Annotated in this window: 49 protein-coding genes, 4 tRNA genes and 1 pseudogene (1 of these 54 running past the window's edge); 19 read left to right on the top strand and 35 right to left on the bottom strand. The window is 64.5% G+C overall.

Annotated elements, in window-relative coordinates; genetic code table 11:
* Positions 1–13 precede the first annotated feature (13 nt).
* The 5 genes from CKW22_RS19870 (at position 14) to CKW22_RS19850 (ending at position 4050) form a co-directional block, all read left to right on the top strand.
* Complete coding sequence (locus CKW22_RS19870) at positions 14–1102, top strand: polyamine ABC transporter substrate-binding protein (protein ID WP_095064863.1); 1089 nt, start codon at positions 14–16, stop codon at positions 1100–1102.
* Between the two features lie 94 nt (positions 1103–1196).
* Positions 1197–1667: an NUDIX domain-containing protein gene (locus CKW22_RS19865; protein ID WP_033701486.1), complete on the top strand. Its 471-nt coding sequence runs from the start codon at positions 1197–1199 to the stop codon at positions 1665–1667.
* Between the two features lie 62 nt (positions 1668–1729).
* Positions 1730–2176: a redox-sensitive transcriptional activator SoxR gene (gene soxR / locus CKW22_RS19860; RefSeq protein ID WP_081874759.1), complete on the top strand. Its 447-nt coding sequence runs from the start codon at positions 1730–1732 to the stop codon at positions 2174–2176.
* 156 nt (positions 2177–2332) lie between these two features.
* Positions 2333–3115: an aldolase gene (locus CKW22_RS19855; protein ID WP_095064916.1), complete on the top strand. Its 783-nt coding sequence runs from the start codon at positions 2333–2335 to the stop codon at positions 3113–3115.
* A gap of 44 nt (positions 3116–3159) precedes the next feature.
* The gene (locus CKW22_RS19850; RefSeq protein ID WP_047583271.1) at positions 3160–4050 is read left to right on the top strand and encodes a dihydrodipicolinate synthase family protein; all 891 of its coding nucleotides are present in this window, start codon (positions 3160–3162) and stop codon (positions 4048–4050) included.
* Between the two features lie 127 nt (positions 4051–4177).
* Here CKW22_RS19850 and CKW22_RS19845 read toward each other — a convergent pair.
* Positions 4178–4714, bottom strand: a pseudogene (locus CKW22_RS19845) (DUF2235 domain-containing protein); the annotation flags it as partial.
* Between the two features lie 246 nt (positions 4715–4960).
* On the opposite strand from CKW22_RS19845, the gene CKW22_RS19840 reads away from it, so the two are divergent.
* The 9 genes from CKW22_RS19840 (at position 4961) to CKW22_RS19800 (ending at position 17721) form a co-directional block, all read left to right on the top strand.
* The gene (locus CKW22_RS19840) at positions 4961–5920 is read left to right on the top strand and encodes a MoxR family ATPase (RefSeq protein WP_033700499.1); all 960 of its coding nucleotides are present in this window, start codon (positions 4961–4963) and stop codon (positions 5918–5920) included.
* Positions 5921–5924: 4 nt separating this feature from the next.
* Positions 5925–6869: a DUF58 domain-containing protein gene (locus CKW22_RS19835; protein ID WP_033700501.1), complete on the top strand. Its 945-nt coding sequence runs from the start codon at positions 5925–5927 to the stop codon at positions 6867–6869.
* Complete coding sequence (locus CKW22_RS19830; protein ID WP_033700502.1) at positions 6866–7360, top strand: DUF4381 domain-containing protein; 495 nt, start codon at positions 6866–6868, stop codon at positions 7358–7360. The genes CKW22_RS19835 and CKW22_RS19830 overlap by 4 nt, the downstream gene beginning before the upstream one ends.
* A complete protein-coding gene (locus CKW22_RS19825; protein WP_095064859.1) occupies positions 7353–8429 on the top strand; it encodes a VWA domain-containing protein in 1077 nt (358 codons plus the stop codon). Before CKW22_RS19830 ends, CKW22_RS19825 begins: the two co-directional genes overlap by 8 nt.
* Positions 8426–10144, top strand: coding sequence for a tetratricopeptide repeat protein (locus tag CKW22_RS19820; protein ID WP_095064857.1), 1719 nt, complete (start codon positions 8426–8428; stop codon positions 10142–10144). Before CKW22_RS19825 ends, CKW22_RS19820 begins: the two co-directional genes overlap by 4 nt.
* Positions 10141–11775 carry a BatD family protein gene (locus CKW22_RS19815; protein ID WP_095064855.1) on the top strand — a complete coding sequence of 545 codons (1635 nt, stop codon included), beginning with the start codon at positions 10141–10143 and terminating at the stop codon, positions 11773–11775. Before CKW22_RS19820 ends, CKW22_RS19815 begins: the two co-directional genes overlap by 4 nt.
* Positions 11776–12251: 476 nt before the next feature.
* Positions 12252–13490 (top strand): exonuclease SbcCD subunit D C-terminal domain-containing protein, encoded by a 1239-nt coding sequence (locus tag CKW22_RS19810; protein ID WP_095064853.1) that lies wholly within the window; start codon positions 12252–12254, stop codon positions 13488–13490.
* On the top strand, positions 13487–17131 hold the full coding sequence (locus CKW22_RS19805; protein WP_095064851.1) for an AAA family ATPase: 3645 nt from the start codon (positions 13487–13489) through the stop codon (positions 17129–17131). The genes CKW22_RS19810 and CKW22_RS19805 overlap by 4 nt, the downstream gene beginning before the upstream one ends.
* Positions 17128–17721 (top strand): glutathione S-transferase, encoded by a 594-nt coding sequence (locus CKW22_RS19800; protein WP_095064849.1) that lies wholly within the window; start codon positions 17128–17130, stop codon positions 17719–17721. Before CKW22_RS19805 ends, CKW22_RS19800 begins: the two co-directional genes overlap by 4 nt.
* A 101-nt stretch (positions 17722–17822) precedes the next feature.
* Here CKW22_RS19800 and CKW22_RS19795 read toward each other — a convergent pair whose 3' ends face one another.
* The 11 genes from CKW22_RS19795 to CKW22_RS19745 all read right to left on the bottom strand — a co-directional run bounded on the left by CKW22_RS19795 (position 17823) and on the right by CKW22_RS19745 (position 29722).
* The gene (locus tag CKW22_RS19795) at positions 17823–18002 is read right to left on the bottom strand and encodes a hypothetical protein (protein WP_033700510.1); all 180 of its coding nucleotides are present in this window, start codon (positions 18000–18002) and stop codon (positions 17823–17825) included.
* Between the two features lie 123 nt (positions 18003–18125).
* Complete coding sequence (locus CKW22_RS19790; RefSeq protein WP_077068570.1) at positions 18126–19256, bottom strand: lactonase family protein; 1131 nt, start codon at positions 19254–19256, stop codon at positions 18126–18128.
* Positions 19222–19512 (bottom strand): DUF5629 family protein, encoded by a 291-nt coding sequence (locus tag CKW22_RS19785; protein ID WP_033700512.1) that lies wholly within the window; start codon positions 19510–19512, stop codon positions 19222–19224. The genes CKW22_RS19790 and CKW22_RS19785 overlap by 35 nt, the downstream gene beginning before the upstream one ends.
* Before the next feature lie 69 nt (positions 19513–19581).
* Entirely contained in the window at positions 19582–21957 is a 2376-nt protein-coding gene (locus CKW22_RS19780; protein WP_095064914.1) for an RND family transporter, read from the bottom strand.
* A 20-nt stretch (positions 21958–21977) separates the two neighbouring features.
* Positions 21978–23018, bottom strand: coding sequence for a YCF48-related protein (locus CKW22_RS19775; protein WP_033700513.1), 1041 nt, complete (start codon positions 23016–23018; stop codon positions 21978–21980).
* A 186-nt stretch (positions 23019–23204) separates the two neighbouring features.
* Positions 23205–25862 carry an aminopeptidase N gene (gene pepN / locus CKW22_RS19770; RefSeq protein WP_033700514.1) on the bottom strand — a complete coding sequence of 886 codons (2658 nt, stop codon included), beginning with the start codon at positions 25860–25862 and terminating at the stop codon, positions 23205–23207.
* A 13-nt stretch (positions 25863–25875) separates the two neighbouring features.
* Positions 25876–26706: a DUF2797 domain-containing protein gene (locus CKW22_RS19765; protein ID WP_033700515.1), complete on the bottom strand. Its 831-nt coding sequence runs from the start codon at positions 26704–26706 to the stop codon at positions 25876–25878.
* Positions 26703–26963, bottom strand: a complete 261-nt coding sequence (locus tag CKW22_RS19760; RefSeq protein WP_033700516.1) for a YeaC family protein — start codon at positions 26961–26963, stop codon at positions 26703–26705. Before CKW22_RS19760 ends, CKW22_RS19765 begins: the two co-directional genes overlap by 4 nt.
* A gap of 13 nt (positions 26964–26976) precedes the next feature.
* Positions 26977–27864 carry a rhomboid family intramembrane serine protease gene (locus tag CKW22_RS19755; RefSeq protein ID WP_033700517.1) on the bottom strand — a complete coding sequence of 296 codons (888 nt, stop codon included), beginning with the start codon at positions 27862–27864 and terminating at the stop codon, positions 26977–26979.
* A complete protein-coding gene (locus tag CKW22_RS19750; protein WP_033700518.1) occupies positions 27861–28832 on the bottom strand; it encodes a metallophosphoesterase in 972 nt (323 codons plus the stop codon). The genes CKW22_RS19755 and CKW22_RS19750 overlap by 4 nt, the downstream gene beginning before the upstream one ends.
* Positions 28832–29722 (bottom strand): NAD(+) kinase, encoded by an 891-nt coding sequence (locus tag CKW22_RS19745; protein WP_033700519.1) that lies wholly within the window; start codon positions 29720–29722, stop codon positions 28832–28834. Before CKW22_RS19745 ends, CKW22_RS19750 begins: the two co-directional genes overlap by 1 nt.
* On the opposite strand from CKW22_RS19745, the gene CKW22_RS19740 reads away from it, so the two are divergent.
* Together CKW22_RS19740 and CKW22_RS19735 are read left to right on the top strand one after the other, a co-directional pair.
* On the top strand, positions 29721–30743 hold the full coding sequence (locus tag CKW22_RS19740; protein ID WP_033700520.1) for a DUF1853 family protein: 1023 nt from the start codon (positions 29721–29723) through the stop codon (positions 30741–30743). The genes CKW22_RS19745 and CKW22_RS19740 overlap by 2 nt on opposite strands.
* Positions 30744–30961: 218 nt before the next feature.
* Positions 30962–31507 carry a cytochrome b gene (locus CKW22_RS19735; protein ID WP_033700521.1) on the top strand — a complete coding sequence of 182 codons (546 nt, stop codon included), beginning with the start codon at positions 30962–30964 and terminating at the stop codon, positions 31505–31507.
* Here the strand turns inward: CKW22_RS19735 and CKW22_RS19730 are convergent.
* Entirely contained in the window at positions 31498–32397 is a 900-nt protein-coding gene (locus CKW22_RS19730) for a 1-aminocyclopropane-1-carboxylate deaminase/D-cysteine desulfhydrase (RefSeq protein WP_371856434.1), read from the bottom strand. The genes CKW22_RS19735 and CKW22_RS19730 overlap by 10 nt on opposite strands.
* 74 nt (positions 32398–32471) lie before the next feature.
* Entirely contained in the window at positions 32472–34508 is a 2037-nt protein-coding gene (locus CKW22_RS19725) for an NADPH-dependent 2,4-dienoyl-CoA reductase (RefSeq protein WP_033700523.1), read from the bottom strand.
* 189 nt (positions 34509–34697) lie between these two features.
* On the opposite strand from CKW22_RS19725, the gene CKW22_RS19720 reads away from it, so the two are divergent.
* Both CKW22_RS19720 and CKW22_RS19715 read left to right on the top strand, forming a co-directional pair.
* Complete coding sequence (locus CKW22_RS19720; protein WP_095064847.1) at positions 34698–35816, top strand: nitrilase-related carbon-nitrogen hydrolase; 1119 nt, start codon at positions 34698–34700, stop codon at positions 35814–35816.
* Between the two features lie 4 nt (positions 35817–35820).
* Entirely contained in the window at positions 35821–36861 is a 1041-nt protein-coding gene (locus CKW22_RS19715) for an AraC family transcriptional regulator (RefSeq protein WP_095064845.1), read from the top strand.
* Positions 36862–37127: 266 nt separating this feature from the next.
* Here CKW22_RS19715 and CKW22_RS19710 read toward each other — a convergent pair whose 3' ends face one another.
* From CKW22_RS19710 to leuC, 21 genes are all read right to left on the bottom strand, one after another.
* Complete coding sequence (locus CKW22_RS19710; protein ID WP_095064843.1) at positions 37128–37910, bottom strand: DUF2242 domain-containing protein; 783 nt, start codon at positions 37908–37910, stop codon at positions 37128–37130.
* A 187-nt stretch (positions 37911–38097) separates the two neighbouring features.
* A tRNA-Asp gene (locus CKW22_RS19705) sits at positions 38098–38174 on the bottom strand.
* 141 nt (positions 38175–38315) lie between these two features.
* Positions 38316–38392: transfer RNA gene (locus CKW22_RS19700), tRNA-Asp, on the bottom strand.
* A 101-nt stretch (positions 38393–38493) separates the two neighbouring features.
* Positions 38494–38570, bottom strand: a tRNA-Asp gene (locus CKW22_RS19695).
* A gap of 80 nt (positions 38571–38650) precedes the next feature.
* Positions 38651–38726 (bottom strand) — tRNA-Val (locus tag CKW22_RS19690).
* Positions 38727–38942: 216 nt separating this feature from the next.
* A complete protein-coding gene (locus CKW22_RS19685; protein ID WP_033700527.1) occupies positions 38943–39716 on the bottom strand; it encodes an SDR family oxidoreductase in 774 nt (257 codons plus the stop codon).
* Positions 39713–40924, bottom strand: coding sequence for an O-succinylhomoserine sulfhydrylase (locus CKW22_RS19680; protein WP_033700528.1), 1212 nt, complete (start codon positions 40922–40924; stop codon positions 39713–39715). The genes CKW22_RS19685 and CKW22_RS19680 overlap by 4 nt, the downstream gene beginning before the upstream one ends.
* A 15-nt stretch (positions 40925–40939) precedes the next feature.
* Positions 40940–42445 carry an amidophosphoribosyltransferase gene (purF, locus tag CKW22_RS19675; protein ID WP_033700529.1) on the bottom strand — a complete coding sequence of 502 codons (1506 nt, stop codon included), beginning with the start codon at positions 42443–42445 and terminating at the stop codon, positions 40940–40942.
* Positions 42446–42487: 42 nt separating this feature from the next.
* Positions 42488–43045, bottom strand: a complete 558-nt coding sequence (locus tag CKW22_RS19670) for a CvpA family protein (protein ID WP_033700530.1) — start codon at positions 43043–43045, stop codon at positions 42488–42490.
* Between the two features lie 121 nt (positions 43046–43166).
* Positions 43167–43826: an SPOR domain-containing protein gene (locus CKW22_RS19665; protein WP_095064841.1), complete on the bottom strand. Its 660-nt coding sequence runs from the start codon at positions 43824–43826 to the stop codon at positions 43167–43169.
* Between the two features lie 4 nt (positions 43827–43830).
* Positions 43831–45117, bottom strand: a complete 1287-nt coding sequence (gene folC / locus CKW22_RS19660) for a bifunctional tetrahydrofolate synthase/dihydrofolate synthase (protein WP_095064839.1) — start codon at positions 45115–45117, stop codon at positions 43831–43833.
* On the bottom strand, positions 45117–46010 hold the full coding sequence (gene accD / locus CKW22_RS19655; protein ID WP_033700534.1) for an acetyl-CoA carboxylase, carboxyltransferase subunit beta: 894 nt from the start codon (positions 46008–46010) through the stop codon (positions 45117–45119). The genes folC and accD overlap by 1 nt, the downstream gene beginning before the upstream one ends.
* A 218-nt stretch (positions 46011–46228) precedes the next feature.
* Positions 46229–46849 carry a phosphoribosylanthranilate isomerase gene (locus tag CKW22_RS19650; RefSeq protein WP_095064837.1) on the bottom strand — a complete coding sequence of 207 codons (621 nt, stop codon included), beginning with the start codon at positions 46847–46849 and terminating at the stop codon, positions 46229–46231.
* Positions 46850–46909: 60 nt separating this feature from the next.
* Positions 46910–47767: a tRNA pseudouridine(38-40) synthase TruA gene (gene truA, locus CKW22_RS19645; protein ID WP_033700536.1), complete on the bottom strand. Its 858-nt coding sequence runs from the start codon at positions 47765–47767 to the stop codon at positions 46910–46912.
* 128 nt (positions 47768–47895) lie between these two features.
* Positions 47896–50655, bottom strand: a complete 2760-nt coding sequence (locus CKW22_RS19640) for a FimV/HubP family polar landmark protein (RefSeq protein ID WP_095064835.1) — start codon at positions 50653–50655, stop codon at positions 47896–47898.
* 70 nt (positions 50656–50725) lie between these two features.
* Positions 50726–51730, bottom strand: a complete 1005-nt coding sequence (locus CKW22_RS19635) for an aspartate-semialdehyde dehydrogenase (RefSeq protein WP_095064833.1) — start codon at positions 51728–51730, stop codon at positions 50726–50728.
* Positions 51731–51881: 151 nt separating this feature from the next.
* Complete coding sequence (asd, locus tag CKW22_RS19630; RefSeq protein WP_033700540.1) at positions 51882–52994, bottom strand: aspartate-semialdehyde dehydrogenase; 1113 nt, start codon at positions 52992–52994, stop codon at positions 51882–51884.
* 63 nt (positions 52995–53057) lie between these two features.
* On the bottom strand, positions 53058–54140 hold the full coding sequence (gene leuB / locus CKW22_RS19625; RefSeq protein ID WP_033700541.1) for a 3-isopropylmalate dehydrogenase: 1083 nt from the start codon (positions 54138–54140) through the stop codon (positions 53058–53060).
* Between the two features lie 54 nt (positions 54141–54194).
* Positions 54195–54959: a class I SAM-dependent methyltransferase gene (locus CKW22_RS19620; RefSeq protein WP_095064831.1), complete on the bottom strand. Its 765-nt coding sequence runs from the start codon at positions 54957–54959 to the stop codon at positions 54195–54197.
* A 93-nt stretch (positions 54960–55052) separates the two neighbouring features.
* On the bottom strand, positions 55053–55697 hold the full coding sequence (gene leuD, locus CKW22_RS19615) for a 3-isopropylmalate dehydratase small subunit (RefSeq protein ID WP_033700544.1): 645 nt from the start codon (positions 55695–55697) through the stop codon (positions 55053–55055).
* The gene (gene leuC / locus CKW22_RS19610) at positions 55694–57127 is read right to left on the bottom strand and encodes a 3-isopropylmalate dehydratase large subunit (RefSeq protein ID WP_033700545.1); all 1434 of its coding nucleotides are present in this window, start codon (positions 57125–57127) and stop codon (positions 55694–55696) included. Before leuC ends, leuD begins: the two co-directional genes overlap by 4 nt.
* A gap of 130 nt (positions 57128–57257) precedes the next feature.
* Here leuC and CKW22_RS19605 point away from each other — a divergent pair, with 130 nt between their 5' ends.
* On the top strand, positions 57258–57671 hold the start of the coding sequence (locus CKW22_RS19605) for a LysR family transcriptional regulator (RefSeq protein WP_033700546.1). 465 nt of this gene lie beyond the right edge of the window; only the first 414 of its 879 coding nucleotides appear in the window; the start codon lies at positions 57258–57260; its stop codon lies off the right edge, out of view.

Below are 57671 nucleotides of genomic sequence, written 5' to 3'. Positions count from 1 at the left end.
AACAGAGGGCAAGATGATGAAACGTACCTGCATGGCCGTGCTGTCCGCGGCGCTGTTCAGCCTGACGGCCCAGGCCGCCGAATCGGTCAACATCGCCAACTGGAGCGGCTACATTGCCGATGACACCTTGGCCGAGTTCGCCCGCCGCACCGGCATCCAGCCCACCTACGACCTTATCGACAGCAACGAGACGACCGAGGCCAAGCTGATGACCGGCGGCAGCGGCTACGACCTGGTCAGCCCGTCCAACCACTTCCTGCCCAGGCTGATCAAGGCCGGCGCCATCCAGGCGCTCGACCGCAGCAAGCTGCCCAACTGGAACAATCTCGACCCCAAGCTGATGCAACTGCTGCAGGCCAGCGACCCCGGCAACCGCCATGCCATCCCCTACATGTGGGTGACCACCGGCATCGGCTACAACGTCGACAAGATCAAGGCGATCTTCGGCGACACCGATGTCACCCAGTCCTGGCAATTGCTGTTCAACCCAGAAAACATCCGCAAGCTCAGTGCCTGTGGCGTGGCGTTCCTCGACAACCCGACGCAGGTGTTGCCAATCACCCTCAAGGTCCTGGGGCTCGACCCGCACAGCGAGCGCCCTGAAGACCTGAAGCATGCCGAGGCGGCGCTGATGGCGATTCGCCCGTCGATCAGCTACTTCCACCAGTCCAAGTACGTCAGCGACCTGGCCAACGGCAACATCTGCGTAGCGATCGGCTTCAGCGGCGATGTGCTGCAGGCGATGAACAGCGCGCAGCAGGCCAACAACAGCGTGCACCTGGGCTACAGCATTCCCCGTGAAGGCTCGACGGTGGCGGTGGACATGGTGGTGATTCCAAAAGCTGCGCCGCACCTGGATGCAGCCTACGCCTACCTCAACTACCTGCTCGACCCCCAGGTCATGGCGCATATCAGCAATGCGGTGAAGTACCCGAACGGCAATGCGGCGTCATTACCGTATGTGGACCCGGCGCTGCGCGACAACCCGGCGGTGTACCCGCCCCAGGCCGTGCTGGATACGCTGTTCCCGATCCAGACCTTGTCACCGGCGGGCATGCGCTTGAGCACCCGGCTGTGGACCCGGGTGATCAGCGGCAAGTGAGCGGCTGCGTGCTGCCTGCAAGCGCTGTCGACACCTGCGAGCGCATGAGCGCGTATGATGCTGCCCCCCCCTGTTTACCGATACGGAAATCAACATGCTCCCGGACAAGGCGTGCGCAGTCGTCCTCTCTCCCTCGTCGCCGCCCTGTATTCTGTTGTTCCGTCATCCCCTGGCGGGCGTACAGCTGGTGAAGGGTTCCATTGAAAACGGCGAAACGCCGCGGGAAGCCGCCCTGCGTGAATTGCATGAAGAGTCTGGTATCCACAACGCCACGATCGGGGACGATTTGGGGTGCTGGGATTCCGGCCATCTTGGGCAGACCTGGTCGTTTCACCTGTGCCGGGCAGAGGGTGTTCTACCTGAGCGATGGCTTCACCAGACACTGGATGACCATGGCCATACGTTCGAGTTCTTCTGGGCTGCGCTCGACCATTTGCCCTATGCCGAGTGCCACCCGGTCTTTCAGCGAGCACTGGGCTACTTGAGCAATTCGCTGAAACTAGGCGGCCATTGGCCAGATGCGCACCTGCTGGGTGGTTGCAGGAACGATCGGGCGGGACTATAAGAGCTCAAGCTAACTTGAGGTCAACCGGCGTGACAGTTAAATCATCCACCGACAGCTCGCGGCTGCTCACCGTCGGCGAGGTCGCCAAACGCAGTGGCGTGGCGGTCTCCGCCCTGCACTTCTACGAATCCAAAGGGCTGATCGCCGGCACCCGTACCGCCGGCAACCAGCGGCGTTACCCCGCATTGGTGCTGCGCACCATCGCCATCATCAAGGTGGCCCAGCGCACCGGCATCCCCCTCGAAGAAATCAAACGCGCCCTGGGCCGCTACCCGCCGAACAGCAAACTCACGGCCGCCCAGTGGGGCGAGATGTCATCGGCCTGGCGAGAAGACCTGAACGCCCGCATTCGCACGCTGGAGGCCCTGAGAGACAGCCTGGACAACTGCATCGGCTGCGGTTGCCTGTCGTTGCAAGACTGCCCGCTGCGCAACCCCGAGGACGTGCTGGGCAAGGAGGGATCGGGGGCCAGGATCCTGGAAAATGGCGGCGCTGCCGGGGGACGGTAAGCGCGGGCCTTTCATGGCGACCTGTATCTGATCATCGAGAAGCGATGACACATTGCTTGCTTATGACACAAGGTGTCATTAGTATCGATGTGTGTCCTAGCTTGCACGCTGTGCCAGCCAGGTAGTCATTACCGCCTTCTCATGCAGGTACTCTCCGTGACCACGACCATGCAGACCCCCAAGGACCAGCTCGTCAAACATGCCCAGCAGCAGATGCTGACTGCGCTGGCCGACAACACTTACACCCCGCGGCAGAAACTCGCCCTGACCTGCCGAATCCTGTTCGACGGCGGCCACGACTCCGGCCTGGCCGGGCAGATCACCGCACGGGCGCCGGAGCCTGGCACCTACTACACCCAACAGCTTGGCCTGGGCTTCGACGAGATTTCGGCCTCCAACCTGCTGGTCGTCGACGAAGACCTGAACGTGCTGCACGGCCACGGCATGGCCAACCCAGCGAATCGCTTTCACAGCTGGCTGTATCGCGCACGCCCCGACGTGAACTGCATCATCCATACCCACCCGTTGCACAGCGCCGCCCTGTCGATGCTCGAAGTGCCGCTGGCCATCTCGCACATGGACCTTTGCCCGCTGTTCGACGATTGCGCCTTCCTCAAGGAATGGCCGGGTGTGCCGGTGGGCAATGAAGAAGGCGAGATCATCGCCGGGGCCATCGGCGACAAGCGGGCGATCCTGCTTTCACACCATGGCCTGTTGATCGCCGGCCGCTCGATCGAGGAAGCCTGTGTGCTTGCTCTACTGTTCGAACGCGCCGCCAGGATGCAGCTGCTGGCCATGGGCGCCGGTGAGATCCGCCCGATCCCCGAAGCACTTGGCAAAGAAGCCCATGACTGGATTTCCACGCCAAAACGCCATGGCGCCGCGTTCAGCTATTTCGCGCGTCGTGCCTTGCGTGCCCATGGCGACTGCCTGGGCTGATCGAAGTTGTCCCCCTTCCTGAACAACGGCAAAGGTACCTGGTCATGTCTACACCTGTAATTCGCGGCGTCATCGGCTACACCATCACCCCCTTCGCGGCAGACGGCTCCGTCGATCTGAACGCACTGGGTAGATCCATCGACAGCCTGATCCAGGCCGGCGTGCACGCTATCGCCCCGCTGGGCAGTACCGGCGAAGGCGCCTACCTGTCCGATAGCGAGTGGGAATCTGTGGTTCGCTTCAGCCTGGAGAAGATCGCCGGCCGCGTACCCAGCGTGGTCAGCGTCTCGGACCTGACCACCGCGCGTACCGTGCAACGTGCCCGCCTGGCCCAGGCGTGCGGCGCCACGGCGGTGATGGTGTTGCCCGTCTCCTATTGGAAGTTGACCGAGGCCGAGGTGGTCGACCACTACAGAGCGGTCGGCGCGGCGATCGACATCCCGATCATGCTCTACAACAACCCGGGCACCAGCGGCACCGACCTGTCGGTTGAGCTGATCCTGCGTATTCTGGGCGAAGTCGCCAATGTCACCATGGTCAAGGAGAGCACCGGTGATATTCAGCGCATGCACCGCCTGTACACCGCGACCGAAGGCAAGGTGGCGTTCTACAACGGTTGCAACCCGCTCACCCTGGAAGCCCTGGTTGCCGGCGCCACGGGCTGGTGCACCGCAGCGCCAAACCTGATCCCCGCGTTGAACCTGGCCTTGTGGGACGCCGTGCAGAACGGCGAGCTGGCAGAGGCGCGTGCGCTGTTCTACCGCCAATACGAATTGTTGGCGTACATCACCCGCCGTGGCCTGCCCACCACCATCAAGGCTGGGCTGAAAATGCGGGGCCAGGATGTGGGCGCACCGCGACTGCCCCTGCAGCCGCTGGACCCACAAGGCAGTGCCTACCTCAAAGGGCTGCTGGACGCGCTCGCGCCCCAGTAACGCACGCCCTGTAGGAGCGGCCTTGCGTCGCGAAGGGGGTGCGAAGCAGCCCTAGCAATTTCGGCGGCGACACGGAAATCAGGGGGCTGCTTCGCACCCCTTTCGCGACGCAAGGCCGCTCCTACCCTCAGCCACGGACACTGCCACCCGAATGCACCACCCGCCCCGCCTCACCGGGCCGGTTGACGAACAGCAAGTCAAGCGTGCTATTGCGCAGCCCTTTAACCGGGTTCCAGTTCGCCGATGTATGAATGTAGCGCTCGCGCAACAGCCGTTGCTCCTGCTCGGTCAAATGCGCGTGGTCACTACGCCCCAAGGCAAAATCATGCAGCTTGCGGCTGATTTCGCCCAACTCATCCGGCACCGCATAGGCCTCATCGTTGCCCAACTCGGCAAACGGCACGCCCGCGCGCAGCGCCAACTCACGCATGATGCTCAGGTAGACCCGCGACAAATGCCCCGCCACCTCTCGCTCGCGATACACCACCGCAAACACCTGTTTCTGCGCCTCGGTCGGCATGTCGCCGGCAATAGGTTGTTCACAGGTCAGCACCTGCGGCCGAGGTTCACCCAGCTCGCCGAACGTCGATGCCAGCAAGGCACTGACGGCAGAGTAGACACGGGTCTGCTCGGCACATGTCGCCACCGGCACCCGCTGCGACTGCTGTTGGCTTCCATCATCGAGCATCCTGCTTGCCCAAAGAGCACCGGCAGGCGTCAGGACGCAGCGGCAAACCATCAGCCGACTCCGAGCCTTGCACGGGACTTTTCGATGATGCCGCAGGCAACGGCCTGGATAAATTTGCCAGCCGCCATTAGTCGCCACCCCCCCGGATAGATTAAAGTATCACCCCTTGCCGAGGCAGCTGCCCCCAGCGCGCCTGCGGCCCAATACCAGGAACCGTCGCCGATGGAACACCGTGAAGCGCTGATCGCGCTGCGCACCTTTCTTTCCTCCCAGATCCTAGGCCAGGAGAAGCTGGTCGAGCGGCTGCTGATCGTGCTCCTGGCCGACGGCCACATGCTGGTCGAGGGCGCCCCGGGCCTGGCCAAGACCAAGGCCATCAAGGAGCTCGCCGAGGGTATCGAAGCGCAGTTCCACCGCATCCAGTTCACCCCCGACCTGCTCCCTGCCGACATTACCGGCACCGAAATCTACCGCCCGGAAACCGGCAGTTTCGTGTTCCAGCAGGGGCCGATCTTCCACAACCTGGTGCTGGCCGACGAAATCAACCGCGCCCCGGCCAAGGTCCAGTCGGCGCTGCTCGAAGCCATGGCCGAGCGCCAGGTCAGCGTGGGCCGCAGTACCTACGACCTGTCACCGCTGTTTCTGGTCATGGCCACCCAGAACCCCATCGAGCAAGAGGGCACCTACCCGCTGCCCGAGGCTCAGCTCGACCGCTTCCTGATGCACGTGAAAATCGGCTTCCCGGACGCTGCGGTGGAGCGGCGCATCCTGCTGCAGGCCCGCGGCGAAGCACTGGGCGGCGAGACCAAGCCCGAGCGCCGGGTCAGCCAGCAGGCGATCTTCGCCGCGCGCAAGGAAATCCTCGGCCTGTACATGGCCGACGCCGTCGAGGAATACCTGGTGCAACTGGTGATGGCCACACGTACCCCGGCCAAGTTCGATACCGAACTGGCCGACTGGATCGCCTACGGCGCCAGCCCCCGCGGCTCGATTTCGCTGGACCGCTGCTCACGTGCCCATGCCTGGCTGGCCGGGCGCGACTTCGTCAGCCCCGAGGATATCCAGGCGGTGCTGTTCGACGTGCTGCGCCACCGCATCATCCTGTCGTTCGAGGCCGAGGCTGCGGGGATCGACCAGGACCGGGTGGTCCAGCGTATCCTCGACGTCGTCGCCGTTGCCTGAGCCCATGCCCACCGCGCAGCTGGCCGAGCCCGGCATCCGTATCGGCCTTGCCGAGCTGATCGACATGCGCCACCGCGTGCGCGAAATCCAGCTGTTTTCCCGGCCCGGCCAGCGCAGCCCGCTGGTGGGCCTGCACCACTCCAAGCTGCGCGGACGCGGCGTGGACTTCGACCAGGTGCGCGTCTACCAGGCCGGCGACGATGTGCGCAACATCGACTGGCGCGTCACCGCGCGCACGCAGGAGCCACACACAAAGCTGTTCCATGAAGAGCGCGAGCGGCCGATCTTCATTCTGGTCGAGCAGAGCCAGCGGCTGTTCTTCGGCTCGGGGCTGATGTTCAAGTCGGTACTGGCAGCCCAGGCCGCAGCACTGTTCGGCTGGGCAGCGCTGGGGCACAACGACCGCATTGGCGGACTGGTGTTCGGCGACAACGAACACCACGAAATCAAGCCGCGGCGCAGCAAGCAGAGCCTGCTGCAGTTGCTCAACCGCCTGGCCAAGGTCAACCAGTCGCTGCACACCGAAGCCACGCCCCAGGCCGACAGCCTTGGCCTGGCCTTGCGCCGGGCGCGCGAAGTGCTGCGCCCTGGCAGCCTGGCGATCATCATCTGCGACGAACGCGCGCTGACCGACCAGGTCGAGCAACACCTGGCCATGCTCTCACGCCACTGCGACCTGTTGCTGCTGCCCGTCTCCGACCCGCTCGACCACGCCTTGCCCGCTGCCGGCCTGTTGCGCTTCGCCCAGCGCAGCGCGCAACTGGAGCTCGACACCCTGGACGCCAGCCTGCGCCAGGCTTACCGCCAGCAAGCCGAGTCGCGTATCGAGCGCTGGGAACTGATGGCACAGAAGCTGCGCGTGGTGCTGATGCCGCTGAGCACCCAAAGCGAGATGATCGAGCAGTTGCGCGAGTACCTTAACGCCCAGCGCGCGGGGAGCAGCAAATGAACCCGCTGGACCAGTTGCACCCGCTGATCACCCCAGAGGCAATCGGCCTGTGGCCACCGGCACCGGGTTGGTGGGTGTTGCTGGCCTTGCTGCCGCTGCTTGCCTGGGGCCTGTGGCGTATGCGCCGTTGGCGCCCCGGCAAACGCCGCATCGTGCGTGCCGAGCAACCGCTCGACCCAGTGCGCGTGGCCGCCCTGGCCGAACTTGCTCGCCTGCCGCGCCCCTATGACGGAGCCCCGGCCGGCGCCTGGCTGCAGCAGATCAACGGCTTGCTCAAGCGCCTGTGCCGCAGCCACTACCCCGGTGCCAACAGCCACACGCTCAACGGTCGCCAGTGGCTGGCATTTCTCGACAACCGCTGCCCGGCCGCCGGCCTGACCCGCTGGATGGTGCTGGTCGAAGGCGCCTACAAGCCTGAGTGCAAACTCGACGACAAAGCCATCGTCGGCCTCAGCCAGGCTGTCGAAACCTGGATCCGCAAGCATGTTTGAACTGGCCTGGCCGTGGATGTTCGCCCTGCTGCCGCTGCCGTGGCTGGCACGCATGATGCTGCCCGCCGCCGACAGTGGCGAGCCGGTGCTCAAGGTGGGCTTCCTGAACGAGCTGGAAGGCCTTGCCGGGCGCCGGGCGCGGCTCAACCTGCCGACCTGGCGCCAACAGGCGCCCTTCGTCATCATCTGGCTGTTGCTGCTGTTGGCCGCAGCCCGCCCGCAATGGCTCGGCGACCCAGTACCGGTGGCGGCCAGCGGTCGCGACCTGCTGGTGGCGGTGGATGTGTCGGGCTCGATGGACTTCCCCGACATGCAGTGGAAGGACGACGAGATCAGCCGCCTCGACCTGATCAAGGCGCTGCTGGGCGACTTTCTTCAGGACCGCGAAGGCGACCGGGTCGGCCTGATCCTGTTTGGCAGCCAGGCCTACCTGCAGGCCCCGCTGACCTTCGACCGGCGTACCGTGCGTACCTTCCTCGACGAAGCGCAGATCGGCATCGCCGGCAAGAACACCGCCATCGGTGACGCCATCGGCCTGGCGGTCAAGCGCCTGCGCCAGCGCCCGGCACAGAGCCGGGTGCTGGTGCTGATCACCGACGGCGCCAACAACGGCGGGCAGATCCACCCGCTGACCGCCGCCCGCCTGGCCGCCCAGGAAGGCGTGCGCATCTATACCATCGGCATCGGTGCCAACCCAGAGGCCAGCGGCACCCCAGGCCTGCTGGGCCTCAACCCAAGCCTTGACCTGGACGAAGCCTCGCTCAAGGAAATCGCCGACATGACCCACGGCGCCTACTTCCGCGCCCACGACGGCGCCGAACTGGACGCCATCGGCGACGCCCTCGACCAGTTGGAGCCGGTGGCCCAGCAGCCGACCCAGGCGCGCACCGCCAAGGCCCTGTATGCCTGGCCACTAGCCCTGGCGCTGTTGCTCAGCGTGCTGCTGGTAGTGGCCGTGCAATGGCCCGACAACCGTCTGCAGCGCCTGCTGCGCAAACCGCGCTTTCTGCAGCCGCATCCGGAATGGCGCCAGCGCCTCAAACGCCTGCGGCTGAGGAGGCGGCGATGATCGAGCTCTGGCCACAATGGTTGCGCCCCCTCTGGCTGCTGGTCGTGCCGCTGCTCGGCTGGCTGCTGTTCAAGCTTTGGCACCGGCGCAAACGCGCCGGGCGCTGGCAGATGATCTTGCCGCCGGCCTTCCATGCCGTGCTGCTTGGGGGCGGCAGCGGCAGCACCAGCAAACTGCCCTGGGTCGTGCTGGGCCTGGCCTGGGCACTGGTGGTCATGGCGCTGCTCGGGCCGAGCTGGCAACGCGTGGAAGAAAACCGCCAACGCCCGGCCGACCCGCTGGTGATCCTGCTTGAACTGACCCCACAGATGCTCGCCGAGGACAGCCCAACCAACCGCCTGGAGCAGGCCCGGCGCAAGGTCCTCGACCTGCTCGAACACCGCCACGATAGCCAGACCGCACTGATCGTCTACGCAGGGTCCGCCCACACCCTGGTGCCGCTGTCCGACGACCTGGGCACCACCCGCAACCTGCTGGAGGCGATCGACCCGTCGATCATGCCCAAACCCGGCCAGCGCGCAGACCTGGCGGTGCAAAAAGGCCTGGCCTTGCTGGCCCAGAGCGGCCTGGGGCAAGGCCGCCTGCTGTTGATTGGCTCCTCGCTCAGCGCAGCAGAACGCCAAGGCATCGTCCAGGCCCTCGGCCGCCAGGGCCCAAGCCTGCTGATGCTGGGCATCGGCAGCCGCGACGGCGCCCCGGTGCGGCAGGCCAACGGCGAATTCCTCAAGGATGACCAGGGCGGCATCCTGCTGCCACGCCTGGACAGCGCCAGCCTCAAGGCATTTGTCAGCAGCACCGGCGGGCGCTACCGCAATGCCCGGGTCGACGACCTCGACCTGCGCGGCCTGGGCCTGTTCGACAACCCGCGCGCCTTACGTAACGACGGCCAGACCTTGCAACTGGATAGCTGGGCAGACCAGGGCTACTGGTTGCTGATTCCACTGCTGCTGCTGGCGGCCTGCGCCGGCCGTCGCGGCTGGCTGTTCTGCCTGCCGCTATTGCTGGCGCTGCCGCAGCCCAGCCAGGCGTTCGACTTCAATGACCTGTGGCTGCGCCCCGACCAGCAAGGCCAGCGCCTGCTCGAACAGAACCGCCCGGCCAGCGCCGCGCGCCATTTCCAGGACGCGCAATGGCGCGGCATGGCGCTGTATCAGGCCGGCGATTACGCCGGTGCCGCCCAGGCCTTCTCCGAAGGCAATACGGCGGCAGCGCACTACAATCGAGGCAATGCCCTGGCCCGCAGTGGTGAGCTGGAAGCCGCGCTGGACGCCTATGACCAGGCCCTGGAGCGCCAACCCGACCTGCAACCGGCACTGGACAACCAGGCGCTGGTCCAGCAAATGCTGCAACAGCGTGAGGCCAAGGCCGAACAACAAGCCGCCAGCAGCGAAGCCCAAGGCACACCCGGCAGCGAAACCGAAGGCAACAGCAGCTCGGCTAGCAACCCGGCACAGGGCACGCCCGGCAGTGACGAACACGCCAACGCCGAACAACCCGGCGAAGGCAGCAACAACAGCCAGGCCACACCGGGCAATCAGGGCGGCGCCGACGACGATATCATCCAGCCACCCCAGCGCCCGGTGTCCACCAGCCTCGACGCCGAACAGCGTCAAGCCCTTGAACAGTGGCTGCGGGAGATCCCCGATAACCCGGCGGAACTGCTGCGGCGCAAATTCTGGTATGAACAGCAATTGCATCAGGACAACCCACAATGAGTCGCTTCGGCGTCTTTCTCCTCGGTTTCTTATGGGCCTTGCTGGCCCAGGCCGAACCGATGCTGCAAGCCAGCGTCGACCGTACCCGCCTGGACGCCGGCGAAAGCCTTGAACTGACCCTCGAAAGCCAGGACGTGACCCAGTTTGGCAAGCCCGACCTGCGTGCCCTGGAGGGCGACTTCGAGGTGCGTGGCACTCGCCAGCTGAACAGCCTGCACACCCTCGACGGCGAAACCCGCGCCAGCACCCGCTGGATCATCACCCTGCTGCCACGGCGCAGCGGCAGCCTGCGCATCCCGGAACTGCAACTGGGCCAGTCACGCAGCCAGGCCATCGACCTGCAAGTGCTGCAGGCCGATGCCAGCCGCCAGGACAGCGCCTCCCAAGTGTTCATCGAAGCGACCCTGGACAGCACCGACGTGTATGTCCAGGCCCAGGCGGTGCTGACCCTGCGCATCTACCATTCGGTGGCGCTGTATGACGACAGCAGCCTCAGCCCGCTGCAGCTGGACAACGCCAAGGTCGAGCCACTGGGCGAGTCGCGCACTTACGAAAAGGAAATCAACGGCGTGCGCCACGGGGTGATTGAAACCCGCTATGCCGTCTATCCGCAGCAGAGCGGCGGCCTGGAGATCCCCCCCCTGACCTTTACCGCCACCGCCGCCGCCAGCGTCGACGACGAACAGTCGCCCGCCGCCGCGCCGCGTGCCGGCCGCCAGGTGCAGGTCAGCTCGCTGCCGCTGCGCCTCGCCGTGCGCCCGATTCCGGCGGCCTGGCCGGCCGGTGCGCCGTGGCTGCCCGCGCGCAGCCTGACCGTTGAAGAGCACTGGAACCCCGACCCAGGCAGCCAGCAGACGCAAATTGGCGATTCCCTCACCCGCAACATCACCCTGCGCGCTGACGGCTTGTCCAGCACTCAGCTGCCGCCGCTGCCGGCCACCGAGATCACCGGCCTGCGCCGCTACCCCGACCAGCCGCTGCTACGCAACGAAATCAACGACCGCGGCATGACCGCCAACCGCGAGGAGCGTGAGGCCCTGGTGCCTACCCACAGTGGCGAGCTGGCCCTGCCAGCGCTGGAAGTGTCGTGGTGGAACACCCGTGAAGATCACCTCGAGCACACCAGCCTGCCGGCGCGAACCCTGAGCGTGCAGGACAACCCGGCGCTGAGTGCCGACACCCCGATCGGCGACAGCCGTTCTGGCAGCGGCTTGCTGTGGCCTTGGCAGCTTGCCACGCTGGTGTTGGCCCTGACTACGCTGCTTGGCTTCACCCTGTGGTGGCGGGCGCGCTCGCAACCGGCGGTGCTGCGCGCCGCGCAACAAGGCCCCAGCCCACGCACCCTGCTGGACGACCTCAAGCGCGCCTGCCAGGCCAACGACCCCCAGGCCACGCGCCAGGCGCTCGACGCCTGGGCACGCCAGCAACCGCAGACGCTGGCGGAGATGGCGGCGCGTTTCGTGCCGTTGTCCGATGCGCTGGATGGGCTGAACGGCGCGTTGTATAGCGAGAGTGGGCAGTATTGGCAGGGTGAGGATTTGTGGCGGGCGATCGGTACCATTCCGCCGGCCGAGCAGGTGCTGCTGCCTTCCGGGGATACGGGGGGGTTGCCGCCGTTGTATCCGAAGTGACATGTGGGGTGCAGCGGGTGCAGGGCTTGGCATTTTCAGCGCCTGTGAGATCGAGCGCCGCCCGCGCGGCGCTTCGCGGGGCAAGTCGGATCGCCGCACCGCCGCTCCCACATCTGTTTCGGGCCAGTGAGGCCTGTGCCATTTGCGCGCGACCGCCTTGTTTGTCCGACGCGATATTGTGGCGGGCACCAAAGGGCCGCGCGCCAATGCATCAGGCATAACTGGCCCGAAACAGATGTGGGAGCGGCGGTGCGGCGATCCGGCTTGCCCCGCGAAGCGCCGCGCGGGCGGCGCTCGATCTGATAGGCGCTGAAAGACTCATGACATGCACCTGTACGCCCACATCCATTCCCCCACATGCAATCCCCCCAGGCATGCCCCTCTCCCCCACCATTGAGTTACCATACCCCCCTGCGCAACGCCCATCATCCAAGCCAAGCCCCCCGCTTGCTCGACTCGACACCAACAGGTCATCCATGCGTCTGTTTCATACCTCCGACTGGCACCTGGGCCAAAGCCTGCACGGCCAGGAACGCGATTTCGAACACGCTTGCTTCCTCCACTGGCTGCTCAGCCAACTGCACCTGCGCCAGCCGGATGCGCTGCTGATCGCCGGCGACATCTTCGACACGGTCAACCCACCGGTCAAAGCCCAGGAGCGCCTCTACGACTTCATCGTCCAGGCCCACGAGCAACAGCCCAAGCTGGACATCGTGATGATCGCCGGTAACCACGACTCCGGCTCGCGCATCGAACTGCCCGCAGCATTGATGCGCCGCCTGCGTACTCACGCCCTGGGCCGTGTGCACTGGCTCGACGAAGGCCAGCTGGATGCCGAGCGCCTGCTGATCCCACTGACCAACGCCCGCGGCAAAATCAGCGCCTGGTGCCTGGCGCTGCCCTTCCTGCGCCCCGCGGAAGTGACCGGCCCGCAGTTGGGTGACGACTACCTGCAAGGCATCACCCAGGTGCACCAGCAACTGATTGCCGCCGCCCTGCAAAAACGCAAGAAGGACCAGGCACTGGTCGCCATCAGCCATGCCCACATGGCCGGCGGCGCCGTGTCGGAAGACTCCGAGCGCAGCCTGATCATCGGCAACGCCGAGGCCTTGCCGGCCAAGCTGTTCGACAAGGCCATCAGCTATGTCGCCCTGGGCCACCTGCACAAGCCGCAGAAGGTCAACCGCGAAGACCGCATTCGCTACAGCGGCTCGCCGATCCCGCTGTCGTTCGCCGAGATCAACTACCCGCACCAGGTGCTGGAGGTAGAGCTGGACGGTGCCGAGCTGGTCAGCGTCGAAGCGCGCCCGGTGCCTCGCGCCGTGGCCCTGCAACGCATCGGCCCGGCACCGCTTGGCGAGCTGCTGGCACAGCTCGCCGAACTGCCGGTGATCGACCTGCTCGAAGACCCTAACCGCCAGCCCTGGCTCGAAGTGCGCGTCGTGCTGGACGAACCGCAGCCCGACCTGCGCCAGCAAATCGAAGGCGCCCTGCAAGGCAAAGCCGTGCGGCTGATCCGCATTGGCGCCGAATATGCCGGGCGCGCCAGCGCCGAGGACGACGACCTGGCCTTCGTCGAACTGTCCCAGATGACCCCGCAAGACCTGTTCAGCCGCGCCTGGGAGCAAGCCTACGGCAACCCCGCCGATGAACAGGCCTTGGCCGACTTCGCCCTGCTGTTGCAGGACGCACAGCTGGAAGAGGAACAGCCATGAAGATTCTCGCCATACGCCTGAAGAACCTGGCATCCCTGGCCGGCCCGATCGACATCGATTTCACCGCCGAGCCGCTGGCCAGCGCCGGCCTGTTCGCCATCACCGGCCCGACCGGCGCCGGCAAGAGCACGCTGCTCGATGCCCTGTGCCTGGCCCTGTTCGGCACTGTCCCCCGGCTCAACGACATTGGCCGCGAAGCCAAGGTGCCGGACGCCGACGGCGAGATCCCGACCTCTGACCCACGCAACCTGGTGCGCCGAGGCACCGGCAGCGGTTTCGCCGAAGTCGACTTCGTCGGCATCGACGGCCGTCGCTACCGTGCCCGCTGGGAAGCCAACCGCGCCCGCGACAAGGCCAACGGCAAGCTGCAACACAGCCGCCAGAGCTTTTATGACCTGGACAGCGAGCAGGTACTGGCCAGTGGCAAGCAGGAATACAAGCAACTGGTCGAAGCGCGCCTGGGCCTGAACTTCGAGCAGTTCACCCGCGCGGTGATGCTGGCCCAGAGCGAGTTCGGCGCCTTCCTCAAGGCCGACGACAAGGAACGCAGCGAACTGCTGGAAAAGCTCACCAACACGGCGATTTACACCCGCCTTGGCCAGCGTGCCTTCAGCAAGGCCCGCGAGGCCGGCGAGGCGCACAGTGCCCTGAAGGACCGCGCCAGCCACCTGTTGCCCATGCCGAGCGATGCCCGTGCCGAACTCGACCAGCGCCTGGAGCAGGCACAGCAGCAGTTCAAGGCCGACCAGGCGCAAGAGCGCCAGCTCGAGCAGCAACGTACCTGGCTCGATGAACAGCGCCAGCTGCAGGTACAGCAGGGCGAAGCCAGCTCAGCATTGCAGGCCGCCGAGCAGGCTTGGCAGCACCTCACCGATCAGCGCCTGGACCTGGAGCGCCTGGAGCGCCTGGCGCCCCAGCGCCACCAGTTCCACCGTCAGCAGGCCCTGGCGGCGCAGCTCGCGCCGTTGGCCAGCGAGCTCAGCGAACAACACCGCCAGCAGAGCGACCTGCAAGGCCGCATCGGCGAACTTGAACGGGCCCTCGAATCAGCCCGTCAGGCGCTGAGCCAGGCCCAGGCCAGCCAGGGCGAAAACGCCCCGCGCCTGCGCCAGGCCTTCGCCGAGCAAGACACCCTCACCCGCCTGGAGCAAGAACTGGCCAAGGCCCGCGAGGCCGGCCAGCAGGCCGACCTGGCCGCCGCCGAGCTCGAGCAACAACTGCAGCAGTTGGCCGAGCACCAGCAGCGCGGCCAGCAGCAACTGGCGCAGATCGACACTGCTCTGGCCGAGAGTGCCCCCCTGGCTGCCCTCACCAGCGCCTGGCAGGCTTATCGCCCACAGCTGCAACAGTTGTTGCAGATCGGCAACCGCCTGAACCAGGGCGGCGAAGAGCTGCCGGGCCTGCAGGCCCAGGCCAGCCAGGCCAATGCGCAGTTGCAAACCCAGCGCGACGCCCTCGAAGTGCTGTTCCGCGAAGCCGCAGCAGAGCCCCAGGCCTTGGCCGAACAGCTCGACCTGTTGGGCGGCATGCTGCAGGAAAACCGCAAACAGCAACGTGCCGTGGAACAACTGTCGCGCCTGCATGCCCGCGAGCAGGAGCTGCAACAGGGTATCCAGTCGTTGCGCGAACGCCAGCAACTGGCCCTGCAGCAACGCCAGCAACTGATTGGCGAAGGCACCGCCGCCAAGGCCGAGCTTGAAGCTGCCGAGCAGGCGCTGGCGCTCACCCGGCAACTGCTGGAACGTCAGCGCCTGGCGCGCAGCACCAGCGTCGAAGAACTGCGTGCGCAATTGCACGAGGGCGAACCCTGCCCGGTCTGTGGCAGCGCCGAGCATCCCTTCCATCAGCCCGAAGCGCTGCTGCAAAGCCTGGGCCGGCATGACCAGGCCGAAGAAGCGACGGCCCTGGCACAGGTCGAGCACTTCAATTCCCGCCTGATCGAGTTGCGCACCCAGGTGGGTGTGGTCAATGGCCAGATCAAGGAGTATCAGCATCAACAGGCGCAACTGAGTGAGCAGTTGCAGCCGCTGGCCGAGCAACTGGCGGCCCATGCCCTGTGGCCCGCACTCAGTGCCCATGAAGACAAGGCCCGCAGTGCCTGGCTGGACAGCCAACTGCGCCGCCTCGACCAGGAAATCGGCCGTGACGAACAGCGCCAAGCCACGCTGCTGACCCTGCAAAGGGATGCCACCCGCCTCAATCAGCAGTTGCAAGCCGCGAGCGAAGCCCAACAGCAGGCACAACGCCGCCTGGACCAGCAGCACCAAGCTCTGGCCGCCGACCAGGAACGCCTTGAGCAGGCCTTGGCCGATTTCGCCAACCTGCTGCCGCCCCCTGTGCTGCAGGCCCTGCGCGATGAGCCGGCGCAGGCCTTCCTCAGCCTCGACCAGCAGATCGCCCAGCGCCAGCAACAGCTGGACCAGCAAAAGGACGAACTGCAAGAACATCAGCAGCGCCTGCAACAGCTGGAGCGCCTGCACGACCAGCAGCAAACCCGCGTGCAGCGCCAGCAAGAACTGCAACTGCAGGTCAGCGGGCTGGCCGAACAGATGGACAAGGCCCGCGCCGCCCTGGCCGAGCTGCTGGGTGAACACCCGCGTGCCGAGGACTGGCAACGCCATCTGGAGCAACAGGTAGAGCACGCCCGCACAGGCGAAGCCGAGACTGCCGAGCAGTTGCAACAGGCCCGCACCCATGCCCTGCAGCTGGCCGGCGAACTCAAGGCCAATAGCGCCCGCCAGCAGGCTTTGGACCACGAACACCAGCAGTTGCAGGGTGAAATCGCTCAGTGGCGCGCCGCACACCCCGAGCTCGACGATAGCGGCCTCGACCGCCTGCTGGCCATGGACGACGCACAAGTGGGCGAACTGCGCCAGCGCCTGCAAGTTGCACAAAAGGCCATCGAACAAGGCCGCGTGCTGTTGCAGGAGCGTGAACAGCGCCTGCAGCAACATACCGCGCAAGCCAGCGTCGAGGCCACGGCCGAAGACCTTGAGCAGTCCCTCGCAGCACTGCGCGCGTTGCTGGCCAACCATGAACAGCAGTGCGCCGAGCTGCGCGCCGCCCAGGCCGAAGACCAGCGTCGCCAACTGGCGTATCAGGCGCTGGCCGAGGACATCGAACAGGCCCATCAGCAATGGCAGCGCTGGGCGCGCCTGAATGCGTTGATCGGTTCGGCCTCTGGCGATGTGTTCCGCAAGATCGCCCAGGGTTACAACCTCGACCTGCTGCTGCACCATGCCAACAGCCAGTTGCGCCAGCTGGCGCGTCGCTACCGCCTCAAGCGCGGCGGCAGTGCCCTGGGCCTGCTGGTGCTGGACACCGAGATGGGCGACGAGCTGCGCTCGGTGCATTCGCTGTCGGGCGGTGAAACCTTCCTGGTATCGCTGGCCCTGGCACTGGGCCTGGCGTCGATGGCCTCGAGCACCCTGCGCATCGAATCGTTGTTCATCGACGAAGGCTTCGGCAGCCTCGACCCAGAATCACTGCAACTGGCCATGGATGCCCTCGACGGCTTGCAGGCTCAGGGCCGCAAGGTCGCGGTGATCTCCCACGTGCAGGAGATGCATGAACGCATCCCGGTGCAGATCCAGGTGCGCCGCCAGGGCAACGGCCTGAGTGACGTCGAGGTGTGCGGGTGATCCTCTACTCGTTCCGCCGCTGCCCCTGGGCCATGCGCGCGCGCCTGGCCCTGCGCTATGCCGGGTGCGAAGTACGGGTCCAGGAAGTGGCGATGAAGAACAAACCGGCCGCGCTGCTGGCGTTGTCGCCCAAGGGTACGGTGCCGGTGCTGGACACCGGTACCGGCGTGCTGGAGGAAAGCCTGGACATCATGCGCTGGGCGCTGGAACGCAACGACCCGCAGGACTGGCGGCTACGGGCGGACCCGGCGGCGGCGCAACAGGCCGAGGCGCTGATCGCCCGTAACGACTCCACGTTCAAGGCGCAGGTGAACCTGTACAAGTACGCCGAGCGATACCCTGAGCATTCCCGCGAGCACTACCGCCAGCAGGCCGAAACCTGGCTGGCAGCGCTTGAAGTACTGCTTGAAGGCCGGACTTACCTGCTGGCCGATCATCCGAGCCTGGCCGATGCCGCGTTGCTGCCCCTGATGCGCCAGTTTGCCGGGGTCGAACCGCAGCGGTTCGCCGAGGCGGCTTATCCGCGGGTGCGGAGCTGGCTGGAGGGGTGGCTGGCGTCGGACCTGTTCAAGGCCGTCATGGCCAAGTGACCTGACGCGGCCCTTGTGTAATTGATGGACTCGCCCCCGCCGTGGCACTGTGATGCCTCGGCGGGGGCGAGTCCATCGATTACACAAAAGCCGGGTAGTGCTCAGTGGCCGTGCTTGCCACTCAAGGCTGCATGAAAATGCGCGCTCTGGCGCAGGTACTGCTCGGTATAGCTGTGGGTACTGGACGCCTTGCTGCTGGTGTCGGCATGGGCCTGTGCCGGCAGCACGACCGAAGCGGAGATGGCGGATGCGGCGATGACCGGGAAGAGATTGAAGTTCATCTGGGCTTACCTCGACGGCGGTGGTTTGACGTTGGCCCGTTTGGGCCTTGGGTCAAACTTACGCCGCCAAGGTCGCCGCTAGAAATTCATTGCGGCAGTAACCATTATCACGCTGATCGATAGTCACTCGATGAATTTCAGGTCCGACGGCGCATTCTGTGGCAGCGTCTGCACCGTGTCCCCCAGTTTGCCGCTACGCGGATCGCGGCGCATGACCACAATCTGGTTACTCTTCTGGTTGGCCACGAGCAGGAAGTTGTCGCTGGGGTCCAGGGCAAATTCCCGAGGGTGATCACCTTCGACCGAACGGCGCTGCAAGAACGCCAGTTGGCCATCATCCTTACCTACGCTGAACGCCACGATCTCGTTGGCCGTGCCCCGATTGCTGACATACAGGAAGCGCCCGTCCGCCGACAGGTGCAAGCCACCACTTGCTTTCGCCGCGGCATCCTGGCGCTCGGTCAGGGGCAGGCGCTGGCGTTCGACAAGGTTGCCTTCCTGAACATCGAACATCACCACCTCGGCGCTCATTTCCAGGGTCAGGTAAGCGTGTCGCCCCTTGCCGTCGAACAGCAGGTGGCGCGGGCCGCTGCCCGGCGGCAAGGCCACTGAAGCAGGAATCGCCGGGGTCAGTGGGTGGTCCGCGCTGGCGCCATCGTAGCGATAGATGAACACCTTGTCGGCGCCCAGGTCGCTGGCATACAGGTGCTGCCCATCCGGCGACAGCACCAGCGAATGCACATGGGCGCCGGCCTGGCGTTCGGGGTTGGCGCCACTTGGTTTGTGCCGGGCCTGCTGCACCACCGCCTTGAGCTTGCCGTCCTTGGCCACCGGGATCACCACCAGGCTGCCACCGGGGTCTGGCTTGACCGCGTAATTGGCAACGAACAGGTAGCGCTGGTCGCGGCTGAGGCTGGCGTGGGTTGGCTCGTCGCCCCGGCTGGCCACCTGGTTGAGGGGTTTGATCTCGCCTTTGCTGCTCACGCTGAAACTGCTGACGTGGCCCTGAACGGTTTCGTTGACGGCGAACAGTTGCCGCTGGTCGGCCGAGAGCACCAGCCAGGAGGGGCTCACGCTCTTGACCACCTGTTGCGGGGTGGGGTCGATATGGCCTGTCGTGCTGTCGAACCGGTAGCGGTAGATACCTTGGCTGGCGCCATCGGTGTAGCTGCCCACCAGCAGTGTGGCAGCCTGGGCATTGAGGGTCAGGGTCATCAGGCTAGCGGTCAGCAGGCTCGTCCAGATTCGCTTCATCGTCGTCTTCATCCGGGGCACGAAAGGCACTCATACAGACTAGACGATGCTCGCCCTGGGCATCGCTGAGCTGCCACTCGTCACCCGTGGCGATGGCGGCGGCGACCTGTTCGGCGGTGAAGGCCCAGCGGCGCAGCTGGCGGCCGTCCATGCATTCGACGGTGAGGCCGGTTTCGTTGGCGGTGAAGTCGAAGGCGTGTAGGCCGTCGATCAGCAGCATGTCGCAGGCTGCGAGGGCGGTGGCAAGGGGGGACATGGGGATACCAGTTAGAGAAGTGCCGGCATTATAACCCTGGGGCCGCAATGCGGCCCCCAGATACAGCAATCAGTGGGCGAAAATCGACCCACCCTCCTTGCCCACCATCTTCTCGGGCTTGATCAGGAACCGCGCCAGCGCCGGCAGCAGCCACAGCGCACCGAACATGTTCCACAGCAGCATGAAGGTCAGCATCAGGCCCATGTCGGCCTGGAACTTGATCGCCGAGAAGATCCAGGTGCACACGCCAATGGCCAGGCACAACCCCGTGAACAACACGGCCTTGCCAGTCGAACGCAGGGTTTCGTAGTAGGCCTCCTGCAACGGCAGGCCTGCGCGCAGGAAGCTTTCCAGGCGGCTGTAGATGTAGATGCCGTAGTCCACGCCAATGCCCACGCCCAAGGCCACTACCGGCAAGGTGGCGACCTTCACGCCAATGCCCATGTAGGCCATCAGTGCATTACCCAGCACCGATGTCAGCACCAGCGGCAGGACGATGCACAAGGTCGCGGCGAACGAGCGGAAGGTGATCAGGCACATCACCGCCACGCAGATGTACACCAGCACCAGAATGGTCAGTTCGGCCGACTTGATGACCTCGTTGGTGGCCGCCTCGATCCCGGCGTTGCCGGCTGCCAGCAAAAACTGCAGGCCTTCCTTGTTGTGGCTGTCGGCAAAGGCCTTGGCGGCGGCGGTAACCCGTTCCAGGGTCTCGGCCTTGTGGTCGTTGAGGAACACCAGCACCGGCGCCAGCGAGCAGTCGGCGTTGTACAGGCCGTCGGCGCGGGCGATGGAGTTGTTGAGAACGTCCGGGTTGCGCGACAGGGTCTCCCATTTCAGGCTGCCCTCGTTCATGCCCTTGATCACCTGCTTGGACACGGTCACCAGCGAGATCGCCGACTGCACGCCCGGGGTGTTCTCCATGGTCCACATCAGCTCGTCGATCGGCGCCATTGTCGAGTGGATCGAGCAGCTTTCCGACGGCGTCTTGACCATGATCACCAGCACGTCCGAGCTGGTCGAATAGTTGCTGATGATGAAGTTGTTGTCCTGGTTGTAGCGTGAGTCCGGGCGCAGTTCCGGAGCGCCCTGGTCGAGGTCGCCGATCTTCAGGTTCTGGCTGTACCACAGGCCACCGGCGAACATCACCAAGGCCAGGCCAATCGACACCGGCGCCACCTTGGCACTGGCGAAGTTGGCCAGCAGGCGCCAGAACGGGTGTTCACGGGTCGCATCCTTCTTGCTGCGCTCGACGGCCTTGTTGCTGATGCCCACATAGGAGATCGCCACCGGCAGCAGGATCAGGTTGGTAAAGACGATGACCGCGACACCGATCGAAGCGCCGATGGCCAGCTCGCGGATGACCCCGATGTCGATGATCAGCAAGGTGATGAAGCCCACGGCATCGGCGAGGATGGCGATCATCCCGGGCAGGAACAGCTGGCGGAAGGTGCGCCGGGCCGCAGTCAGGGCGTTGTCGGCGTCGCTGGACTGCAGGGCGATGCCGTTGATCTTCTGCACCCCATGGGAAATGCCGATGGCGAAGATCAGGAAGGGCACCAGCATCGAATACGGATCCAGGCCGAAGCCCACCGCATGCATCAACCCCAGTTGCCAGACCACCGCCACCAGGGTGGTGATGAGCACGGCGATGGTGCTGCGGATGCACCAAGTAAACCAGTACAGCAGCACACAGGTGATGGCCAGGGCCACACCGAAGAACATCACCACCATCACCAGGCCGTCGATCAGGTCGCCGATCTTCTTGGCGAAGCCGACGATATGGATCTTCACGTTGGGGTTCTGTGCCTGGAACTTGTCGCGGATCTTTTCTTCCAGCTGATGCGAGAACTGCTGGTAGTCGAGTTTGACCTGCTTGCCCTGGTCCTGCGGGTCGGGGTAGCTCTCCAGCAGCGGCACGTCAACGATAGTGGACTTGAAGTTGTTACCCACCAGGCGCCCGACCTGGCCGGACTTGAGCACGTTGTCGCGCAACGCGTCGAGGCTTTCGGCCGAGCCGTTGTAGGTATTGGGGATCACCTCGCCACCCGAGAAGCCTTCTTCGGTCACTTCGGTCCAGCGCACGCTGGGGCTCCACAGCGACTTCAGCCCGGCGCGGTCGACACCGGGGATGTAGAACACCTCGTCATGGATCTGGCGCAGGGTCTCCATGTAGTCCTTGTCGAAGATGTCGCCGTTGACCGCCTCCACGGAAATACGCACGGTATTGCCGAGGTTGGCCAGGTCGTTGCGGTGCTCCATCATCTGCTCGATGAACGGGTGTTCGAGCGGGATCATTTTTTCGAAGCTGGTCGAGGGGCGAATCTGCGTGGCCTGCCAGAACAGGAAAATGCTGACCAACACGCACAGGGCGATGACCACGGGGCGATTATTGAAGATCAGGCGTTCGAGCAGCGTGGCCTTGTCCTGATGATGCGGGTGCATGGTGATGCTCTCCCTGCTGGTCATGGGCGCGGCTCCTCGGCAGCCTGGTCGGCACCTTCGGCGGTGGCCAGGTGCACACCACCCTGCCCCACCAGCAGCAAGCCGCCCGTGGACAGGCCAGTGACGCCGGCCAGGGCGATGCGGTCGGCGCGGTTGTAGACGCTGAAAGTTTGCCCGTCGTCATGGCTGCGCAACACACTGCCGCCGTTACCGACCAGCACCACGCTGCCATCCTCGACAAGCGTAGCGCTTGCCAGGCCGAATTCGAGGGCGCCGCGCGCGGCCTTGAGCGCGATCGGCTGCCAGCTGTCACCGAAGTCCGTTGAACGGAACAGGTTGCCGCGCAGGCCGTAGGCCAGCAGGGTCTGCGGCTGGGCGGTGCCGATCACACCGAACAACGAGCCCTCGTAAGGGCCGTCGACCTTGGCCCAGGCCTGGCCGTTGTCGCTGGAGCGGAACATGCTGCCCTGCTCGCCGACAATGAATAGGCCGGCACCCTTGATCACGGCGATGCCGTTGAGGTGAAACTGGTCGGGGTTGTCCAGCCGCTCGGCGACGTCCTGCCAGTGCTGGCCGCCGTCGCGGGTTTCCAGCAAGGCGCCATAGGCACCTACGGCAAACCCGTGCTGGGCGTCGAGGAAGGTGACATCGAGCAACGGGGCTTCACGGGTAAGGTCTTCGAACTGCTTGCTCCAGGTCGCGCCGCCGTCGGTGCTGGCGAGGATCTGCGCATCATGGCCGACTGCCCAGCCACGCTTGTCGTCGAGAAAAAACACGGCGGTGAGCAGTTGCCGGGTGGGCACCCGCGCCTGGGTCCAGGTCTTGCCCTGGTCGTCGGAGAACAGGATATGACCGCGATCGCCCACCACTACCAGGCGCTTGCCGGCGTGGGCGGCGTCGATCAGCAGGCTCTGGCTGGCCTTGGCCGATTCGGTCGAGTATTCGTCGGCGGCAGCGGCTTCGACGCTGCCCGTCCACATTCCCAATGCCAGCGCCAGCATCGCACCGGCGGCCAGCGGCCAGGCACCACGCCTGGGCTGCGCCATCAGCTGCTCCCTCATGACTGTCCCCTGTTGTGTTCTTCTTAGTGGGTCAATGCCTTGCAGGTACTGCGAAAAGCCTGTGGTAGAGGCCTGCAATAGCTTGGGGGGATCGTAGCGGGGAACGTTGCGCGGATACAACGAGCGGGACGTTATGTTTTGTTAAGCACATAAAAGGCTGGGGCCGCTTTGCGGCCCCACTGGCAATCAAGCCAGGCTCTTGCTCACCACTTCATACACATCACTGGACAGCGCCCCAGAAGCGAGGATCCGCTCCAGTTCGCCCTTCATCAACGCCTGACGCGCAGCGTCATACTTGCGCCAGCGGGTCAGCGGTGCCAGTTGACGCGAAGCAATCTGCGGGTTCAGCGCATTCAGCTCGATCACCAGGTCTGCCAGGAAGCGATAGCCCGAGCCATCCGCCGCATGGAAGTTGACCAGGTTCTGCCCGGCAAAGGCACCAACCAGCGCGCGCACCTTGTTCGGGTTTTTCAGGGTGAACGCCGGGTGCTGCATCAGTGCCTTGACCCGCGCCAGCCCGCCCGGCAGTGAGCTGGCGGCCTGCACGCTGAACCACTGGTCCATGACCAGCGGGTTGTCCTTGAAGTGCTCGGCGAAGGTTGCCAGCGCCTTGGCCCGCTCAGCCTCGAACGGCGAGTTGACCAGTACCGCCAGGGCCGTCAGGCGTTCGGTCATGTTGTCGCACTGGTCGAACTGCTCCAGGGTCGCTTCCAGCACCTGCGGCTTGCCGCTCAGCATCAGGTACGACAGGGCGATGTTCTGCAGGCTGCGGCGGGCGAAGTGCTCGGCCGAAGCGACGTAGGCCGTGCTGCGCGAGGCCTCGCGGTGCGCCTGATAGCGCGCCCACAGGCCATCGAACAACTGCTCGGCGATCTGCTGGCGAGCGAACTCGCGGGCGGCGTGGATGGCATCGACGTCGGCCACCTGGCTGATCTCGGTGAGGTAGGCCTCGCCCGGCAGCGACAGCATCTCGGCGACCATGGCAGCGTCCAGCGACGTGTTGCCCAGCACGGTGCCAAGCGCAGTGATCAGGCGCTGGTCGAGCTTCAGCGCTTCGCCGCGCTGATGCTGGCCAATCAGCTCCTGCAGCACCTGCACCGACAGTTGCTGGCCCGCTTCCCAGCGGTTGAAGCCGTCGCTGTCATGCTGCATGAGGAACATCAGCTGGTCGCGGTCATACGGGAAGCTCAGCTTCACCGGCGCGCTGAAACCACGCAGCAGCGAGGGCAGCGGCTTGGCCGTGATGCCTTCGAAGGTGAAGGTCTGCTCGGCCTCGGTCACCGACAGCACGCGGCTGCTGCCGGCAGCGGCGGCTTCGCCGGCCAGGCGCAGTGGCAGGTCGTTGCCTTCGGCATCCAGCAGGCCCAGTTCGACCGGGATCACAAACGGCAACTTGTCGGCCTTGTCCGGCGTCTGCGGGCAGCTCTGGCGGAACGTCAGGCTGTAGGTCTGGGCACCCGCGTCATAGGCTTCGCTCACCTCAAGGCGCGGCGTGCCGGCCTGGCTGTACCAGCGCTTGAACTGTGTCAGGTCGACGCCGTTGGCATCTTCCATGGCCTTGATGAAGTCGTCGGTGGTCACCGCCTGGCCATCGTGGCGTTCGAAGTACAGGTCGCTGCCCTTGCGGAAGCCCTCGGCGCCCAGCAGGGTGCGGACCATGCGCACCACTTCGGCACCCTTCTCGTACACGGTCAGGGTGTAGAAGTTGGAGATTTCGATGAAACTGTCCGGGCGTACCGGGTGGGCCATTGGGCCGGCATCTTCCGCGAACTGGTGGGTACGCAGGTAGGCGACGTCCTCGATGCGCTTGACCGTGCGCGAGTTCATGTCGGCGCTGAACTCGGCGTCGCGGAACACCGTGAAGCCTTCCTTGAGCGACAGTTGGAACCAGTCGCGGCAAGTTACGCGGTTGCCCGACCAGTTGTGGAAGTACTCGTGGGCGACCACGCCTTCGACCCGCTGGTGGGCGGCGTCGGTGGCGGTTTCGGCGCGGGCCAGCACGCAGCTCGAGTTGAAGATGTTCAGGCCCTTGTTTTCCATGGCGCCCATGTTGAAGTCATTGACCGCGACGATCATGAAGATGTCCAGGTCATACTCACGACCGTAGACTTCCTCGTCCCAGCGCATGGACTTCTTCAGGCTGACCATGGCGTGGTCGCACTTGTCGATGTTCTCGGGTTCGACGTAGATACGCAGGGTCACGTCGCGGCCCGACTGGCGCGTGAAGCTGTCCTCGACGCACCACAGGTCACCGGCCACCAGGGCGAACAGGTAGGCCGGTTTCATGAACGGGTCTTCCCAGGTCGCCCAGTGCCGGCCCTCTTCAGCCGGCCCGCTGCCGATCGGGTTGCCGTTGGACAGCAGCACCGGGTAGCGATGCTGCTCGGCGATCACCGTGGTGGTGAAGGTGCTCATCACATCCGGGCGGTCGAGGTAATAGGTGATCTTGCGGAAACCCTCGGCCTCGCACTGGGTGCAGAACATCTTGCCGGACTTGTAAAGGCCTTCCAGCGCGGTGTTGCTCTCGGGGTGGATCTTCACGCTGGTGTCGAGGGTGAAGCGCTCGGCCTTGGGGTGGACCGTCAGGCTGTCGGCTTCAAGCTGGTAGTCGCTTGGCTGCAACTCCTGATCGTCCAGCGAGGCGCGCAGCAGTTCGAGCTGCTGGCCGTCGAGCACCAGTGGCGGCAGGCCGGCACCGCGTGCCGGGTTGCGGCGCATGACCAGTTGCGCATGGACCAGGGTGTGGTCCTCGAACAGCTCGAAGGTCAGGTGCGTCTCGTCGATCAGGTACTCGGGCGCCTGGTAGTCCTTGAGGTAGATCACTTGCGGTTGTTCGGTACGCATGTGCAGGTCCTTTTTACTGGAGCACGGCCAACTGGTAGGCCGTGTACTTGCGAATGTTGATCACGCCGGTGTCGAAAATCAGGTACTGGCCCTTGATGCCCAGCAGCGTGCCTTCCACCACCGGGTTCTTGTCCAGGTTGAAGCTGACGATCTTCGTCGGGTAGGCCTCGACCGGGTAACGCATCTGCACCACCTCGGCATCCGGCAGCAGCTGCAGCGCCTGCAGGCCAAAGCGTGCCTGCAGCTCGCGCAGGCCGTCGGCGCAGGCATCGAAGATCTGTTCGCGGATGGCGACCAGGTCCAGCACTTCGGCGTCGCCCTTGAGCAGTGCACGCCAGTTGGTGCGGTCGGGTACCTGGCTGCGCAGCACGTCTTCGACCAGACCTGATTGCTGGCGGGTGGCCACGCGCATGATCGGCAGGGCCTGGCTGGCACCCTGGTCGAGCCAGCGGGTGGGCAGTTGGGTGGCGCGGGTGATGCCGACCTTGACCCCCGACGAGTTGGCCAGGTAGACCACGTGGTCGGTCATGCAGAACTGCTCGCCCCAGGACGGCTCGCGGCAGGTGCCGGCGTCGTAGTGGCAGCGTTCCGGGGCCATGATGCAAATGTCGCACTGGGCCAGCTTGGTCATGCACGGGTAGCAGTAACCCTGGCTGAAGCTGGTCTTGGTGCGCTTGCCGCAATGGCTGCAATGAATGGCGCCGAGGTACTCCAGGCGCAGGCGCTGGCCGATCAACGGGTTGACCGGTACCTGCTCCTCACCCAGGCGAAAGCTGTATTGCACGACCGGTGCTTCCAGGCGCACCGCCATCTTGCTCAAAGAGCCACGAGCGAGTTCGATCAATGTACCGAGTCCGACTTGAACAGAATGTTAGCGATCGGCGCCGACTTCGACGCGCATTCCTGCGGGCCCATGTAACCGGTGCGCTGATCTTCGGGGAGGTTTTGCATCTCCCAGGCGATCACGGCCTGCAACGACAGCTCTTTCTGTTCGACAGTGAGCTTGCGGCCATCGGACCATTTACCGATCTCCACGGCCGTTTTCAGGCTCTCGTAGATTTCGGGGGTAATGTTTTCGATCATTTGCGCGAAAGTGGACATAGCGTCTCCTAATTCAAGCCGACAGTTTACGCCGGGCCATCCCGCCACCCAAGAGCCCTGTCAGGCATCCGATGAGCAACCCGCCGACGTGGGCGGCATTGGCGATCTGGCCAAAGCCGAGCTGGCCGACCACCCCGGTCAGGCACACCACCAGCCAGATGAGCATCATCACCAGCACGCCCTTGGGCAGGTTGAAGTGCGGGTTGGGCGCCAGCCACTGGTACAGCCAGATATGCCCAAGCAAGCCGTAGAGCACGCCAGACAGGCCGCCGAACAGGCTCGGGCCGCTGGTGTAGTGCTGGGCCAGGTTGGACACCAGGCTGAACAACAGGGTCAGGCCCAGCAACAGCCACGGACCCTGGCGCAGTTCGATGCGCTTGCCCAGCTCCCAGTACCACAGGCTGTTCATGGCCAGGTGCAGCACGCCGAAGTGCAGCAGCATCGGTGACACCAGGCGCCACCATTGGCCCTCGGCGAGGCCTTGGGCCAGTGGGGTGAAGTACAGGTAGTCGCCTTGTACGCGGAAATCGAGGAAGGTGAACCAACCGATGGTCGAGAAGTTTTCGCCAAGGCTGGTGAGGCCCGCGACGATGAAGCACAGCAGCAGGATCACGGTGGTGACCTTGCAGGCTTTTGCCTGGTCCTTCAGGGAGGGCTGGGTGGCGGCAGTCGCGGTTGAACCCGCTGCCATTGGCGCCTGGGCAAGCTCAAGGTCGGCGTTGCCGTCCGGGAAGCGCTGGTAGAGTTGCAGCACGTCTTCGGCCAGGGTATCGGGCGCCCAGAGCACCTGGGCATCGCCTTCTTCGCTGACCCGGTGCGGCACCTGCAAGCGCTGCAGCAGATGGACGAAGCCGCTGAGGTCGACCGACAGCGGCAGGCGCATCACTTCGATTATGTTCATTGATTGGCCTGTGGGCGATCGACGTCGACCCAGACGAACTTGTGCGGGTCGATACGGGTTTCATCATCCAGCCGATAGGCTGCCAGCTTGCCATAGAGCACGGCGCTGTAGTCCAGGCAGGCCAGGTTGTCGCGTATCGGCGCCGGGCGGCCGCTGCGCCAGTAATGGCCGACGAACAGCAAGGGTTCGTCCTCGGCGTAGCGCAGCAAGGCGTTCTTCTGGGTATGGCTGAGCGGCGTGCTGGCGACTGCCTCGGGCAGGGCATCGGGCTGGAACACGATGTCGCCATAGGTTTGCGGGTCTTCTTCCCAGAATTTGGTGCGGAAGAAGGCGCGGGTCAGGCCATCGCCACCGGTCAGGGTCAGCCCGTCCGGCAGGCGCATGTCGGTGCCCCGCAGCAGGCGATTGCACACCGTGGCGGCGAAACTGCCGGGCACGGCCGAGGCCTGGATGAAGTGTTGGTCGATGCGCCCATTCGGGTATTGCTGGCGTAGCGGCTCGATCAACCGGGGGTCCCAGCAGGCGTGCACCAGGCGGAAGCGCCCGGCGTCGACGAACAGCGGCAATTCATAGAACCAGTTGACGAAGTCATGCCAGTCGCCGGGGTGGTGGGCGAACTGGGTCAGGGTCTCGTCGATCAGCCGGGCGTGGCGTGGCGTGTGCTCGCGCACATGGGCCTTGCCGCTGCCGGGCAGGGCCGGGGTAACCCAGCCCAGGGCGTTGTACTCATGGTTGCCCATGATGCAGAACGCCTGACCGGCCTCGACCATGTCGTGCACGATGTGCAAGGCCTCGCGGATACGCGGCCCACGGTCGACGATGTCACCGAGGAACAGTGCCTGGCGCCGTGGGTGGCGCCAGACGCCCGCCACACGCTTGTAACCCAAGGCGTCGAGCAGGCGTTCAAGGGTCAGCGCACAACCATGCACGTCACCGATGATGTCGAAACTTCGCGCCGGATCGAGCATCAGTCGTCCCTGCTGCCAAGGCGGCTGCCCCAGCCGAGTTTGGTACGGCAGACTTCGTAGTAATTGTGGTCCAGCGGATGGATCAGGCGCAGTTTCTGCGGCTTCTTGCTCACCGTGATGGTGTCGCCGGGGGCGCAGGTGAAGTGGTTCTGGCCGTCACAGGAGACCTGCGGATAGATCTGCAGGTCCTTGGCCACGACGATCTTCAGTTCGCTGTTGCCGTCCACCACGATCGGCCGGCCCGACAGGGTATGCGGGTACATCGGCACGATGACGATGGCGTCGAGCTTGGGGTGCATGATCGGGCCGCCCGCCGACAACGCATAGGCGGTCGAGCCGGTCGGGGTGGCGACGATCAGGCCGTCGGCCTTCTGGCTGCAGACGAACTGGCCATCGATGTAGATCTCGAACTCGATCATCCGCGTCGATTTGCCGGGGTGCAGGACCACATCGTTGAGCGCATCGCCTTGGCCGATGGCCTCGTGGTGCCGGCGCACTTCGGCCTGCAACAGGAAGCGGTTTTCTACCAGGTAGTGACCGTCGAGCACTTCGGCGACCTTTTCTTCCAACTCGTCGGGGCGGATATCGGTAAGAAAGCCCAGGTTGCCGCGGTTGATGCCCAGCACCGGAATGTTGTGCCGGGCCAAGGCGCGGGCGGCGCCGAGCAGGCTGCCATCACCACCAACGACGATGACCAGGTCGCAGACCTCGCCCAGCAGCTTGCGCGTGGACGTCTGCAGGCCGTGGCCGGGCAGCACTTCGGCGATGGTGTCCTCGAGGATCACATGCAGGTGGCGCTCGATGAGGAATTTTTTCAGTCGGCGAATGGTGTCGAGCACCTGTGAGCTGCCAAGGCGTCCGATGATACCGATATTGCGAAATTGCTCCATGGGGCTCCTGCGAGGCTCTGCGGCGGGTGACTATGCGCCGATTATGGGCGAAACGACCGGGCAGCGGCAAACCGGCTATGCTCGCTGGATGATGCCCTTCGCCGAACTCCACGACTTGCCCCGCCAGTTGCGCCGCCCTGCCGTTCGCGACCTGGCCTGGACACTGCTGTCCCCACCGCTGCTCAGCGCCCCGCCCTGCCCCCAGCGCCACCCGCTGGCAGGCAGTGCCTGGGCCGATGAGCCGCAGCGCCTGAAAGCCTGGTTGTTGGCCTTGGATGCCGATGACCAGCCGCTGCGTGACGGGCTGGCGAGGCTGACCAGCCGGCGCCTGGGGCTTTACTACGAAAGCCTGTGGCAGTTCGCCCTGGGCCAGGCGCCGGGTATCGAGCTGCTGGCGGCCAACCTGGCGATCCGCGAAGGTGGGCGCACGCTGGGCGAGCTGGATATCTTGCTGCGCGACGCTGAAGGCACCCACCACCTGGAGCTGGCGATCAAGCTTTACCTGGGGCCGGACCACAGCGGTGGCCGCGACCCCGCGCAGTGGCTCGGGCCGGGGTGTTACGACCGATTGGGCAGCAAGCTGGCGCACCTGGCCGGGCATCAGTTGCCCATGTCTAGTGGTGCGCACAGCCGTGTGGCGCTGGCCGGGCTTGGCGTGCAGCAGGTGCAAGCGCATCTGTGGCTTGCGGGTTATCTGTTCTACCCATGGCCTGGGCATGCAGAACCGCCTGAGGGGGCCAACCCGCTGCATCTGCGCGGGCGTTGGTTACGCCGGCGGGATTGGCCAAGGGCCACAGCTGAACGTTGGCAGCCCCTGCCGCGCAATGCCTGGTTGGCGCCAGCGCGGGTCACGGCCGAGGCGTGCTGGACAGTGCAGCAGTTCGAGGCTTGGCTGGCGGGGTTGGATGAGCAGGCGCCGGCGCAGATGCTGGTCAGGTTGCACATGCAGGCCGATGGGGCCTGGCATGAAGTAGAGCGGGTATTTTTGGTGGCCGATGGCTGGCCGGCGCTGAGCGAGTAGGTGGGTTTGTGCGCAGGGCTTGAGGTTTGTGGCGCCCAGAAGATCGAGCGCCGCGCTGGCGGCGCTCGATCTCATAGGCGCTAAAAACCTCAAGCCCTGCCCCACCGGCCAAACACCTTTCACCGACCCAGCGCAAAGCATCCCCTCAAATCAGCAGTTACAGTTACCCGTGAGCGCCAGCAAGAGCGCCACCTTAAACCTGATGACGAGGATCAAGCATGGTTTCACTCACCCCGACGCCTCATTACGCGCGCCTGTCCATCGCCCTGCACTGGCTGATGCTGGTGCTGCTGGCCGCCGTCTACGCCTGCATCGAGTTTCGCGGCCTGTTCCCCAAGGACAGCGCTGAGCGCAACCTAATGAAGGACCTGCACTTCATGCTGGGCCTGACGGTGTTCGTGCTGGTCTGGCTGCGCCTGGCGGTACGCCTGAGCCGCCCCACCCCGCCCATTCTGCCCAAGCCCCCTGCATGGCAGACCGGCCTTGCCCACCTGATGCACCTGGCACTGTACCTGTTGATGATCGGCCTGCCCCTGGCCGGCTGGCTGATTCTCAGCGCCGCCGACAAGCCGGTACCCTTCTATGGCCTCGAGCTGCCCCACCTGATCGGCGCAGACCCGGACCAAGCCAAGTTCATCAAAGGCTGGCATGAGCGCGTCGGCAGCTGGGGTTACTGGCTGATCGGCCTGCATGCGCTGGCCGGGCTGTATCACCACTACGTGCAACGCGACAACACGCTGCTGCGCATGCTGCCCTACAAGTAACCGCGTCGGCCTTGCAGGCCACCGGTGTGCAGCACGATCAGGCGGGTGCCGGGCGGGAATACGCCGGCCTCGACCTGCTCACGCAGCGCCAGCAAGGCCTTACCGGTGTAGAGCGCTTCGAGCGGCACGCCGGTGCTGCGCTCGCAGGCGTCGATGAACCCCAGCAGTTCGTCGTCGACCCGGGCAAAGCCGCCCCGGCAGGCATCGTGCAGCCTATAACCACTGTCGCCTACCAGTTGGCTCACATTCTCCGCCACGCCATGATCGCCTGGCACCGCCAGCGCGCCGTGCACGTCATGCGCGCCGGCCTCTTCCAGCACCAGGCCAGCCAGCGTGGTACCGGTACCCACGGCCAGCCACCAGGCGCTGTAATCGTCCCAACCGATGCCGGCCAGCTGTGTACGCGCCTGCGCGACGATCAACCCGCAGCCTTGCGCGCCCGCCATGCCGCCACCGCCTTCGGGGATGCAGTGCCAGCCGGGGTAACGTGCCTGCCAGGGTTGCCAGAACCCCGCTTCATGGCGCGCACGGTAGCCACCATAGCCCAGCCAGTGCACGTGCATGCCCAGCGTCTGCAGATCACGCACCGTCGGGGTGTCCTGGGCATGGCCACGCAGCAAGCCGGCGGTGGCGAAGCCAAACCGTTTGCCGGCGGCGGCCAGGGCGTGCAAGTGGTTGGAGTGGCTACCGCCCAGGCTGATCAGGCCGGGGGCGCCTGCTTCATGGGCTTGTGCAAGGTGGTGGCGCAGCTTGAACCACTTGTTGCCGCTGATCAGGGGGTCGATCAGGTCCAGGCGCAAGATGGCAGCTTCGACGTTGGCGCTTTGTAGCCAAGGCAGGGTCAGGGGGTGCAGAGGGGCCTGGGGGAGGTTCAAGAAATCGATGGACATGGATCGGGGCCTGAGGCGGATTCATCAGTCTATCAGTGAAACAGCGGGGGGCCGCAAAGCAGCCCCCGGCCCTATCAAAGCTCGGCAGCCAGGCGCGAGCCTTGGTTGATCGCCCGCTTGGCATCCAGCTCCGCTGCCACGTCCGCGCCGCCGATCAAATGCACCGACTGCCCTGCGGTCACCAGCCCGTCGTACAACTCACGCAGCGGCTCTTGCCCGGCGCAGATCACCACGTTGTCCACTGCCAGCAGTTGCGGCTCACCGCCGCCGACACGAATGTGCAAACCGGCGTCGTCGATATTCAGGTATTCAACGCCATTGAGCATCTGCACCTGTTTGTTCTTCAGCCCCGCGCGATGGATCCAGCCGGTGGTCTTGCCCAGACCGTCACCTACCTTGGACGCCTTGCGCTGCAGCAGGAACACCTGGCGTGCCGGCGCGTGCGGCGCGGCCTTGATTCCGGCCACGCCACCGCGGGCCTCAAGCTGGGTGTCGATGCCCCACTCTTTCCAGAACGCGTCACGGTCCTGGCTGCTGGCCACACCCTGATGCACCAAGTATTCGGACACATCGAAACCGATACCGCCGGCCCCAATCACCGCGACGGCCGCGCCGACCGGCTTGCGTTCGAGCAGCACATCCAGGTAGCTGAGCACCTTGGCGTGCTCCACCCCCGGGATCGCTGGGGTGCGTGGCGCGATACCGGTGGCCAGGATGACCTCGTCGAAGCCGCCGTCCACCAGCGCCTGTACATCGACGCGGGTGTTCAGGCGCACGTCCACGCCTGTGCTGCTGAGCTTGTTGGCAAAGTAGCGCAGGGTCTCGAAGAACTCTTCCTTGCCCGGCACCCGCTTGGCCACGTTGAACTGCCCACCGATCTCGCCAGCGGCATCGAACAGCGTCACCTGGTGGCCACGCTCAGCGGCCACAGTGGCGGCCGCCAGGCCGGCTGGGCCTGCACCGACCACGGCAATACGCTTCACCGCGCGCACAGGCAGGTAGTTGAGCTCAGTCTCGTGGCAGGCGCGTGGGTTGACCAGACAACTGGTCAGCTTGCCGCCAAAGGTGTGGTCCAGGCAGGCCTGGTTGCAGCCGATGCAGGTGTTGATTTGATCAGCGTGCCCGGCGGCGGCTTTGTTGACGAAGTCCGGGTCGGCCAGGAACGGCCTCGCCATGGAGACCATGTCGGCGTCGCCTTCGGCGAGCACCGCCTCGGCCACTTCCGGGGTGTTAATACGGTTGGTGGTGATCAGCGGAATGTTCACCGCCCCCCGCAGCTTGGCGGTGACCTTGCTGAACGCCGCACGCGGCACCTTGGTGGCGATGGTCGGGATGCGCGCCTCGTGCCAACCGATGCCGGTGTTGATCAGGGTCGCACCGGCCTGCTCGATGGCTTTGGCCAACAGCTCGATTTCATCCCAGGTGCTGCCACCCTCGACCAGATCGAGCATCGACAGGCGGAAGATGATGATGAAGTTCGGGCCCACGGCCTCACGTACGCGGCTGACGATTTCCACGGCCAAGCGCATGCGGTTGGCGTAGCTGCCACCCCAGCGGTCGGTGCGGTGGTTGGTGTGGGCAGCGAGGAACTGGTTGATGAAATAGCCTTCCGAACCCATTACCTCGACGCCATCGTAGCCCGCACGCTGGGCCAGTACGGCGCAATTGACGAAGTCGGCGATCTGCTTCTCGATGCCCGCTTCGTCCAGCTCCTTGGGCTTGAACGGGTTGATTGGCGCCTGGATCGCACTCGGCGCGACCTGGCGCGGGCTGTAGGCGTAGCGCCCGGCATGCAGGATCTGCAGGCAGATCTTGCCGCCCGCGGCGTGTACCGCGTCAGTCACGATGCGGTGCTTGTCGGCTTCTTCTTCGGTGCTGAGCTTGGCGGCGCCAGAATAGACCCCACCTTCATCATTAGGCGCGATGCCGCCGGTGACCATCAGGCCGACGCCACCCCGGGCGCGCTCGGCAAAATAGGCCGCCATGCGCTCGAAACCACCGGGCCGCTCTTCAAGGCCGGTGTGCATCGAGCCCATCAGGGTGCGATTGCGCAAGGTGGTGAAGCCGAGGTCGAGCGGTGCGAGCAGGTGCGGATAAAGGTCGGCAGCCATGGAAGGTCCCCATGTGGCGTGATCACGGAATGCGGGTACCTCGCCAGCCGGCGGGCCCGTCGTTTATCTGCCGATGACATTAAACAGGCGTTTGAACAGGCTCAATGATCGAAACTGACAACTTATTGATCCTCCCTCACAGCACGGCTACCCTAGACAACTCTGACTTCCAAGGCGCAGTACCGCTTCATGCGAAAACTCCTGGCAAGCGCCCTGGCGCTGGTGATGATCGCCGCCGTGTGCGGCTACGGCTTCTGGACCCAGCAGCGCCCGGAAGGCCATTACCTGTCCGACCTGCGCATCGAGCTCGCGCTCAACCATGGCGTGCCGGGCGAACACGGCAACCTGCTGGGCGTCGAGCCGCTGCTTTACCCAAGTGACTACCAGAACCTGCAGCGCCTGCACCGCAAGCTCTCGGCCTATCTGCAGCAGGCCCGAATGCAGGGGCTGGTTGGCCCACGCACGGTGGTGGTGTTGCCGGAGCACATCGGCACCTGGCTGTGGGCGCGCGGCGAAAAGAACGAGCTGTACCAGGTCACGCAGAGCCGCGAGGCCTTGCAATGGCTGGAGCTGAGCAACCCGCTGCGCTATGGCCTGGCGATGCTGCGCGCCAACGCCGACGACTGGCGCACCGACGCGCACTTGCGCATGAAGGCCGAGCAGATGGCCGCCGACTATCAGCAGCTGTTCGGTGGCCTGGCCAAGGAGTTTGGGGTAACCCTGGTGGCTGGCTCTATCGTGCTCCCTGCCCCTTATGTCAAACAGGGCGTGCTGCACGCCGGCAGTGGCCCGCTGTACAACAGCAGCGTGGTGTTTGCCGGCGACGGCTCGCTGCTGGGCCAGCCCCAGCGCCAGCAGTACCCAGACAGCGAAATGCGCCGCTACATCCATGATGGCCGCCAGCACCCGCTGCAGGTCCTGCAAACCCCCGCCGGGCGCCTCGGTGTACTGATCGGCAGTGACAGCTGGTACCCGGAAAACCACCAGCAACTGGAGCAACAGTCGGTCCAACTGATCGCCAACCCGGTGTTCCTCAGCGGCAAAGGTAGCTGGCAGGCGCCCTGGCGCGGCAACCGCCACCAGCAAGCGGCGGCCGAGCTTGCCTTGCAGCGTGGCGAGGTAAGCGAGCAAACCGCCTGGCAGCGCCTGACCCAGGCGGCTGGCGCAGGTGTCAGCAGCATGAGCGTGTTCATGCGCGGGCAGTTCTGGGAGCAGGCCAGCGACGGCCAGGGCTTTGCCCATCAATCGGGCGAACTGCTGGCGGGCAACCCTAGCCATGGCGCCCGCCTGCTGAACCTGTGGTTGTGACCCCGTGGCCCGCCCCCGCGTGCGCCTGGGTGACCTGTCGGTAGGCTTCGTCCAGCCATTGGCCGAGGCTGTGCGCGCGCTGGGCCATGACCCAGCGCCCCTGCTGCGGCGCTATGGCCTCGATGCTGCGCGCCTGGCCGAAGCGGGCGCACGCTTGTCGATCCCCCGCTACATGCACCTTGGGCATGCCGCCATCACGCTCTGCTCAGAGCCGGCCCTGGGCCTGCACATGGGGCGCCTCAGCCGCCTGGCCCATGCCGGCCTGGCGGGCATCACGGCGGCCCAGGCGCCAACCCTGGGCGAAGCGGCGCGCACCTTGCTGCGCTTCGAGCCGCTGTACGCTGCCAACTACCGGGGCCACTCAAGCTTTCAGGAAGATGCCCAGGGCGCCTGGCTGCGCTTCTACTCCATCAGCCCGTACAACACGTACAACCGTTTCGTGGTCGAATCGTTGCTCGCCGGCTGGCTGGCACAACTGGGCGACCTGACAGGCACCGTGCTGCAGGCCGAACGGCTGGATATTGAATTTGCAGCGCCCGACTATGCCACTCAGTATCAGCCGCTGTGCTGTACCCCGGTGCAGTTCGCAGCCGCTGGCAATCAACTGCGCCTGAGCCGCGCCACGCTACAGATAGCCAACCCGCAGCATTGCCCGAGCACCTGGCAGCACCTGCTGCAACTCTGCGAAGCCGAGTTGCTCCAGCGCACACGGGTACGCAGCCTGGGTGAACGCATCACGCACCTGCTCGGCCCGTTACTCAATGGCGGCCGCGAACCGGACCTGGACGAAGTGGCCCAGAGCCTGCAACTGCCCACCTGGACATTGCGGCGCAAGCTGGCTGAGGAAGGCACGCGCTTTCGCGACGTGCTGAACGAGACACGGCGCGACCTGGCCGAAACCTACATCCGTGACACGGCGCTGGCTTTCGGCGAAATCGCTTATCTGCTGGGGTTTGCTTCGGCAGAGGCTTTCCAGCGCGCATTCAAGCGCTGGACCGGCCTCACGCCGGGGGAGTTTCGCCGCAGTCAGCGGCAGGCCGGCTAAAGCTCGGTGGCGTCCTCGGCAGGTTCCGGGGTATCCAGTTCGTATGCCTGGAACTCGAGCAGCTCTTCCTGATATTCGTCCATTGCCCTGCGTCCTCTTTTCTCATCTGTCTTCGTAGGTGTCGCCTTCAACCTAAGCAGGTTGGGTGAAGGAATGATGACAAGCTCATGAGAAGTAAACGTAGCAGGTATCGAACGCGCTATCGGCGCCCGTCTGTAACAGGGAATGTGTGCTGTGCCCGCGCGTAGCCGCAGGCGCAAAGAGGCTCAGAGGGTGGCCGGCGGGGCTTCAGCAGGTTGCGCCTGGATCGGTGCCGGCTCTGCCGGCGGTGCTACAGGTTGCGAGCCCTGGCTGTCATTGACCACAGGCGCCGCTGGCACCTCGGCGGCAGGCGCTGGGGCGGCTGCGGGAACCGCTGCTGGGGCGGCAGCCGCCTGCTCTGGCAGCCCCAGGTCAACTGCGGGCTTTTCTACCTTCGGCGCAGGCGCCTCAGGCTCGACCTTGGCCTTGCTGACCTTCTTGGGCTTGGGCAGATAGCTCTCCACCAGTGCGAAATACCGGTCGTAGAACTGCGCCGCAGTCACCGTCTCGCTGGCCACCTTGACCATCGAGTCGTCACTCGAACCGATCGGCATCGACACCGAACCCAGCACGCCCACACCCAGGCTGGCGGAGGTATTGGACTTCTTCAGGCTGTAGCGATCCTGCAGGGCGTTGGCGAACATGGTCGAACGCTGTTCGTCGCTCACGTCTGGCGCGCAGGTGACGTTGAAACTGATCTGCAGGTGGTTTTCGCTGTTCTGCTGGAAGCTCTTGTTGCCGGTAACCTGGTTGGCACCGCTGCTGGTGATGATATAGCCCTGGCTGAGCAAGGCACGGCGAGCGGCCTCGCAGGAGCCGGCATCGGTCACCGGAAAGCTGCGCGAGAACGTCCCCGAGTCGTCGAAGTTCTCGTGCTCGTAGATGGCCGTTTTTTTCGAGGAACAACCGGTCACGCCCGCCAGCACCAGGGCCAGCCCGAGCGCACCAAAGACGGATGATCTGGTCATTGCGAATTCCGGGTAAGTCGAGAAGGTGCCTATTGTGCATCAGCGCGCACAGACACTGAAACCGTTCATCCGTGAAGAGTCTGTCAGCTTCGTGTAAAGGTGGCCGAGCTGGCCGTGAAAACGAAAAAAGCGACCCTAAGGTCGCTTTTCACGTTGCTTCGAGGTGTTCAGGGCCTCGAGGCGAAGATGGCGCAGCGGACGGGACTCGAACCCGCGACCCCCGGCGTGACAGGCCGGTATTCTAACCGACTGAACTACCGCTGCGTATCGCTTGGGCTTGCGCCCGGTGAAACCTGCTTTGCCTGCTTACTGGCCAGAGGCACAGTTTTATCAGGCACAAAAAAAGCGACACGTTGATCGCTCTTTTTGTTGCTTCGAGGCGTTCAAGGGGCCTCGAAACGAAGATGGCGCAGCGGACGGGACTCGAACCCGCGACCCCCGGCGTGACAGGCCGGTATTCTAACCGACTGAACTACCGCTGCGTATCATTCAGGCTTGCGCCCGATTGAAACTGGGATCGACCTCAGGCATATTTGCCTTTCGGTCTCAGACCGGTGCAAGGCACCCATCTGTTACTAAAAAGTGGCGCAGCGGACGGGACTCGAACCCGCGACCCCCGGCGTGACAGGCCGGTATTCTAACCGACTGAACTACCGCTGCGCATAATGGCTTATCAGGCCTTGTTCCTCTCTGGCGATCGGCTTCTTTCGAAGCATCTTGCGTCAGGAACGCTCAGGAAGTGGTGGGTGATGACGGGATCGAACCGCCGACCCTCTGCTTGTAAGGCAGATGCTCTCCCGGCTGAGCTAATCACCCCCGCGATGTTGCTTGTTGCGTTTGCTTCGCTGAGGCCGCGAAATTTACGCAGGTACCGATGCTAAGTCAATACCCCCATTGAATTTTTTTTCAAAAAAGGCAAAAAAGCGGTTTCCACACCCTGTGCCATTTGGGTTGTTCCTGTTGGCTTGTTCAAGGGCAAACAAAAAAGGGGCCTTCTCGGCCCCTTTCCTTTACAACTCATAGTGTTACAGCTCAGGTGTAGATCATCTTGCGGGTCATGCCGCCATCGACCACAAACTCCTGGCCGGTGACGAACGCCGCTTGGCGCGACAGCAGCCAGGCCACCATCGCCGCAACGTCTTCCACCGTCCCTACCCTGCCCGTCGGGTGCTGGGCATGGTCGGCTTCGGTCAACGGCTCGGCACGGCGCTGGGAAGGGTCACGCGCATCGATCCAGCCCGGGCTCACCGCATTCACGCGGATCTCCGGGCCCAGGCTCATGGCCAAGGCATGGGTCAAAGCCACCAGGCCGCCCTTGCTCGCCGCGTAGGCCTCGGTGTCAGGCTCGGATTGCCGCGCACGGGTCGAGGTCAGGTTGACGATCGCCCCATTGTGCGCACGCAGGTACGGCGCACAATGCTTGGCCAGCAGCATCGGGCCATTGAGGTTGACCGCCAGCACCCGGTTCCATTGCGCCAGGCTCAGGCTTTCCAGCGTCTGGTTATGCGGGTTGGCGATCGCTGCATTGCACACCAGCGCGTCCAGCCGCCCGAACTGCCCCAGTACCTCGGACACCCCGGCACTGACCTGCGCCTCGTCGGCAACGTCCATGGTGATGAACCAGGCATTGTCACCCAACGCCTTGGCTACCTTGGCCCCACGCGGGCGGTCCAGGTCGCTTAGCACCACCTGCCAGCCTTCACAGATCAACCAGGCGGCAATCCCCAAGCCGATACCGCGAGCGGCACCGGTCACCAGGGCTACCCGACCGTTATGGCCCGGTGCACCGCCTCTGATTTCAATCACAGTGCCGCCAACCCGCGTGCAAGGTCAGCCTGCAGGTCAGCGACATCTTCCAGGCCCACGGCAACGCGGATCAGGCTGTCGCGGATACCCGCCGCTTCACGCTCCTGCGGCGACAGACGGCCGTGGGAGGTGGTGGCCGGGTGGGCGATGGTGGTCTTGCTGTCGCCCAGGTTGGTGGTGATAGAGATCATCCGCGTGGCGTCGATAAAGCGCCACGCGCCCTCTTTGCCCCCCTTCACCTCAAAGCTCACCACGGCGCCAAAGCCGCTCATCTGGCGCTTGGCCAGCGCGTGCTGTGGGTGGCTTGGCAGGCCGGCGTAATGCACCTTCTCGATGCCGTCCTGCTGCTCCAGCCATTCGGCCAGTACCTGGGCGCTCTCGCAGTGCGCACGCATGCGCAAACGAAGGGTTTCCAGGCCTTTGGTGAAGATCCAGGCGTTGAACGGGCTGAGGGTCGGGCCTGCGGTACGCAGGAAGCCCACCACTTCTTTCATCTGCTCGCTACGCCCCGCCACCACGCCGCCCATGCAACGGCCCTGGCCGTCGATGAACTTGGTCGCCGAGTGGAACACGATGTCAGCGCCAAGCTTGAGCGGCTGCTGCAGGGCCGGGGTGCTGAAGCAGTTGTCCACCACCAGCATGGCACCACCGGCGTGGGCGATTTCACTGAGGGCGGCGATATCGACCAGCTCGGCCAACGGGTTGGACGGCGACTCGACGATCAGCAGCTTGGTATTGGCCTTGATGGCCTTTTCCCAACCGCCAAGGTCGACCAGCGGCACGTAGTCCACCTGCACACCAAAGCGTTTGAAGTACTTCTCGAACAGGCTGATGGTCGAGCCGAACACGCTCTGCGATACCAGTACATGGTCGCCCGCGCTGCACAGCGACATCACCACCGCCAGGATTGCCGCCATGCCGGTGGAGGTGCCCACGGCCTGTTCGGCGCCTTCCATGGCCGCCAGGCGCTCCTCGAAGGCGCGCACGGACGGGTTGGTGTAACGCGAATAGACGTTACCCGGCGTTTCGCCAGCAAAGCGTGCCGCCGCATCGGCGGCCGTACGAAACACATAGCTGGAGGTCAGGAACATCGCTTCGCTGTGCTCGCCCTCCGGTGTACGGTGTTGCCCGGCGCGCACCGCCAGGGTGTCGAAACCGACACCCTCGAGGTCACTGTCCAGGCGCCCGGCATCCCATTGATCCGTCATGCCGTCGCTCCCTAATCAGTTGTTGTAGAGGTCGATGATCGCGCTGACCGCCTGGGTCTTCACCTTGGCCAGATCGTTACGGGCCTGCTCGATACGCTCGAGGTAGGCCGCGTCGATGTCGCCGGTGACGTACTCACCGTTGAACACCGCGCAATCGAAGTGCTCGATCTTGATCTTGCCGCCACCGACCGATTCGATCAGGTCAGGCAGGTCCTGATAGATCAGCCAGTCGGCGCCGATCAACTCGGCCACCTGGTCGGTGGTGCGGTTGTGGGCGATCAGTTCGTGAGCGCTCGGCATGTCGATGCCGTAGACGTTGGGATAGCGTACCGCAGGGGCTGCGGAGCAGAAGTAGACGTTTTTGGCGCCCGCTTCGCGGGCCATCTGGATGATCTGCTTGCAGGTGGTGCCGCGCACGATCGAGTCGTCCACCAGCATCACGTTCTTGCCGCGGAATTCCAGCTCGATGGCATTGAGCTTCTGGCGCACCGACTTCTTGCGTGCGGCTTGGCCGGGCATGATGAAGGTACGGCCGATGTAGCGGTTCTTGACGAAGCCTTCGCGGAATTTGACGCCCAGGTGGTTGGCCAGCTCCAGGGCCGCAGTGCGGCTGGTGTCCGGGATCGGGATGACCACGTCGATGTCGTGCTCTGGGCGTTCGCGCTGGATCTTCTCGGCCAGCTTCTCACCCATGCGCAGGCGCGCCTTGTACACCGAGACGCCGTCCATGATCGAGTCCGGGCGGGCCAGGTAGACGTGTTCGAAGATGCACGGCTGCAGTTTCGGGCTCTTCGCGCACTGTTTGGTGTACAGCTGGCCTTCTTCGGTGATGTACACCGCTTCGCCCGGCGCCAGGTCGCGAATCAGGGTAAAGCCGAGCACGTCCAGGGCGACGCTTTCGGAAGCGATCATGTATTCCACGCCTTCGTCGGTGTGGCGCTGACCGAACACCACCGGGCGAATACCGTTCGGGTCACGGAAACCGACGATACCGTAGCCAGTGACCATCGCCACCACCGCGTAGCCACCGACGCAACGGCTGTGCACGTGAGAAACCGCAGCGAACACGTCTTCTTCGGTTGGCTGCAGCTTGCCGCGCACGGCCAGCTCGTGGGCGAACACGTTCAGCAGCACTTCCGAATCGGAGTTGGTGTTGACGTGGCGCAGGTCGGACTCGTAGATCTCCTTGGCCAACTGCTCGACGTTGGTCAGGTTGCCGTTGTGCGCCAGGGTAATGCCGTACGGCGAGTTGACGTAGAACGGCTGGGCCTCGGCCGAGGTCGAGCTGCCCGCGGTCGGGTAGCGCACGTGGCCGATGCCCATGTGGCCCACCAGGCGCTGCATGTGGCGCTGCTGGAAGACGTCGCGCACCAAGCCATTATCCTTGCGCAGGAATAACCGGCCGTCATGGCTGGTCACGATACCGGCAGCGTCCTGGCCGCGGTGCTGGAGGACCGTAAGCGCGTCATACAGCGCCTGATTGACGTTCGACTTACCGACGATACCGACGATGCCACACATGCGACGCAACCCCTACTTTGACGAAACTTGAGTGAATAGCGCTCAGGGCTTTGCGGGCCCGAGCAACTGTTCCTTGAACGGGAGATCAGCCGGTGTGCTGATCACCCCACTGGACATCCACTGGCTGGTGAAACCGAGAATCAGGTTTTTCGACCAGTCAGCGACCAAGAGAAATTGTGGTATCAGGCGTGATTCCTGCCACCAGGTGTCTTGTTGAACCGGCCCCAGGCTGAGCAGCCCGATGGCCACCACCACCAGCAAAGCCCCCCGCGCGGCGCCGAAGGCCATGCCGAGGAAACGATCGGTGCCGGACAGCCCGGTCACGCGGATCAGCTCGCCGATGAGGAAGTTGATCATGGCCCCCACCAGCAGGGTGGCGACAAATAGAATGGCGCAACCGGCGATGGTACGCATCGACGGTGTCTGGATATAGCTTTCAAGATACACCGAGAGCGAGCCACCGAACATCCAGGCAACCGCACCGGCAATGATCCAGATGAGCAAGGACAAGGCTTCCTTGACGAAGCCGCGCTTGAGACTGATCAGTGTGGAGACGGCGATGATCGCAATGATCGCCCAATCAACCCAGGTAAATGCCACGGTGCCGCCTACAGACGTTTGAGGCGGCGCATTTTATCAGAGCAGCGGGCTGGGAGTAAGCGGAATGTCGGGCCGATCAGCAACTGCGCGATACCTGTGGGAGCGGACCGCGCTGGCACCATCAACCGCGTTCCGGCTGAAAACGCACCACGAAGCCTTTGAGGCTGTGCTTGCGGTTGATTGCATCACGCACACGCTCGGCCTCGGCGCGTTCGATCAGCGGCCCGACATACACCCGGTTCATACCGCCTGCAGAGCGGATGTAGGCGTTGTAGCCCTGGCTGCGCAAGGTCTGCTGAAGGCTTTCTGCCCCCGCGCGGTTGGACAGGCTGGCCAGCTGGATGGACCAACTGACCGGTAACCCGTTGACGTCGATTTTGGACGGCGCTACGGGCTTGGCTGCTGCGAGGGCAGGCGCCGGCGCAGCGGCGGGCTTGGTTTCCACCTTCTGTGCGGGTACTGACGGCTTGGCGGCCTGGGCCTGGGTCTGTGGCGACGGCGTGATCGGCTGGCTTGGCGTGCTCGCTGGCGCAGTAGCCTCGTCGATCACTACCGGGGGCTGCTGTGGCTCCTCAGGAATGACCTGAGGCTCCGGCACGGCGACCGGATCCACCTTCACCTCGGGCAGGCTCGGCATGGCCGGTGCCTGCGGGGCTTCAACCCGTACCTGGCGCATCTCGTCCTCGCGGGTGAACAGCATCGGCAGGAAGATCACCGCCAGCGCTACCAGCACCAACGCACCGACCATGCGCTGTTTCATCCCTTTATCCAGCACTGCCATCTACTCAACCCTCCGGGGCCTGCCGCGCCAACCACTCCAGGGCCTGGGCGACACAGAAAAACGAACCGAACAGCAGGATCTGGTCATCCGCCGTCGCCTGCGCGCATTGCCCTTCGAGGGCGGCGTCGACGCTGGCATAAGACTTCACCGAGGCGCCGAGGTTCGTCAAGGCATTCGCCAGTTCTGCGGCCGGACGGCTGCGAGGTGTATCCAGTGGTGCCACCGACCAGTCGTCGACCAGCCCCTGCAAGGGTTCGACAACGCCCTGCAGGTCCTTGTCAGCGAGCAGGCCGAACACCGCCAGGCGGCGCCCCTTGGGCGGTCGAGCGGCCAGGCGCCGCGCCAGGTAGGCGGCGGCATGCGGGTTATGCCCCACATCCAGCAGCAACTCCACCGGCTTGCCCTGCCAGTTCAGTTGGCGGCGATCGAGGCGCCCGGTGATGCGGGTGTCGAGCAATGCCTGGCGGATTTGCCCGGCATCCCATGGCAGGCCCATCAACAAATAGGCCTGCAGGGCCAAGGTGGCGTTTTCCATGGGCAGGTCGAGCAATGGCAGATCGCGCAGCTCTACCCGGCCACCTTCGGCCGTGGTCCCGCGCCAGTGCCAGGCAGCGTCGCTGCTTGCCAGGTCGAAATCACGGCCACGCAGGTACAACGGCGCTGCCAGCTCCTGTGCCTTGTCCAGCAAGGGCTGCGGCGGGTCGAGGTCGCCACACAGCGCCGGCTTGCCGGCGCGGAAGATACCGGCCTTCTCGAAGGCGACGCACTCACGGGTATCACCCAGGTAGTCGACATGGTCGACGCCGATACTGGTTACCAGCGCCAGGTCGGCATCGACCACGTTCACGGTGTCCAGACGGCCACCGAGGCCCACTTCGAGCACCACGGCATCCAGCTTCGACTGGTAGAACAACCAGAACGCCGCCAGGGTGCCCATCTCGAAATAGGTCAGGGAAATTTCGCCCCGCGCCGCCTCGACGGCGGCGAAGGCATCGCACAGGCGCTCATCACTGGCCTCCTGGCCATCGATGAGCACCCGCTCGTTGTAACGCAACAGGTGCGGCGAGCTGTACACGCCAACCTTGAGCCCCTGGGCACGCAGCATCGCAGCGACGAAGGCACAGGTGGAGCCTTTGCCATTGGTACCGGTGACGGTTACCACGCGCGGCGCCAGCTTGCCCAGCGCAAGGCGGGCAAGCACGTTCTGCGAACGTTCCAGGCCCATGTCGATGGCCGATGGATGCAACTGTTCGAGGTAGGCGAGCCATTCGCCCAGGGATCTTTGTTTCATCACGCGACCGCAGCCGCCTCACGTGCCTGCTCCGGGGTTTGCTGGCCGGTCATCTGCGCCAGCAGGCGGGCCAGACGCGGGCGCAGCTCGCCACGGGAGATGATCAGGTCGATGGCGCCATGCTCCAACAGGAACTCGCTGCGCTGGAAGCCTTCTGGCAGCTTCTCGCGCACGGTCTGCTCGATCACGCGGGGGCCGGCAAAACCGATCAGTGCCTTTGGCTCGCCGACAATAACGTCGCCGAGCATCGCCAGGCTGGCGGAAACGCCGCCGTAGACCGGGTCGGTCAACACCGAAATGAACGGGATGCCTTCTTCACGCAGGCGCGCCAGCACGGCCGAGGTCTTGGCCATCTGCATCAGCGAGATCAGCGCTTCTTGCATGCGCGCACCGCCGGAGGCCGAGAAACAGACCATCGGGCAGCGGTTTTCCAGGGCGTAATTGGCGGCGCGCACGAAACGCTCACCGACGATGGCACCCATGGAGCCGCCCATGAAGGAGAATTCGAACGCACTGACCACGATTGGCATGCCCATCAGGGTGCCGCTCATGGAGATCAGGGCGTCTTTCTCGCCGGTCTGCTTCTGCGCACCGGTGAGGCGGTCCTTGTACTTCTTGCCATCGCGGAACTTCAGGCGGTCGACCGGCTCCAGCTCGGCGCCCAGTTCGGCACGGCCTTCGGCGTCGAGGAAGATGTCGATACGCGCACGTGCGCCGATGCGCATGTGGTGGTTGCACTTGGGGCAGACATCCAGGGTCTTTTCCAGCTCCGGACGATACAGCACGGCCTCGCAAGCCGGGCACTTGTGCCACAGGCCTTCAGGCACCGAGCTCTTTTTCACCTCGGAACGCATGATCGAAGGGATCAGTTTGTCGACTAACCAGTTGCTCATGCTTTCTTTCTCCAGTATCGGCGGGCGGGGGCCAGCGTGACCGGCCTGCCCTGCCCTTGAGCTCAATATCTTTTATGAAACGATGATGGACCGGCCGCCGGGGCTTCCTGCGCGCCGCTCCACCGTTAATGTGTTGTTCGACCGTCGCACCGACGGCCGCCCCGCAGGGGCTGCGATAGCTATGGACGATGGTGCGCCGCCAACCGTCACATCCACTGTCACGCCTGTTTCACCGCGCGCATGAAGGCTTCGATCTTCGCCGCATCCTTGATGCCCTTGGCCTGTTCCACCCCGCCGCTGACATCCACCGCATAAGGCCGCACCTGGGCAATGGCCTGGCCGACATTCTGTGCAGACAGCCCACCGGCAAGGATGACCGGCTTGCTCAGGCGGGCCGGCACCAGCGACCAGTCGAAGGCCTCGCCAGTCCCCCCAGGTATGCCGGGCACGTAGGTGTCCAGCAGCACACCCCGGGCGCCAGCGTAAAGCCGACAGGCCGCCTCCAGGTCATCGCCTGGGCGCACCCGCAGGGCCTTGATCCAGGGGCGGTTGTAACCCTCACAGTCTTGCGGGGTTTCGTCGCCGTGGAACTGTAGCAGGTCCAGCGGAACCACTTCGAGGATCTCGTTCAGCTCGCAGCGCGAGGCGTTGACGAACAGCCCGACCGTGGTCACGAATGGCGGCAGCTCGGCAATGATCGCACGCGCCTGGCGCACGTCCACGGCGCGCGGGCTCTTGGCGTAGAACACGAAGCCGATGGCATCAGCCCCCGCCTCGGCGGCAGCCAGCGCGTCTTCGATGCGGGTAATACCACAGATCTTGCTGCGAACGTTGCTCATGGACTGCGAACCCTGCTATTGCGGTGAAAGGCCGGATGTTAGCAAATGACTTTTCGTCCGTCAGTCAGCCAATGCCTCATAGCCGGTCAGAAAGTGTGGGCCGATGTAACGCTTGGGCAATTGGAAGGCTTCGGGGTACTCCACTTGCACCAGGTACAGGCCGTACGGATGCGCCGTCACCCCGCCTTCACGGCGATTGCGCCCCTCCAGCACCTCACGTGCCCAGGTGGCTGGCCGCTCGCCCGCGCCAATGGTCATCAAGACACCGGCGATGTTACGCACCATATGGTGCAGGAACGCCGTGGCACGCACGTCCAGCACGATCATCTGGCCATGGCGGGTGACGCGCAGGTGATGGATGTGCTTGATCGGCGACTTGGCCTGGCACTGGCTGGCGCGGAAGGCGCTGAAGTCGTGGGTGCCCAGCAGGAACGCGGCGGCTTCGGCCATGCGTTCGACATCCAGCGGGCGGTGGTTCCAGGTCACCTCCTCGGCCAGGTGTGCCGGGCGGATCGGGTCGTTGTAGATGACGTAGCGGTAACGCCGCGCCGTGGCCTTGAACCGGGCGTGGAAGTCTGACGGCATCGGGCGCGACCACACCACACTGATGTCGTGGGGCAGGTTGAAATTGGTACCCAGGGTCCAGGCGCGTTCGTCGCGGATGGCGCGCGTATCGAAATGCACGATCTGCCCGCAGCCGTGTACCCCGGCGTCGGTGCGCCCGGCACAGATCACCGAGATAGGCTCGTTCGCCACTTTCGACAAGGCCTGCTCGAGGGCTTGCTGGACGCTGGGCACACCACTGGCCTGGCGCTGCCAGCCGCGATAGCGCGAGCCCTTGTATTCCACGCCCAGGGCGATACGGGAGTAGCCTTCGGCCGCGGATTCGGCGGCGGTGTCGATGATGTCCAAGAGCATGAAACCTGTGGTGAATACGCAATGGCGGGATTATAACGACAACGGCAGCCCTGTTGGGCTGCCGTTGGGGGTAACGCCTGTCATGGCGCCGTCGCCGACACGCCGGCGACAACGCTTCAGCAGTAGAATCAGACCAACCGGGACAACAGCTCCTCGGCTTCCTGACGCTGGGTCCCGTCGCCATCCTTGACCACTTCATCAAGGATGTCACGCGCCCCCTGGTGGTCGCCCATGTCGATGTAGGCACGCGCCAAGTCGAGCTTGGTGGCTACTTCGTCACTGCCAGAGAAGAAGTCGAAGTCCAGGTCATCCAGCGGCTCGGGCTCCGGCTGCGCCACTGCATCCTCAGTGGTGAAGTGCGGTTCCAGCGAAGGCGACTCGAGGTTCTGCGACAGCTTGTCCAGCTCTGCGTTGACGTCGTCCAGCTCCGAAGCAAAGCTTTTGGCGGCCGGCGAATCGTCGTCCAGCGACAGCGACAGGTCGAAATCGGACGGCAGGTCGAGCTCGGTGATCGGCTCGAACTCCGGCACGCTGTCGAAGGCGGCCAGTTCGGCGGCGACATCCACCGGGGTTTCATCGGCGACAGCCGGGGCAACCGGCTCGCTGACATCAAGGTCGAAGTCGTCCAGGTCCGCAACCGGCTGCGGCTCGGCCTGCGCCAGCATCGCTTCGAAATCAGCATCGGCTTCGGCTTGCAGCTCGGCGTCCACGACGGCCGGCTGTTGCTCTACCTGCACCTCGTCCAGTACGGGCTCATCCGGCACCGATTCATCCAGTACAGTCTCGTCCAGTACCGGCTCGTCCAACAGCGGCGCTGCCAGTGGATCTTCCTCGGGCAGGTCTTCGTCAAGGCTCAGATCGAAGGCGCTGTCCAGGTCCGATTCCTCAAGCGAAGGCATCTCGCTAAAGGCCTCGGTTTCAGGCTCGACGATGTCATCCAGCGCTGCCTCAGCGACCGAATCGGGCTGCTCCAGTACCGCTGGCTCGTCTTCCGGCTCAGGCTCAAGCGCTTGCTCTGCCATGCCCTCGGAAACAACGTCTTCAACCACCGGTGCCTCAGGCGGGTCCTGCAGCAGGCCCTGCACGTACTGCTCATCCATTTCAGCAGCCAGCGCTGCCGCGCCCAGACCGGCGGCGGCCACACCCAGCATGGCTGGGAAGCGGCCTTTGATTTCCTGAACCTGAGCCACGTTCTGTTCGGTGGCCGGCAGCACACGCTCCTGCTCGACGAACGCACTGTGATCACCCTGGCGGGCATACACTTCCATCAGCTTCAAGCGCAGCTCATCACGGCCGGGCTCTGCGGCGAGGGCGGTTTCGAGCAGCTCGGCGGCATGATTCAGACGGCCGCTTTCAACGCTCTGCTCGACCTCGGCCAGCAGCGCGGCAGTGGCGTCGGGCTCAAGCACAGGCTCGGTGACCGGGACCGCAGGTTTTTCCGCGGCGGCAGCAGCTGCGGCAGAGGCCGCGACCACGGCTGGCGACAGCGTGACGCTCGGTGCCGTAACATCCAGGCCTTCAAAGCTGTCGGAGGCCATGTCCAGCCCCGCACCCTGCTCTTCCTCAGCCAAGGCCCGCGCCATGCGCAGGTGTTTCTCTGCCTCTTCCTGAGCCTTGCGCTTGCGCATCAAGAGCACCAGCAGAAGCAGCAGCACGAGGAACGCAGACCCTGCAATCAGCCACAGCAGCAAGGGGTTGCCGAGCACATCGTCGAAGGCGCCGCGCGGCTGGGCAGCCGGCGCAGCATTGGCGGCAGGCACGTTTTTCGGCGCGGTGTCGACAGCGGCCGGCGCAGGCTTGACCACTGGCTGGGCATTTGCCGCCGGTTTCGTGGGTGCTGGCTCGCCTGGCAGCGCGGCGGCGACCGGCGCCGTACCGGCCGCGCCCTGGGCCTCAAGACGGGCCAGTTGGTTGTTCTTCAACTCGATCAGACGCTGCAGCTTGTCCAGCTGGCTCTGCAGGTCTGCCATGCGGCTCTTGAGCTCATCGTTGTCACGGCGGCTGGTGTCGAGGCTTTCCTGGGCCACGGCCAGCTTGTCATTGAGCGCCTTGGCCTGCCCTGCGCCAGCCTGGTTGCCGGGGCTGACCAGGCGCAGGTTGTCACCTTGGGCAATGCGCTCCGGCGCCGCGTCGGCAGCACCACGGCGGGTGGCGTCGAGCTGGCGGGCACGCGGCCCCAGGCGCCGGCCTTCACGCCAGGCCGCATACTGCTCGGCCACGTCGCGAACCGCTTCACCCTGAGGGATGTTCTGCACCTGTTGCTGATCGGGCAAGCGCAGTACCTGGCCAACCTTCAACTGGTTGATGTTGTTGCCAATGAAGGCGTCCGGGTTCAGCGCCTGGATCGCGATCATGGTCTGCTGTATCGAACCGCCCTGGCTGTTGCGCGCGGCAATCTGCCACAAGGTGTCGCGGCGCTGGGTGGTGTAGTTGCTCGCACCCGTCACCGCCGGCGCCACATTGGCCGCCGCCGGTTGCTTGCCCTGCGCCTTGGCCTGGTCGAGCAGGACGCTGTAGTCGCGCAGCAGTCGCCCCTGCGGCCACATCACCTGGACCAGGAACTTGACCACCGAGCCCGGCAGCGGCTGGCTGGAAGTGACGCGCAGCACGCTCCTGCCGTTGGGGTTGATCACCGGTGTGAACGTCAGGTCTTCGAGGTAAGTCGGAAAGGCCACCCCCGCCTTGCTGAACTCTTCCGGCGGCGCCAGGCTCGGCGCCACCTCGGCGGCAGTGAGGTCGCGCACATCGAGCAATTCGATCTCGGCGTCCAGCGGCTGATTCTGTGCCGACTTGAGAGTCAGCTCCCCCAGGCCCAGGGCATTGGCCATACCCGACGACAGCGCCGAGGCAGCCGCCATGGCCAGAACCAGTTTGCGAATTCGAAGCATGACCTCTTCCCTTGTATGAATCGTCCCGAAACCTGCATGCAGAGCAGGACAAAAGTGCTCGCAGTATCTTTTACAGCCTGTCTTTAATCAACAATTGTGCCACCTGCACAGCATTGAGCGCCGCGCCCTTGCGCAGGTTGTCGGTGGTCAGCCAGAGGTTGAGCTGCTGGTCTTCATCGACACCATGGCGTACACGACCAACATAGACCACGTCTTGGCCCACTGCGTCACCAACCGGGGTCGGATAATCGTCGCGCTCCACCAACTCGACGCTGTCGGCAGACTCCAGGGCCTGGTTGACCGCAGCCAGGTCGACCGGGCGACGGCTCTGCACGGCCACACTGAAGCTATCGCCGAAAAACACCGGGACTTGAACGCAGCTCACCGAAATCTTCAGTTCAGGCTGCCCGAGCAGCACGCGCAATTCGCTGACCAGGCGCCGCTCCAGCGCGGTGTGGCCCTGTTCGTCGGCGGCGCCGACCTGGGCCAGCAGGTTGAACGCCATCTGGCGGTCGAAGAAGCGCGGCTCCAGGGGGCGGGCGTTGAGCAGCTCGGCGGTCTGCCGGGCCAGTTCGCTGACCGCTTCGCGCCCCTGCGCGGACACCGCCAGCGCGGCCATCACCTGAACCCGTTCGATGTCCAGCAAGCCTTTGAGCGGTGCCAGCGCAACGGTCAGGGCAACGGCTGCGCTGCTAGGGCTGGCAATGCGTGCAGGCAGCGTCAGGCCGGCAAGGCGTTCGGCATTGGCTTCAGGCACCACGGCAAGGGCATCGTCCAGGCCGGCGGACAGGTCGATGACCGTGCAGCCTGCCTGCAGGGCCTTGCTGGCGAAGCTGCGGCTGACCGCCGCGCCTGCGGCGAAGAAGGCCAGCTTGACCTGGGCGAAATCGAAGCTGTCCACTTCGCGGACTTTGAGCTTCTTGCCGGCGAACATCACGCTGCTGCCTGCGGACTCCATGCTGGCCAGCAGGTGCAAGGTGGCGACCGGGAACGCCAGTTCTTCGAGAATCTGTACCAGGGTTTCACCGACGCTGCCGGTGGCGCCGACGACGGCGATATCGAGAGAAGGGTTCATGCTACGGGCTGCCTCAGGCGAAACGGGGAGCGGCACTTTACTCGCATTGCCCCGACGAGGCCAACACAGCCATTCGTTTGCTACCAGGCGTAACCCACCATAAAAAAACCCGCGCTGTCGCCAGCGCGGGTTTTCGGTCAAACCAGAACGATCAACGCTCCAGCAGAATCCGCAGCATGCGGCGCAGCGGTTCGGCGGCGCCCCACAGCAGCTGGTCACCCACGGTGAACGCACCCAGGTACTGCGAACCCATGTTCAGCTTGCGCAGGCGACCCACCGGAATGTTCAAGGTACCGGTGACCTTGGTCGGGGTCAGCTCTTGCATGCTGATCTCTCGCTGGTTCGGCACCAGTTTCACCCATGGGTTGTGCTGGCTGATCATGCCTTCGATGTCGGCCAGCGGCACGTCCTTGTTCAGCTTGATGGTCAGCGCCTGGCTGTGGCATCGCATGGCGCCGATGCGCACGCAGATACCGTCGACCGGGATCGGGCTCTTGAAACGACCGAGGATCTTGTTGGTTTCAGCCTGGGCCTTCCACTCTTCACGACTCTGCCCGTTCGGCAGCTCCTTGTCGATCCACGGAATCAGGCTGCCGGCCAGCGGCACACCGAAGTTCTCGGTGGGGAACGCTTCGCCGCGCATGGTTTCGGCAACCTTGCGGTCGATGTCCAGAATGGCGCTGGCCGGGTTGGCCAGGTCATCGGCCACGGCCGCGTGGGTGGCGCCCATCTGCTTGATCAGCTCACGCATGTTCTGCGCGCCGGCACCGGAAGCTGCCTGGTAGGTCATGGCGCTCATCCACTCGACCAGGCCGGCTTCGAACAGGCCGCCCAGGCCCATCAGCATCAGGCTGACCGTGCAGTTGCCGCCAATGTAGTTCTTGGTGCCGGCATCGAGCTGCTGGTCGATGACCTTGCGGTTGACCGGGTCGAGGATGATGACCGCGTCATCCTGCATGCGCAGGGACGAGGCGGCATCGATCCAGTAACCCTGCCAGCCAGCTTCACGCAGCTTGGGGAAGACCTCGTTGGTGTAGTCGCCGCCCTGGCAAGTCAGGATCACGTCGAGGGTCTTGAGTTCTTCAATCGAATACGCGTCCTTGAGCGGAGCTGTATCCTTGCCCACGTTCGGGCCTTGGCCACCGACATTGGAGGTGGTGAAGAACACCGGCTCGATAAGGTCGAAATCCTGCTCCTCCAGCATCCGCTGCATGAGCACGGAACCGACCATACCGCGCCAACCGATCAGACCTACACGTTTCATCGCAACTACACCTTTGCTAAAAGTGGGCCGCCACCGACTTAAAACGGTGGCGGGCCAGAGAGATTACAGATTCCGCAGCGCTGCGACTACTGCGTCGCCCATTTCCTGCGTGCCTACTTTGTCGCAGCCGGCCGACCAGATGTCACCGGTGCGCAAACCTTGGTCCAACACCAGGCTGACGGCCTGCTCGATGGCCTCTGCTGCAGCCTGCTGGTTGAAGCTGTAACGCAGCATCATCGACACCGACAGGATGGTCGCCAGCGGATTGGCGATGCCCTGGCCGGCGATGTCTGGCGCCGAGCCGTGGCACGGCTCGTACATGCCTTTATTGTCGGCATCCAGCGACGCCGAAGGCAGCATGCCGATGGAACCCGTCAGCATGGAAGCTTCATCCGACAGAATGTCACCGAACATGTTATCGGTCACTACCACGTCGAACTGCTTGGGCGCGCGGACCAACTGCATGGCAGCGTTGTCGACGTACATGTGGCTCAGTTCGACATCCGGGTAGTCCTTGGCCACGTCTTCGACCACTTCGCGCCACAGCTGGCTCGAAGCCAGGACGTTGGCCTTGTCCACCGAACACAGCTTCTTGCCGCGCACACGGGCCATGTCGAAACCGACGCGGGCAATGCGGCGCACTTCGCTTTCGCTGTAGGGCAGTGTGTCGTAGGCCTGGCGCTCGCCACCTTCGAGTTCACGCTGACCACGTGGCGCACCGAAATAGATGCCACCGGTCAGCTCGCGGACGATGAGGATATCCAGGCCCGAGACGATTTCTGGCTTGAGCGATGAAGCATCGGCCAGTTGCGGGTAGAGGATGGCCGGGCGCAGGTTGGCGAACAGGCCCAGTTGCGAGCGAATTTTCAGCAAGCCACGCTCAGGGCGGATGTCACGTTCGATCTTGTCCCATTTCGGGCCGCCCACGGCGCCCAGCAGCACGGCATCGGCCTGGCGCGCACGCTCCAGGGTCTCGTCAGCCAGCGGCACGCCATGCTTGTCGATGGCCGCGCCACCGATCACGTCGTGCGCCAGGCTCAGGCCCAGCTGGAACTTGTCGTTGGCCAGCTCCAGCACCTTGACCGCCTCGGCCATGATTTCCGGGCCGATGCCATCACCTGGGAGAATCAGAATCTGCTTGCTCATGCTTTCCTCTATCCATTCAAGCGCTGCGGCCAGCTCGGCCGCAGCGAAATAAACTCAGCGCTCGGCCCACAACACGATGACATCGGTGCTGAACGAGCCGTCGGCTTCAATCTGATAATACTGCCGCACTTCTTCACCCATGGCTTGCTGCAATTGGCGTATGGCCACACGCAGCGGCTCGGGCGTGCGCATGCGCTCTACCCACGAGCTCCACTCCAGGCGCAGGCGCTGACGCGTGTGGCTACGGGCGTGCAGGCCGGCTTCGCTGACCTGGCGCTGCCACTCGGCGGCAGAATAATCGCGCACGTGGCTGGTGTCGCGCAGCACTTCGACCGTTTGCAGGTAGGTGTCGAGCAACGGGCTGCCGGGTGACAGCACATCGATGAACGCCGCCACCCCACCCGGCTTCAGCACGCGGCCCACTTCGCGCAGGGCCAGGCCCAGGTCGCTCCAGTGGTGTGCCGAGTAGCGGCTGAAGACGAAGTCGAACGAGGCGTCAGCGAACGGCAGGCGCTCGGCGGCACCGCATTCGGTGGTGATATTGCCCAGGCCACGCTCGGCAGCGGCACTGGCGACCACGTCGAGCATCGACTGCGACAGGTCGTAGGCGACCACTTCCGCCACCAGAGGCGCGACGTGGAAGCTGACATGACCGGCACCACAGCCCAAGTCCAGTACACGCGCCTCGGCATGGCCTGCCAGCTCGGCTTGCAGCAGGGCGAATTCCGTGCCCTGGGCATGTACCGCGCTGCTGAGGTAGGCGCTGGCCTGTTCGCCGAACTGGCGTTGGACCACATCGGTGTGGGTGGTGCTGGTCATGGGGCAATCCTTTTGGTGTTGTGTTGCCTATGCAGGCTTCGCCGGCGAACCCGCTCCCACATCGGCAGCGTTGCCAATGAGGGAGCCGGTCAATCAGGCATCCCGGAACAGCCAGGGCTGGCTGGCGCGGTGCTTGCCTTCGAAGACTTTGATCGAATCGCTGTCCTGCAAGGTCAAGCCGATGTCGTCGAGGCCGTTGAGCAGGCAGTGCTTGCGGAAGGCATCGATCTCGAAGTGCAGCACCTTGCCATCAGGACGGGTCACGGCCTGGGCTTGCAGGTCGACGGTCAACTGATAGCCAGGGTTGGCTTCCACCTGCTTGAACAGCTCGTCGACTTCCTCATCGCTCAAGATGATCGGCAACAGACCGTTCTTGAAACTGTTGTTGAAGAAGATGTCGGCAAAGCTCGGTGCGATGACACTGCGAAAGCCGTATTCATCCAACGCCCAGGGCGCGTGCTCGCGGCTGGAGCCGCAACCGAAGTTCTCCCGCGCCAACAACACGCTGGCACCCTGGTAGCGTGCGTGGTTGAGCACGAACTCCTGGTTCAGCGGGCGCTTGCTGTTGTCCTGGTAGGGCTGGCCCACATCCAGGTAACGCCACTCGTCGAACAGGTTGGGGCCGAAGCCGGTGCGTTTGATCGACTTGAGAAACTGCTTGGGAATGATCTGGTCGGTGTCGACGTTGGCACGGTCCAATGGCGCGACAAGGCCGGTGTGCTGGGTAAAGGCTTTCATGCTGCGCTCCCTTGGATCAACTCGCGTACATCGATGAAGTGGCCCGTCACCGCGGCGGCGGCCGCCATGGCCGGGCTGACCAGATGGGTACGGCCACCGGCACCCTGACGGCCTTCGAAGTTGCGGTTGGACGTCGAGGCACAGTGCTCGCCACTTTCCAGGCGGTCCGGGTTCATCGCCAGGCACATCGAGCAACCCGGTTCACGCCACTCGAAACCGGCTTCGAGGAAGATCTTGTCGAGGCCTTCACGTTCGGCCTGCGCCTTAACCAAGCCCGAGCCCGGAACGACAATGGCCTGCTTGACGGTGGCAGCGACCTTGCGGCCCTTGGCGATTTCAGCTGCGGCGCGCAGGTCTTCGATCCGCGAGTTGGTGCAGGAGCCGATGAATACGCGGTCGAGCTGGATATCGGTGATCGCCTGGTTGGCGGTCAGGCCCATGTACTTCAAGGCACGCTCGATCGAGCCACGTTTGACCAAGTCGGCCTCGGCGGCCGGGTCCGGCACGCGCTGGTCAACCGCCAGCACCATCTCGGGTGAAGTGCCCCAGCTGACCTGCGGCTTGATCTGCGCGGCGTCCAGCTCGACCACGGTGTCGAACACCGCGTCGTCATCGGAAACCAAGTCTTGCCAAGACGCTACCGCTTGCTCCCACTGCTCGCCCTTCGGCGCGTAGGGGCGACCTTCAACATAAGCAACGGTGGTGGCATCGGTCGCCACCAAGCCGACACGGGCACCAGCCTCGATCGACATGTTGCAGATGGTCATGCGGCCTTCCATGGACAAACCACGGATAGCGCTGCCGGCAAATTCCATGGCGTGGCCGTTGCCACCCGCGGTGCCGATCTTGCCGATAATGGCGAGGACGATGTCCTTGGCGGTGACACCGGCAGGCAATTGGCCTTCGACGCGCACCAGCATGTTCTTCATCTTCTTGGCGACCAGGCACTGGGTAGCGAGCACGTGCTCGACCTCCGAGGTGCCGATGCCGTGGGCCAAGGCGCCAAATGCACCGTGGGTGGAGGTGTGCGAGTCGCCGCAGACCACGGTCATGCCCGGCAAGGTAGCGCCCTGCTCCGGGCTGATGACGTGGACGATGCCCTGGCGCTCGTCGTTCATCTTGAATTCGACGATGCCGTACTCGTCACAGTTTTCGTCGAGGGTCTGCACTTGCAGGCGCGACACCTGGTCGACGATGGCTTCGATACCGCCCTTGCGCTCTGGCGTGGTCGGCACGTTGTGGTCGGGCGTGGCGATGTTGGTGTCGATGCGCCATGGCTTGCGGTTCGCCAGGCGCAGGCCTTCGAAGGCCTGGGGCGACGTCACTTCGTGGATGATGTGTCGGTCGATGTAGATCAAGGACGAGCCGTCATCACGGCGCTTGACCTCATGGGCTTCCCAGAGTTTGTCGTAGAGCGTTTTGCCAGCCATCAGACTGTTCCTCATCAGCGTCTTTCTATGCCAAAGACCCCTTGGCTTGTACGGACGATGCTATGGCGATAGATTGAATAACTCAAATTCATAATTTTCATGCTTTGCATAACCATCAGGAATCAGAGAGATGGACCTGGCCAACCTCAGTGCTTTTATCGCCATTGCCGAAACCGGCAGCTTCTCCGGGGCCGGCGAACGCCTGCACCTGACCCAGCCTGCCATCAGCAAACGCATCGCCGGCCTTGAGCAGCAATTGGACGTGCGCCTGTTCGACCGGCTGGGGCGTGAAGTGACCCTGACCGAAGCTGGCCGGGCGTTGCTGCCACGGGCCTATCAAATACTCAATGTGCTCGATGATACTCGACGCGCACTGACCAATTTGACGGGACAGGTGAGCGGTAGACTGACCCTGGCCACCAGCCACCATATCGGCTTGCACCGCTTGCCTCCGCTTCTACGGGCCTTTACCCGGCAGTACCCCTCGGTGGCACTGGATATTCAGTTCCTGGATTCAGAAGCGGCCTACGACGAGATACTCCAT

It is taken from the genome of Pseudomonas sp. Irchel s3f19 (assembly GCF_900187555.1).
Classification (GTDB): domain Bacteria; phylum Pseudomonadota; class Gammaproteobacteria; order Pseudomonadales; family Pseudomonadaceae; genus Aquipseudomonas; species Aquipseudomonas capeferrum.
The sequence above is the reverse complement of the archived record's forward strand: the minus strand, read 5'-3'. Positions and strand labels throughout refer to the sequence as shown.

Coding starts and splice junctions, on each gene's coding strand:
- CKW22_RS19825 (WP_095064859.1), top strand. CDS start 7,353: ATGTTTGAACTGGCCTGGCCGTGGATGTTCGCCCTGCTGCCGCTGCCG.
- CKW22_RS19780 (WP_095064914.1), bottom strand. CDS start 21,957: ATGCACCCGCATCATCAGGACAAGGCCACGCTGCTCGAACGCCTGATC.
- CKW22_RS19840 (WP_033700499.1), top strand. CDS start 4,961: ATGGAACACCGTGAAGCGCTGATCGCGCTGCGCACCTTTCTTTCCTCC.
- CKW22_RS19740 (WP_033700520.1), top strand. CDS start 29,721: ATGGGGCTCCTGCGAGGCTCTGCGGCGGGTGACTATGCGCCGATTATG.
- CKW22_RS19815 (WP_095064855.1), top strand. CDS start 10,141: ATGAGTCGCTTCGGCGTCTTTCTCCTCGGTTTCTTATGGGCCTTGCTG.
- CKW22_RS19725 (WP_033700523.1), bottom strand. CDS start 34,508: ATGGCTGCCGACCTTTATCCGCACCTGCTCGCACCGCTCGACCTCGGC.
- CKW22_RS19735 (WP_033700521.1), top strand. CDS start 30,962: ATGGTTTCACTCACCCCGACGCCTCATTACGCGCGCCTGTCCATCGCC.
- leuD (WP_033700544.1), bottom strand. CDS start 55,697: ATGAAAGCCTTTACCCAGCACACCGGCCTTGTCGCGCCATTGGACCGT.
- CKW22_RS19620 (WP_095064831.1), bottom strand. CDS start 54,959: ATGACCAGCACCACCCACACCGATGTGGTCCAACGCCAGTTCGGCGAA.
- purF (WP_033700529.1), bottom strand. CDS start 42,445: ATGTGTGGCATCGTCGGTATCGTCGGTAAGTCGAACGTCAATCAGGCG.
- CKW22_RS19810 (WP_095064853.1), top strand. CDS start 12,252: ATGCGTCTGTTTCATACCTCCGACTGGCACCTGGGCCAAAGCCTGCAC.
- CKW22_RS19785 (WP_033700512.1), bottom strand. CDS start 19,512: ATGTCCCCCCTTGCCACCGCCCTCGCAGCCTGCGACATGCTGCTGATC.
- CKW22_RS19640 (WP_095064835.1), bottom strand. CDS start 50,655: ATGCTTCGAATTCGCAAACTGGTTCTGGCCATGGCGGCTGCCTCGGCG.
- CKW22_RS19760 (WP_033700516.1), bottom strand. CDS start 26,963: ATGTCCACTTTCGCGCAAATGATCGAAAACATTACCCCCGAAATCTAC.
- CKW22_RS19750 (WP_033700518.1), bottom strand. CDS start 28,832: ATGCTCGATCCGGCGCGAAGTTTCGACATCATCGGTGACGTGCATGGT.
- CKW22_RS19835 (WP_033700501.1), top strand. CDS start 5,925: ATGCCCACCGCGCAGCTGGCCGAGCCCGGCATCCGTATCGGCCTTGCC.
- CKW22_RS19805 (WP_095064851.1), top strand. CDS start 13,487: ATGAAGATTCTCGCCATACGCCTGAAGAACCTGGCATCCCTGGCCGGC.
- CKW22_RS19665 (WP_095064841.1), bottom strand. CDS start 43,826: ATGGCAGTGCTGGATAAAGGGATGAAACAGCGCATGGTCGGTGCGTTG.
- leuC (WP_033700545.1), bottom strand. CDS start 57,127: ATGGCTGGCAAAACGCTCTACGACAAACTCTGGGAAGCCCATGAGGTC.
- CKW22_RS19795 (WP_033700510.1), bottom strand. CDS start 18,002: ATGAACTTCAATCTCTTCCCGGTCATCGCCGCATCCGCCATCTCCGCT.
- CKW22_RS19755 (WP_033700517.1), bottom strand. CDS start 27,864: ATGAACATAATCGAAGTGATGCGCCTGCCGCTGTCGGTCGACCTCAGC.
- truA (WP_033700536.1), bottom strand. CDS start 47,767: ATGCTCTTGGACATCATCGACACCGCCGCCGAATCCGCGGCCGAAGGC.
- CKW22_RS19730 (WP_371856434.1), bottom strand. CDS start 32,397: ATGTCCATCGATTTCTTGAACCTCCCCCAGGCCCCTCTGCACCCCCTG.
- CKW22_RS19775 (WP_033700513.1), bottom strand. CDS start 23,018: ATGAGGGAGCAGCTGATGGCGCAGCCCAGGCGTGGTGCCTGGCCGCTG.
- CKW22_RS19745 (WP_033700519.1), bottom strand. CDS start 29,722: ATGGAGCAATTTCGCAATATCGGTATCATCGGACGCCTTGGCAGCTCA.
- CKW22_RS19635 (WP_095064833.1), bottom strand. CDS start 51,730: ATGAACCCTTCTCTCGATATCGCCGTCGTCGGCGCCACCGGCAGCGTC.
- CKW22_RS19850 (WP_047583271.1), top strand. CDS start 3,160: ATGTCTACACCTGTAATTCGCGGCGTCATCGGCTACACCATCACCCCC.
- pepN (WP_033700514.1), bottom strand. CDS start 25,862: ATGCGTACCGAACAACCGCAAGTGATCTACCTCAAGGACTACCAGGCG.
- CKW22_RS19820 (WP_095064857.1), top strand. CDS start 8,426: ATGATCGAGCTCTGGCCACAATGGTTGCGCCCCCTCTGGCTGCTGGTC.
- CKW22_RS19870 (WP_095064863.1), top strand. CDS start 14: ATGATGAAACGTACCTGCATGGCCGTGCTGTCCGCGGCGCTGTTCAGC.
- CKW22_RS19865 (WP_033701486.1), top strand. CDS start 1,197: ATGCTCCCGGACAAGGCGTGCGCAGTCGTCCTCTCTCCCTCGTCGCCG.
- CKW22_RS19650 (WP_095064837.1), bottom strand. CDS start 46,849: ATGAGCAACGTTCGCAGCAAGATCTGTGGTATTACCCGCATCGAAGAC.
- CKW22_RS19720 (WP_095064847.1), top strand. CDS start 34,698: ATGCGAAAACTCCTGGCAAGCGCCCTGGCGCTGGTGATGATCGCCGCC.
- CKW22_RS19710 (WP_095064843.1), bottom strand. CDS start 37,910: ATGACCAGATCATCCGTCTTTGGTGCGCTCGGGCTGGCCCTGGTGCTG.
- CKW22_RS19830 (WP_033700502.1), top strand. CDS start 6,866: ATGAACCCGCTGGACCAGTTGCACCCGCTGATCACCCCAGAGGCAATC.
- asd (WP_033700540.1), bottom strand. CDS start 52,994: ATGAAACGTGTAGGTCTGATCGGTTGGCGCGGTATGGTCGGTTCCGTG.
- CKW22_RS19790 (WP_077068570.1), bottom strand. CDS start 19,256: ATGAAGCGAATCTGGACGAGCCTGCTGACCGCTAGCCTGATGACCCTG.
- CKW22_RS19680 (WP_033700528.1), bottom strand. CDS start 40,924: ATGACGGATCAATGGGATGCCGGGCGCCTGGACAGTGACCTCGAGGGT.
- folC (WP_095064839.1), bottom strand. CDS start 45,117: ATGAAACAAAGATCCCTGGGCGAATGGCTCGCCTACCTCGAACAGTTG.
- leuB (WP_033700541.1), bottom strand. CDS start 54,140: ATGAGCAAGCAGATTCTGATTCTCCCAGGTGATGGCATCGGCCCGGAA.
- accD (WP_033700534.1), bottom strand. CDS start 46,010: ATGAGCAACTGGTTAGTCGACAAACTGATCCCTTCGATCATGCGTTCC.